50 protein-coding genes and 3 tRNA genes (2 of these 53 cut by a window edge) are annotated in these 56385 nt (G+C 74.5%); 32 read left to right on the forward strand and 21 right to left on the reverse strand.

The features are described 5' to 3' along the window. A protein-coding gene (locus ACP7TJ_RS09905) for a DUF4360 domain-containing protein (protein WP_093767713.1) crosses the window boundary here: on the reverse strand, positions 1-277 show its start. The gene continues 371 nt to the left of window position 1, outside the view; only the first 277 of its 648 coding nucleotides appear in the window; its start codon is at positions 275-277; its stop codon lies off the left edge, out of view. Between the two features lie 332 nt (positions 278-609). Between ACP7TJ_RS09905 and ACP7TJ_RS09910 the strand changes: the two genes are divergently transcribed. Next, positions 610-3444 carry a beta-galactosidase gene (locus ACP7TJ_RS09910; RefSeq protein WP_427762834.1) on the forward strand — a complete coding sequence of 945 codons (2835 nt, stop codon included), beginning with the start codon at positions 610-612 and terminating at the stop codon, positions 3442-3444. A 34-nt stretch (positions 3445-3478) separates the two neighbouring features. Here the strand turns inward: ACP7TJ_RS09910 and ACP7TJ_RS09915 are convergent, their stop codons facing one another. Next, entirely contained in the window at positions 3479-4984 is a 1506-nt protein-coding gene (locus tag ACP7TJ_RS09915; protein ID WP_427762835.1) for an alpha-N-arabinofuranosidase, read from the reverse strand. 234 nt (positions 4985-5218) lie between these two features. On the opposite strand from ACP7TJ_RS09915, the gene ACP7TJ_RS09920 reads away from it, so the two are divergent. From ACP7TJ_RS09920 to ACP7TJ_RS09930, 3 genes are read left to right on the forward strand one after another with little or no spacing between them, the layout of a single operon-like run. Next, entirely contained in the window at positions 5219-5812 is a 594-nt protein-coding gene (locus ACP7TJ_RS09920) for a toxin-antitoxin system, toxin component family protein (protein WP_176710863.1), read from the forward strand. Beyond that, positions 5809-7059 (forward strand): MAB_1171c family putative transporter, encoded by a 1251-nt coding sequence (locus ACP7TJ_RS09925; protein WP_266396771.1) that lies wholly within the window; start codon positions 5809-5811, stop codon positions 7057-7059. Before ACP7TJ_RS09920 ends, ACP7TJ_RS09925 begins: the two co-directional genes overlap by 4 nt. 31 nt (positions 7060-7090) lie before the next feature. Further along, positions 7091-8515 (forward strand): FAD-dependent oxidoreductase, encoded by a 1425-nt coding sequence (locus ACP7TJ_RS09930; protein WP_427762837.1) that lies wholly within the window; start codon positions 7091-7093, stop codon positions 8513-8515. A gap of 12 nt (positions 8516-8527) precedes the next feature. On the opposite strand, the gene ACP7TJ_RS09935 is transcribed toward ACP7TJ_RS09930, so the two are convergent. The 4 genes from ACP7TJ_RS09935 to ACP7TJ_RS09950 all read right to left on the reverse strand — a co-directional run bounded on the left by ACP7TJ_RS09935 (position 8528) and on the right by ACP7TJ_RS09950 (position 11717). Continuing rightward, positions 8528-9379, reverse strand: a complete 852-nt coding sequence (locus ACP7TJ_RS09935; RefSeq protein ID WP_427762839.1) for an SMP-30/gluconolactonase/LRE family protein — start codon at positions 9377-9379, stop codon at positions 8528-8530. After that, positions 9376-10149, reverse strand: a complete 774-nt coding sequence (locus ACP7TJ_RS09940; protein WP_167743077.1) for an IclR family transcriptional regulator — start codon at positions 10147-10149, stop codon at positions 9376-9378. Before ACP7TJ_RS09940 ends, ACP7TJ_RS09935 begins: the two co-directional genes overlap by 4 nt. A gap of 170 nt (positions 10150-10319) precedes the next feature. Further along, positions 10320-11561, reverse strand: a complete 1242-nt coding sequence (locus ACP7TJ_RS09945; protein WP_167743079.1) for a PucR family transcriptional regulator — start codon at positions 11559-11561, stop codon at positions 10320-10322. A gap of 3 nt (positions 11562-11564) precedes the next feature. Further along, positions 11565-11717, reverse strand: a complete 153-nt coding sequence (locus tag ACP7TJ_RS09950) for a hypothetical protein (protein WP_176710862.1) — start codon at positions 11715-11717, stop codon at positions 11565-11567. Positions 11718-11928: 211 nt separating this feature from the next. Between ACP7TJ_RS09950 and ACP7TJ_RS09955 the strand changes: the two genes are divergently transcribed. The 10 genes from ACP7TJ_RS09955 (at position 11929) to ACP7TJ_RS10000 (ending at position 24027) form a co-directional block, all read left to right on the forward strand. Next, positions 11929-12900 (forward strand): DUF3068 domain-containing protein, encoded by a 972-nt coding sequence (locus tag ACP7TJ_RS09955; RefSeq protein ID WP_189911198.1) that lies wholly within the window; start codon positions 11929-11931, stop codon positions 12898-12900. 251 nt (positions 12901-13151) lie between these two features. Beyond that, positions 13152-14291 (forward strand): glycosyltransferase family 4 protein, encoded by a 1140-nt coding sequence (locus ACP7TJ_RS09960; RefSeq protein ID WP_193457601.1) that lies wholly within the window; start codon positions 13152-13154, stop codon positions 14289-14291. After that, a complete protein-coding gene (locus ACP7TJ_RS09965; protein ID WP_093764739.1) occupies positions 14288-15034 on the forward strand; it encodes a class I SAM-dependent methyltransferase in 747 nt (248 codons plus the stop codon). Before ACP7TJ_RS09960 ends, ACP7TJ_RS09965 begins: the two co-directional genes overlap by 4 nt. Next, positions 15031-19410, forward strand: a complete 4380-nt coding sequence (locus ACP7TJ_RS09970; RefSeq protein ID WP_376724593.1) for an alpha-(1->3)-arabinofuranosyltransferase domain-containing protein — start codon at positions 15031-15033, stop codon at positions 19408-19410. The genes ACP7TJ_RS09965 and ACP7TJ_RS09970 overlap by 4 nt, the downstream gene beginning before the upstream one ends. Continuing rightward, positions 19407-20684 carry a condensation protein gene (locus ACP7TJ_RS09975; RefSeq protein ID WP_167743087.1) on the forward strand — a complete coding sequence of 426 codons (1278 nt, stop codon included), beginning with the start codon at positions 19407-19409 and terminating at the stop codon, positions 20682-20684. Before ACP7TJ_RS09970 ends, ACP7TJ_RS09975 begins: the two co-directional genes overlap by 4 nt. Further along, positions 20685-21437 carry a class I SAM-dependent methyltransferase gene (locus ACP7TJ_RS09980; protein WP_093764741.1) on the forward strand — a complete coding sequence of 251 codons (753 nt, stop codon included), beginning with the start codon at positions 20685-20687 and terminating at the stop codon, positions 21435-21437. A 15-nt stretch (positions 21438-21452) separates the two neighbouring features. After that, the gene (locus ACP7TJ_RS09985) at positions 21453-22367 is read left to right on the forward strand and encodes a hypothetical protein (protein ID WP_208840275.1); all 915 of its coding nucleotides are present in this window, start codon (positions 21453-21455) and stop codon (positions 22365-22367) included. 7 nt (positions 22368-22374) lie between these two features. After that, positions 22375-22614, forward strand: coding sequence for a Trm112 family protein (locus ACP7TJ_RS09990; RefSeq protein WP_093764743.1), 240 nt, complete (start codon positions 22375-22377; stop codon positions 22612-22614). Further along, a complete protein-coding gene (locus ACP7TJ_RS09995; RefSeq protein ID WP_255303723.1) occupies positions 22611-23447 on the forward strand; it encodes an FkbM family methyltransferase in 837 nt (278 codons plus the stop codon). The genes ACP7TJ_RS09990 and ACP7TJ_RS09995 overlap by 4 nt, the downstream gene beginning before the upstream one ends. Then, on the forward strand, positions 23413-24027 hold the full coding sequence (locus tag ACP7TJ_RS10000) for a hypothetical protein (protein WP_189911191.1): 615 nt from the start codon (positions 23413-23415) through the stop codon (positions 24025-24027). The genes ACP7TJ_RS09995 and ACP7TJ_RS10000 overlap by 35 nt, the downstream gene beginning before the upstream one ends. Here ACP7TJ_RS10000 and ACP7TJ_RS10005 read toward each other — a convergent pair. Both ACP7TJ_RS10005 and ACP7TJ_RS10010 read right to left on the reverse strand, forming a co-directional pair. Continuing rightward, positions 23975-24877 carry an ATP-grasp domain-containing protein gene (locus ACP7TJ_RS10005; RefSeq protein WP_427762846.1) on the reverse strand — a complete coding sequence of 301 codons (903 nt, stop codon included), beginning with the start codon at positions 24875-24877 and terminating at the stop codon, positions 23975-23977. The two genes, ACP7TJ_RS10000 and ACP7TJ_RS10005, sit on opposite strands and share 53 nt — an antisense overlap. Positions 24878-24947: 70 nt before the next feature. Further along, positions 24948-25655: a FadR/GntR family transcriptional regulator gene (locus ACP7TJ_RS10010; RefSeq protein WP_167743095.1), complete on the reverse strand. Its 708-nt coding sequence runs from the start codon at positions 25653-25655 to the stop codon at positions 24948-24950. A 179-nt stretch (positions 25656-25834) separates the two neighbouring features. Between ACP7TJ_RS10010 and ACP7TJ_RS10015 the strand changes: the two genes are divergently transcribed. The 3 genes from ACP7TJ_RS10015 to ACP7TJ_RS10025 all read left to right on the forward strand — a co-directional run bounded on the left by ACP7TJ_RS10015 (position 25835) and on the right by ACP7TJ_RS10025 (position 30087). Next, positions 25835-27208 (forward strand): SLC13 family permease, encoded by a 1374-nt coding sequence (locus tag ACP7TJ_RS10015; protein WP_427762848.1) that lies wholly within the window; start codon positions 25835-25837, stop codon positions 27206-27208. 70 nt (positions 27209-27278) lie between these two features. After that, entirely contained in the window at positions 27279-28748 is a 1470-nt protein-coding gene (locus ACP7TJ_RS10020) for an acyl-CoA synthetase (protein WP_403160413.1), read from the forward strand. Continuing rightward, positions 28741-30087: a carboxyl transferase domain-containing protein gene (locus tag ACP7TJ_RS10025; RefSeq protein ID WP_266396796.1), complete on the forward strand. Its 1347-nt coding sequence runs from the start codon at positions 28741-28743 to the stop codon at positions 30085-30087. Before ACP7TJ_RS10020 ends, ACP7TJ_RS10025 begins: the two co-directional genes overlap by 8 nt. On the opposite strand, the gene ACP7TJ_RS10030 is transcribed toward ACP7TJ_RS10025, so the two are convergent. Then, positions 30084-31598, reverse strand: coding sequence for a DUF4157 domain-containing protein (locus ACP7TJ_RS10030; RefSeq protein WP_427762851.1), 1515 nt, complete (start codon positions 31596-31598; stop codon positions 30084-30086). The two genes, ACP7TJ_RS10025 and ACP7TJ_RS10030, sit on opposite strands and share 4 nt — an antisense overlap. A 257-nt stretch (positions 31599-31855) precedes the next feature. On the opposite strand from ACP7TJ_RS10030, the gene ACP7TJ_RS10035 reads away from it, so the two are divergent. The 3 genes from ACP7TJ_RS10035 to ACP7TJ_RS10045 all read left to right on the forward strand — a co-directional run bounded on the left by ACP7TJ_RS10035 (position 31856) and on the right by ACP7TJ_RS10045 (position 34039). After that, entirely contained in the window at positions 31856-32893 is a 1038-nt protein-coding gene (locus ACP7TJ_RS10035) for a rod shape-determining protein (protein ID WP_093764748.1), read from the forward strand. Between the two features lie 236 nt (positions 32894-33129). Further along, on the forward strand, positions 33130-33804 hold the full coding sequence (locus ACP7TJ_RS10040) for an ANTAR domain-containing response regulator (RefSeq protein WP_167743103.1): 675 nt from the start codon (positions 33130-33132) through the stop codon (positions 33802-33804). A gap of 64 nt (positions 33805-33868) precedes the next feature. Then, on the forward strand, positions 33869-34039 hold the full coding sequence (locus tag ACP7TJ_RS10045; RefSeq protein WP_167743105.1) for a hypothetical protein: 171 nt from the start codon (positions 33869-33871) through the stop codon (positions 34037-34039). Between the two features lie 81 nt (positions 34040-34120). Here ACP7TJ_RS10045 and ACP7TJ_RS10050 read toward each other — a convergent pair whose 3' ends face one another. After that, complete coding sequence (locus ACP7TJ_RS10050) at positions 34121-34264, reverse strand: ester cyclase (protein WP_189911186.1); 144 nt, start codon at positions 34262-34264, stop codon at positions 34121-34123. Positions 34265-34273: 9 nt separating this feature from the next. On the opposite strand from ACP7TJ_RS10050, the gene ACP7TJ_RS10055 reads away from it, so the two are divergent. Continuing rightward, on the forward strand, positions 34274-34408 hold the full coding sequence (locus ACP7TJ_RS10055) for a hypothetical protein (RefSeq protein ID WP_266396805.1): 135 nt from the start codon (positions 34274-34276) through the stop codon (positions 34406-34408). Positions 34409-34515: 107 nt separating this feature from the next. Here the strand turns inward: ACP7TJ_RS10055 and ACP7TJ_RS10060 are convergent. From ACP7TJ_RS10060 to ACP7TJ_RS10070, 3 genes are all read right to left on the reverse strand, one after another. Continuing rightward, positions 34516-34592: transfer RNA gene (locus tag ACP7TJ_RS10060), tRNA-Ile, on the reverse strand. Positions 34593-34769: 177 nt separating this feature from the next. Continuing rightward, positions 34770-34842 (reverse strand) — tRNA-Asn (locus ACP7TJ_RS10065). Positions 34843-34847: 5 nt separating this feature from the next. After that, positions 34848-34920 (reverse strand) — tRNA-Asn (locus ACP7TJ_RS10070). A gap of 170 nt (positions 34921-35090) precedes the next feature. Here ACP7TJ_RS10070 and ACP7TJ_RS10075 point away from each other — a divergent pair. From ACP7TJ_RS10075 to ACP7TJ_RS10090, 4 genes are all read left to right on the forward strand, one after another. After that, on the forward strand, positions 35091-35396 hold the full coding sequence (locus ACP7TJ_RS10075) for a hypothetical protein (protein ID WP_093764752.1): 306 nt from the start codon (positions 35091-35093) through the stop codon (positions 35394-35396). A gap of 38 nt (positions 35397-35434) precedes the next feature. Beyond that, on the forward strand, positions 35435-36886 hold the full coding sequence (locus ACP7TJ_RS10080) for an FGGY family carbohydrate kinase (RefSeq protein WP_093764753.1): 1452 nt from the start codon (positions 35435-35437) through the stop codon (positions 36884-36886). A 123-nt stretch (positions 36887-37009) separates the two neighbouring features. Continuing rightward, positions 37010-38743 (forward strand): ABC transporter ATP-binding protein, encoded by a 1734-nt coding sequence (locus tag ACP7TJ_RS10085; protein ID WP_427762855.1) that lies wholly within the window; start codon positions 37010-37012, stop codon positions 38741-38743. Continuing rightward, entirely contained in the window at positions 38743-40671 is a 1929-nt protein-coding gene (locus ACP7TJ_RS10090) for an ABC transporter ATP-binding protein (RefSeq protein WP_093764755.1), read from the forward strand. The genes ACP7TJ_RS10085 and ACP7TJ_RS10090 overlap by 1 nt, the downstream gene beginning before the upstream one ends. Before the next feature lie 51 nt (positions 40672-40722). Here the strand turns inward: ACP7TJ_RS10090 and ACP7TJ_RS10095 are convergent, their stop codons facing one another. The 5 genes from ACP7TJ_RS10095 to ACP7TJ_RS10115 all read right to left on the reverse strand — a co-directional run bounded on the left by ACP7TJ_RS10095 (position 40723) and on the right by ACP7TJ_RS10115 (position 47753). Beyond that, entirely contained in the window at positions 40723-42030 is a 1308-nt protein-coding gene (locus tag ACP7TJ_RS10095; protein ID WP_367470718.1) for an RNA polymerase sigma factor, read from the reverse strand. A 139-nt stretch (positions 42031-42169) separates the two neighbouring features. Then, on the reverse strand, positions 42170-44092 hold the full coding sequence (gene dnaG, locus ACP7TJ_RS10100; RefSeq protein WP_167743113.1) for a DNA primase: 1923 nt from the start codon (positions 44090-44092) through the stop codon (positions 42170-42172). 148 nt (positions 44093-44240) lie between these two features. Then, complete coding sequence (locus tag ACP7TJ_RS10105; RefSeq protein ID WP_167743115.1) at positions 44241-45506, reverse strand: NAD(P)/FAD-dependent oxidoreductase; 1266 nt, start codon at positions 45504-45506, stop codon at positions 44241-44243. An 89-nt stretch (positions 45507-45595) separates the two neighbouring features. Next, complete coding sequence (locus ACP7TJ_RS10110) at positions 45596-46903, reverse strand: deoxyguanosinetriphosphate triphosphohydrolase (RefSeq protein WP_093764758.1); 1308 nt, start codon at positions 46901-46903, stop codon at positions 45596-45598. Positions 46904-46952: 49 nt separating this feature from the next. Beyond that, a complete protein-coding gene (locus ACP7TJ_RS10115) occupies positions 46953-47753 on the reverse strand; it encodes a sirohydrochlorin chelatase (RefSeq protein WP_376724602.1) in 801 nt (266 codons plus the stop codon). A 201-nt stretch (positions 47754-47954) separates the two neighbouring features. Here ACP7TJ_RS10115 and ACP7TJ_RS10120 point away from each other — a divergent pair, with 201 nt between their 5' ends. From ACP7TJ_RS10120 to ACP7TJ_RS10135, 4 genes are all read left to right on the forward strand, one after another. Then, the gene (locus ACP7TJ_RS10120) at positions 47955-48659 is read left to right on the forward strand and encodes a SanA/YdcF family protein (protein WP_367546886.1); all 705 of its coding nucleotides are present in this window, start codon (positions 47955-47957) and stop codon (positions 48657-48659) included. A 36-nt stretch (positions 48660-48695) separates the two neighbouring features. After that, positions 48696-48944: a hypothetical protein gene (locus ACP7TJ_RS10125; protein ID WP_167743123.1), complete on the forward strand. Its 249-nt coding sequence runs from the start codon at positions 48696-48698 to the stop codon at positions 48942-48944. Beyond that, positions 48941-49342 (forward strand): DNA-binding protein, encoded by a 402-nt coding sequence (locus ACP7TJ_RS10130; protein ID WP_189911180.1) that lies wholly within the window; start codon positions 48941-48943, stop codon positions 49340-49342. The genes ACP7TJ_RS10125 and ACP7TJ_RS10130 overlap by 4 nt, the downstream gene beginning before the upstream one ends. Before the next feature lie 112 nt (positions 49343-49454). Next, positions 49455-51566 carry a molybdopterin oxidoreductase family protein gene (locus ACP7TJ_RS10135; protein ID WP_093764763.1) on the forward strand — a complete coding sequence of 704 codons (2112 nt, stop codon included), beginning with the start codon at positions 49455-49457 and terminating at the stop codon, positions 51564-51566. A gap of 28 nt (positions 51567-51594) precedes the next feature. Here the strand turns inward: ACP7TJ_RS10135 and ACP7TJ_RS10140 are convergent, their stop codons facing one another. Further along, a complete protein-coding gene (locus ACP7TJ_RS10140; protein WP_427762860.1) occupies positions 51595-53241 on the reverse strand; it encodes a M4 family metallopeptidase in 1647 nt (548 codons plus the stop codon). 199 nt (positions 53242-53440) lie between these two features. Between ACP7TJ_RS10140 and ACP7TJ_RS10145 the strand changes: the two genes are divergently transcribed. The 3 genes from ACP7TJ_RS10145 to ACP7TJ_RS10155 all read left to right on the forward strand — a co-directional run bounded on the left by ACP7TJ_RS10145 (position 53441) and on the right by ACP7TJ_RS10155 (position 55462). Next, positions 53441-53854: a gamma-glutamylcyclotransferase family protein gene (locus ACP7TJ_RS10145; protein WP_266546003.1), complete on the forward strand. Its 414-nt coding sequence runs from the start codon at positions 53441-53443 to the stop codon at positions 53852-53854. A gap of 300 nt (positions 53855-54154) precedes the next feature. Then, positions 54155-54700, forward strand: a complete 546-nt coding sequence (locus tag ACP7TJ_RS10150; protein ID WP_167743132.1) for a hypothetical protein — start codon at positions 54155-54157, stop codon at positions 54698-54700. A gap of 114 nt (positions 54701-54814) precedes the next feature. Beyond that, complete coding sequence (locus ACP7TJ_RS10155) at positions 54815-55462, forward strand: class F sortase (RefSeq protein ID WP_427762863.1); 648 nt, start codon at positions 54815-54817, stop codon at positions 55460-55462. Positions 55463-55469: 7 nt separating this feature from the next. Here ACP7TJ_RS10155 and ACP7TJ_RS10160 read toward each other — a convergent pair whose 3' ends face one another. Both ACP7TJ_RS10160 and ACP7TJ_RS10165 read right to left on the reverse strand, forming a co-directional pair. Continuing rightward, positions 55470-55694 carry a hypothetical protein gene (locus ACP7TJ_RS10160; RefSeq protein WP_193457619.1) on the reverse strand — a complete coding sequence of 75 codons (225 nt, stop codon included), beginning with the start codon at positions 55692-55694 and terminating at the stop codon, positions 55470-55472. 226 nt (positions 55695-55920) lie between these two features. Beyond that, positions 55921-56385, reverse strand: partial view of a sulfite exporter TauE/SafE family protein gene (locus ACP7TJ_RS10165; RefSeq protein WP_167743134.1) — the 3' portion only. Its footprint extends 318 nt past the window's final position; 465 of the gene's 783 nt are visible here — the last part of the coding sequence; the start codon falls outside the window, past its right edge; the stop codon is at positions 55921-55923.

Here is a 56385-nt window from a genome sequence, read left to right on the forward strand (position 1 = left end):
GCAGGCTGAGCTGGCAGTTCTTGCGGGCGGCCGTGGGGTCGGAGGTCCCGCCGGCCTGGGCGAGGTAGTCGCTGTAGGTCACGGTGAACGCGGTGTTGTCGGCCGAGACGGCGACGGCCGCGGTACCGGCGGGACATCCCGACCCGTTCACCGTGGCGACCTTGATGACGATCTTGTCCGGCGGCGGGTCGTCGAACGAGGACCCCGGATCGTGCGCGGGCAGCGCGGCGCCGAGCAGCGTGGCCGCCGCGACGCCGAGGAGCAGGCCTCCAGCCATGGTTCTCCATCCTTGGGTGGGGGGTTGGTGCGGTGCGATGGTTGAAACGTCATGCACATGCCAAACATGCGGGCACATGCAGCCCCGGCTTCGTGAAGGAGGCATGAAGGCGCGGTGAAGACCGGGAGCGCTCGCATCGTATGGAGCGCCGCCACGGCCGGACAGGGCGAACTCCGGCCATTCACTCCCGGTCGGTATACCGCCGGTGAACGCCACGGGCCGCCGCCGAATCCCACAGGCGTGCCGGGACTCCCGGGTGGACGAAGGGCCGTTCCGGTTCGGGGAGAATGACCCACCAGCACCGCTTGTGGCACAGACCAGGAGGCGCTCCCTTGGAGCTCAGCAGGCGCACCTTCACCGCCCTGGCCGGCACGGCCGCGCTCGGCCTCGCGCTGGCCGGCAGCGGCGGGGCGGCGACCGGCCCGCAGGGGTCGCGCGTCGTGCCGACCGGACCGCCGCCCCCGCCGCCGGAGGCCGACGGCCGGCGCCATCGCGTCACCTACGACCGGCACTCCCTGCTGGTCGACGGCAGGCGGCTGGTGCTGTGGTCCGCCGAGGTCCACCCGTTCCGGCTGCCCAGCCCGTCGCTGTGGCGGGACGTGCTGCAGAAGCTGCGCGCCCACGGCTTCACCGCCGTCGACGTGCCCGTGCCGTGGAACGTCCACTCCCCGGCGCCCGGCGTGCACGACTTCACCGGGGTGCGGGACCTGAACCGCTTCCTGTCCGTGGCCGCCGAGGAGCGGCTGTACGTGGTGCTGCGGCCCGGCCCCTACGTCGGCGCGGACCTGGACGCCGGCGGCCTCCCCGGCTGGCTGACGGCCGCCCCGGGCTCCGCCCGCACCGACGACCCCGAGTATCTGCGGCACGCCGAGGCGTGGCTCGCCGCCGTCGACGCCATCGCCGTACGGCATCTGTACACCGCGGGCGGCGGGACGGTGCTGCTGTACCGGCTGGAGGACGGGCGTCCGGTGCCGGCCGGGGACGCGGCGGCGCGCGCCCACCGGGCCCGGCTGCACGCGAAGGTGCGCGCCGACCGCATCGACGTGCCCGTGCTGGACGGGGAGGGCTGGACCGGCGGCGACGGGCCGCCCACAGCCGGTCTCACCGCCGTGGCGGGCGGGGCGGCCGACGCCTGGGGCGGGCCGCTGTCCGGCGGCGAGGGGTACGCGCGGGTGCGCGAGACCCACGACGCGGTCCACGAGCGGCGGCGCCATCTCACCGCCCTCGCCGACCGGGTCACCGTGCACCACACCGGCATGGGGTTCGGCGGGACGTCGTGGGGCTGGCTGCCCGGACCGGGCGTCTACACCTCGTACGACTACGGGGCGGTGCTCGACGAGGGGCGCCAGCCCGCGCCGAACATGGCCGCCGTCCAGCAGCTCGGCCATCTGGTGCGCACCGTGCCCGACCTGGCCCGGCTGGAACCGGACGGGGACGGGCCGGAACGCGCCGCGGACGGCCGGCTGACGGTGCGCCGGCTGGCCAACCCCGACACCGGCGCGCGGTTCTTCGTGGTGCGCAACGACACCGAGGAGGAGGTGCGCGCCCTGCTGCCCGGCACCGGCATCGAGGTGCCGGTCACCGTGGCCGCGGGCGACGCCAAGCTGGTCGCCTCCGGGCTGCGCCTGGGCCACCGCAAGCTGGCGTACACCACCGCCCAGCCGATGCTCTGCGTCTCCACCGGGCGGCAGGACGTGGCCGTGTTCGTCGGCCGTCACGGGGAGACCGCCCAGCTCGCCCTGGACTGCGAGAAGCAGCCGGGCGCCGACCGCGCGGACACCGAACCCGCCTGGGCCTACGACCAGGGCCGGCTGAACGTGGTCGCCCCGCTCGGCGTGGGCGGCCTGAGCCGGGTGCTGGTCAAGGACGGCGACTCCGAGACACCCCTCGTGCTGCTGTTCGCCGACGACGAGACCGCGCTGCGCCTGTGGACCCACGAGACCCCGGCCGGGCCGCTCGTGGTCTACGGCCCCGCCGTGCTGCGCTCGGCCGAACTGCGCGACGCCACGCTCCATCTGACGGGTGACGTCACCGTGGAGACCGGCGTGGAGGTGTGGGGCCCGCGCGGCGTCGCCGAGGTCACCTGGAACGGCCAACCGGTGCCCACCTACGTCGGCCGTGCCCGCAGCCGGGTGATGGAGGGGCTGATGCCCGCGGTGCGCGCGGTGGCGCTGCCCGCCCTCGACGGCTGGCGGTGCCGCACCGAGAACCCGGAGTCCGACCCGGACTTCGACGACTCGGCCTGGACGGTCGCCGACCGCACCACCTCGCACAGCACCACACCGGTGCCCGAGGGCGGGCCCGTGCTGTTCGCCGACGACTACGGCTTCCACCACGGCGACATCTGGTACCGGGGACGGCTGGAGGACCTGAGCGGCATCCGGTCGGTGGCGCTGTCCTGCGGCACCGGCACCCAGGGGCTGCTGATGGCCTGGCTGGACGGCCGGCCGCTCGGCGCCCACCGCATGCCGGCGCCCGACGAGGAGACCGCCGCGCGCGGCACCTGGACGGCCACGGCGCGGTTCACCGTCCCCGGGGCGGTGCGCACCCCCGGCGAGCATGTGCTGTCGGTGCTGGTGCGGCCCATGCAGCACGCCGGGACGGAGCCCGGCGAGGACGCCCACAAGGCCGCGCGCGGGCTGGTCGCCGTCGAGTTCGAGGGCGGCGACCGCGCTGTCGAGTGGCGCGTGCGGGGCGCCGCCGACCCGGAGCGGGTGACCGGTCCGTTCAACAACGGCGGTCTGTTCGGGGAGCGGCGCGGCTGGCATCTGCCGGACCACGACGACCGCGGCTGGCGGGTGGTGGAGTTCCCGCGCGCGCAGCAGCGGCAGGGCGTCACCTGGTACCGCACCCGGTTCCGGCTGGGTCTCGAACCGGACCTCGACGCGTCGGTCGGGCTCACCCTGGAGGACGACCCGGAGCGCGCCTACCGGGTGCAGATCTTCCTCAACGGCTGGAACCTGGGCCAGTACGTCAACGACGTGGGCCCGCAGCACACCTTCGCGCTGCCGAACGGCATCCTGCGCACCCGCGGCGCCAACACCCTGGCGCTGGCGGTGCTGTCCGACGGGACCACCCCGGCCGGGCCGGGGACGGCCAGGCTGACGCTGCTGGGCGCGGCGCGCGGCGGCGTCCCGGTCGAGCCGGTGGACCCACCGGGGAGGTGAGCCCGCCGGCGCGCGACGGACACCGGGCGCGGCGTCACGCCAGCCGGATCACGTTCCAGGACAGCGGCTCCAGCACGGCCGAGAGGCGGCCGCCGTCCAGCGTGGTGCCCTCGGCCGCGTGCGGCGCCACCCGCTCCGGCTCGGCGAGGGTGTTGCGGGCGTCGGGGTCGTCGTCCGCGAGCACGCTGTGCTCGACGACGGACGTCAGGCCGAGCCCGTTCAGCGCGACCTCCAGCGGCAGCGACCCGGTGCGCGAGCGGTTGACGGCGAACAGGGTGACCGTGCCGTCCTCGCCCCGCACCGCGGTCGCGTGCAGCAGGTCCGCCTCCCCGTACCGCTTCGTCTCGTACGTCGGCGAGTCCACGCGCACGTCGAGGACCTCGCCGCGGCCGTACCTCGACGCCTGGGCGAACGGGAAGAACGTCGTCTGCCGCCAGGCCGGGCCGCCCGGCTCGGTCATGATCGGGGCGATGACGTTGACCAGCTGGGCGAGGCAGGCGACGGTGACCCGGTCCGCGTGCCGGAGCAGCGCGATCAGCAGCGAGCCGAGGACGACGGCGTCCATGACGCTGTAGTTGTCCTCCAGCAGGCGCGGCGCCTCGGGCCAGTCGAGCGCGCTCACCTGCTCCTCGGTGCGGGACATGTACCAGACGTTCCACTCGTCGAACGAGAGGTTGATCTTCTTCCGGGACTTCAGGCGGGCCCCGACGTGGTCGCAGGTGGCGACGACGTCCTCGATGAAGGTCTCCATGTCGACGGCGGAGGCGAGGAAGGAGTCCACGTCGCCGTCGAGCGGCTCGTAGTAGGCGTGCAGGGAGATGTAGTCGACCAGGTCGTACGTCTCCTGGAGGACGGTGGCCTCCCACTCGGCGAAGGTGGGCATGGAGCGGCCCGAGGAGCCGCAGGCGACGAGCTGCACGCCGGGGTCGATCTGGCGCATGGCGCGGGCGGTCTCGGCGGCGGTCCTGCCGTACTCGGCGGCGGTCTTGTGACCGGTCTGCCAGGGGCCGTCCATCTCGTTGCCCAGGCACCACAGGCGGATGCCGAACGGATCCTTGTCGCCGTGCTCCGCGCGCAGGTCGGACAGGGCGGTGCCGCCGGGGTGGTTGGCGTACTCCTGGAGCTGGAGGGCCTCGGCGACGCCCCGGGTGCCGAGGTTGAGGGCCATCATCGGCTCGGCCTGCGGCCCGATCTTCCGCAGGAAGGAGAGGTACTCGGACAGGCCGAAGCGGTTGGTCTCGGTCGACCGCCAGGCCAGGTCCAGGCGGCGCGGGCGCTCCTCGACGGGGCCGACGGAGTCCTCCCAGCGGTAGCCGGAGACGAAGTTGCCGCCGGGGTAGCGGACGGCGGTGACGCCCAGTTCGCGGACCAGGTCCAGGACGTCGCCGCGGATGCCGTAGGCGTCGGCGGTGGGGTGGCCCGGTTCGAAGACGCCGGTGTAGACGCACCGGCCGAGGTGCTCGACGAACGAGCCGAACAGCCGGGGGTCGACCGTGCCGACGGTGAAGGCGGGGTCCAGGGTGAAGCGGGCGGTGCGCATCGTGTCCTTTCGGGGGAGGTCGGTTCGGCGACGTGTTCGAGATTCCGAATGGCGCCCGTAACTTCGAACGGGACCGTAAAGGGCGGGGGATGACGCGTCAATCCCCCGGACGGAACTCGCCCGCCGCGCACCCCGTCCCGTCCCCGGCGGTCGCGGATCGCGTGACGCGGACACATCCGTCCGCGTAGGCTCGAACAGCCTGAGGTGCGGCGGTCGCACGGGCGAGGGGATCCGATGGATGGCGCGGGCGCACGGACGCGGGCCGTACGGCTCGCCTCCGCGCTGCGGCGGTCCCGCACCCGCGCGGCCCTGCGCCGCCTGGCCGGCGATCTCGCCACCGCGCTCCGCGCACGGCCCGGTCCCCTCACGGACGCCCGGGCGGCGTGCCGGGTACTGTGCGAGGAGATGAGCTCGCGGCGCGGGGGGCGGCCCGTCGTCCTGCGCTTCGAACGCTTCCCGGACGAGATCGAAGTGACCGGCCTGTGGGTGGAGTTCCAGGACTTCGACCTGGTCATCGTGGAGGAGCGGGCGGAGGCCATGCAGCAACTGGTCATCCTCGGCCACGAGTTGTGGCACATGCACGCGGGGCACCGGCACCACGCCCCGGCGGCGGCTGAGCGGGTCCTCACGGACGGCGCACCGGACTGGGCCGCCGCGCTCGCGATGGCCGCGCGCGACGGTTCCCGCGAGGCCGACGAGGCCGAGGCCGACGAGTTCGGACACCGGATGGCCGCCGCCGTGCGCGCCCTCCTGGACGACCGGGACACCGACGCCGGTCCCCTGCAGCGGGCCCTGGGCTACCGCGGGCGGCGGGGAACGCACCGGTGACCGCCCCGCTCGCCCTCACGCCCTCGGACGTCCTCGGCGATTTCCACATCTCCTTCTGGATCCCCACGGGCGTCCTCACCGCGGCCCTGATCATCAAGCTGCCCACCATCGTGCGGCTGTGGCGCGACCCCCTGCTGCGCGCGGTGGGCGGGCTGCTGCTGCTCGCCTGCACCGTCTTCGTCTTCGTGGCGCCCACGACCATCGCCCGGGTCAACCGCCTCACGGGCGTGCCGAACATATCGGCGCCGTGGTGCTACTCGCTCCTCACCGCGTTCTGCGCCTCCTGTCTGCTGCTGATCATCGCCTGGCGCAACGGGCTGTCGGACCGCTCCGCCGCCACCCGGCGGGCGATGCGCTGGGTGGTCTCCCTCTACTCCGGGGTGATCGTCGCCCTGTGGGTGCTGTTCTTCCTCGCGGACGCGTCCGAGGAGCGGCTGCGGGACCTGGACACGTACTACGCCACCACGCCGTTCATGCGTGAGCAGATCCTGCTCTACCTGCTCGCGCACACGGTCGCCGTCCTCATCACCTGCAGGCTGCTGTGGAACTGGGTGCAGACCGCGGAGCTGGACGCCTGGCTGCGGTGGGGCCTGAAGTTCCTGGGCGTCGGCTACGCGCTGAACATCGTCTTCGACGCGGCCAAGCTCACGGCCGTCGCCGCCCGCTGGACCGGCCACGACCTGGACTGGCTCAGCACCGACCTCGCGCCGCCCGTCGCCTGCCTCTCGGCCATCCTGATCGCGGTGGGCTTCATCCTCCCGCACGCGGGCCAGTACCTGCACGAGCGCTGGCACGTCCGGCTCGCCTTCCACCGTCTCCGCCCGCTCTACCTGCTGATGCGCTCGGCCGACGGAAGGGGCGTGCCGTTCCTGCTGCGCGCCACCCCGGAGCTGCGCCTGATCCGCCGGGAGACGTTCATCCGGGACGAACTGCTCACCCTGGCCCGGCACATCGACGAGGAACGGCGTGACCGGGCACGCGAGGCGGCGCTCGGTCTCGGGTTCCCGCCGGAGCGGGCCCGGGCGCTGGCGAACGCCGTGTCGATCCTGGAGGCGGTCGAGTGCCGGCGCCGCGCGCCGGACGACGAGGGCACCCAGGACCCCGACACCACCGACCTGCTGCGGGAGATCGGCGCCGTTTCCCGGGAACTGCGCCGCCCCCACGTCGTGGAGGCGGTCCGCGCACGGGCCGCCTCCCTCGCGGCGGAACCCCCGGCGGCCGTGCCCCGCGGCGCGTCCGGCGAATGAGAACCGACGACAGGTCAGGAGAACGAAGAGCGTGCCCGCCGCCCCAGAGAGAAGACGCCCGTCCGCGGACGGACGTCCCGCCACCGCCGTCGTGCTCGGCGGATCCGTCGCCGGACTGCTCGCCGCGCGGGCGCTGGCCCCGTTCGCCCGGGTCACCGTCGTGGAGCGCGACGCGCTGCCCGCCGGACCCGAGCCGCGGCGCGGCGTCCCCCAGGCCCGGCACGCGCACCAGCTGTGGTCGGGCGGGGCGCACGCCCTGGAGGACCTCGTGCCGGGCGCCGTCGACCGGCTGCGGGCCGTGGGGGCCCACCACCAGCCGGTCACCGCGGACATGGTGGTGCTGTCGCCCTACGGCTGGTACCGGCGCTGGGACGAGTCCCACTTCATGCTGCTGTGCACGCGGGACCTGCTGGAGGCGACCCTGCGGGCCCAGGTGCTCGCCGACGGGCGGATCGAGCTGCTCGACCGGACCGAGGTCCTTTCGCTCGACGGCACCCGCGCCGCCGTCACCGGCGTCCGGGTCCGCACGCGCGACGGCGCCGAGCGCACGCTGCGGGCCGGTCTCGTGGTGGACGCCACGGGCCGCGCCTCCCGCACCTCCCGGTGGCTGGCCGACGCCGGGCTGCCCGCCCCCGAGTGCCGGGAGGTGGACACCGGGCTGGTGTACGCGAGCCGTCTCTACCGCGCCCCGGAGGGGGCCCGGGACGGCTTCCCGGTCGTCAACGTCCAGCAGGACCCGCGGGCGGGCGGACCGGGCCGCGGCGGGGTGCTGCTCCCCGTGGAGGACGGGCGCTGGCTGGTCACCCTGTTCGGCACGCGGGGCGGCGAACCCACCTCCCAGGCGGACGACTTCGAGCGGTACGCCCGCGAGGAGCTGCGGCACCCGGTGATCGCCGACCTGCTCGGCGCGGCGGTCCCGGAGACGGAGGTGTCGCTCACCCGGGCCACCGGCAACCGCCGCTTCTTCTACGAACGGATGAAGGCGTGGCCGGAGAACCTGGTGGTGCTCGGGGACGCGCTGGCCGCGCTCAACCCCGTCTACGGCCACGGCATGTCGGTGGCGGCGCGCGGCGCGGTGGCGCTGCGCGAGACGGTACGGCGGCACGGCTGGGGCACGCCGGGGCTGGCCCGCCGCGCGCAGCGCGCGGTGTCCCGGCCGGTGGGCGCCGCCTGGGACCTCGCCCTGGGCCAGGACGTGTTCTACCCGGGCCCGACCCACGACGGCCCGTCCGCGCGGGACCGGTGGACGGCCGCCTACGTCGGCCGGCTGATGCACACGGCCACCGGGAACGGGCGCGTCGCGCGGCGGGTCACCGACGTGACGTCGCTGGAACGGCACCCGGGGGTGCTGCTGGCCCCGCGGATCCTCGTGGCGGCGCTGGCGGGGCCGCTGAAGCCCGCCCTGACGGACCCGCCGCTGACCGCCGAGGAGCGCAAGGCGGCCGGCCTGTCCTGAGACCGGGCCGCCTCAGCCGGCGAAGGCGGGCTGCGCGACGCCCTTGCCCGCTCCCGGCACCACCAGCAGGGACCCGGCGAGCGGGTGCGGGGCGGTGAGGCCCACGCGGGCCGTGGTGATGTACAGGTCGGTCAGCCCGGGGCCGCCGAAGGCGCAGCACGTGACCCGCGGGACGGGCAGCTCGATCACCCGGTCCAGCTCACCGTCGGGGGTGTAGCGGCGCACCGCTCCCCCGTCCCACAGGGCCACCCACACACAGCCGTCGGCGTCGACGGTGAGGCCGTCGGGGAAGCCGGCGCCCTCCTCGATCTCCGCGAGCGGACGGCGGCCGCCGATCGTGCCGTCCTCGCCGGCGTCGAACACGTCGACGCGACGGGTGGGCGTGTCGACGTAGTACATCAGCCGGCCGTCGGGGCTCCAGCCGGTGCCGTTGCTCACCGTCACGTCGTCCAGGAGGACGGTGGCCGCGCCGTCGCCGGTCACCCGGGTCAGGGTGCCGCCGCCAAGCGCCTCGTCGTAGCGCATGGTGCCCGCGAGGAGGCTGCCGTCGGGAGCGACGGCGGCGTCGTTGCCGCGGCGGCCCGCGACCGGTTCGCGGTGCAGCCAGCGGAAGGTGTCGTCGGGGTCGATCAGGCCGACGCCGTCCCGCAGGTTCAGCACCAGACCGCCGCCCGCGCGCGGCTTGACCGCGCCCACGTGCTGCTCGGTACGGCGCACGGTGCGGCGGCCGGTGGCGGGGTCGTAGGTGTGCACCCGCGCGCCCAGGATGTCGATCCACAGCAGCCGCCCGGTGGCCGGGTCCCAGGTGGCTCCCTCGCCCAGTTCCGCCTCCGCGCGGACCGCGACGTCGAACGCGAGTGTCATGCCATGCTCCTGTGGCCCAGGCGCTCGGAGAGTTCGGCGGCGCCCTTGACGGCGAGCTGCTCCAGCTCGGCCCGGCGCTCGTCGCTCCAGCGGATCATCGGTACGGAAATGGACAGCGCGGCGACCACCTGTCCGGTGCGGTCGCGCACCGGGGCGGCGACGCAGGACACGTCCGGGTTGGACTCGCGGCTCTCCACCGCCACGCCCCGGGTGCGGATCTCGGCGAGGGTCTCGCGCAGGACGGCCGGGTCGGTGATGCTGTTCGGGGTCATCGCGGTCAGCTCCGCCCCGTCGGGGAAGCGCGCGGCCAGTTCCGGCTCGGGGAGGGAGGCCAGCAGCATCTTGCCGACGGAGGTGCAGTGCGCGGGGAGCCGGCGGCCGGCCGCCGACACCATCCGCACCGCGTGGGTGGAGTCCACCTTGGCGATGTAGATGACGTCGGTGTCCTCCAGGATCGCCACGTGCACGGTCTCGTCGCAGGTCTCGGCGACGGACCGGGCGACCTGCTGCCCCTCGGCGGCCAGGTCCAGGTGCTCGGCGTAACGGGCGCCCAGCTGGTACGGCCGGACGCCCAGCCGGTAGCGGCCGGGCTGACCGGCGACCGGGACGATGTACTTGCGGGCGGCGAGCGTGGTGACCAGCTCGTGGACGGTGGTGCGCGGCAGTTGGAGCCTGCGCACGATGTCGGGGGCGGAGAGCGTGCCGTCCCCGTCCAGGAAGAGCTCGAGTATGTCGAGAGCCCGGGTCACGGCAGGTACGAGTCGTCCCACGACCGGCCCCCTCCTAGTGTTCGATATACCAACAGACGATCGGCATGACGAACACAGGCTAGCCACACCCCACCCCAGGGGCAACGCCCCGAAAGGGGCGCGGGGAACTGCGCGACCAGCCACGACGAACCCGCACCCGGCCGCTCCCTGCAGACGCACCCCGGACGCCGCTACTCGACCGTGCCGCCCAGCAACCCCCTCAACCGCTGCGCCCGCAACACCAGCTCCAGCTCGAACCGCCGATCGGCATCGTCCACCGCCTCACCGAACAGCTCCCGGATCTGCCGTAACCGATACCGCACCGTCTGCGGATGCACCCCCAGCCGCACCGCCACCTCCGGCGCCCCGCCCCGCGTCTCCAGCCACGCCAGCAGCGTCTCCGCCAGCCTCCGCCCGTGCGCGGGAGCGCAGTGCGCCAACGGCGCCAGACACCGCAGCGCGAGATCGTCGATCAGCTCCTCCGGCTGCAGCAGCACCAGCGCCTCGGTGTGCTCGGTGCAGTACAGCACCTCACCGCACGGCAGCAGCCCCCGTTCCATCAGCCGTACCGCCGCCTCCGCCCACCGCAGCGACTTCGCCGCCTCGGTGACCGGCACGGGCGGCCCGATCGCCCCGGACCAGCCGGCGAGCGCCCGGTGCAGCAGTTCGCGGCGGCCGGCCGCGCCGGGTTCGGGGACGACCATGCGGGGCCGCTCGTGCTCCATGTCGAGCAGCACCCCCTGCCCCACCGCGGGCGCGACGGCCTCGCGCCCCGGGCGCAGCAGCACCCCGGCCGCGACCCGGTCGGGCACCGGCCAGCCGATCCGGGCCGCGCGTTCGGCGAGTGCGTCGGCCGGGTCGCCCCGGTGGTGCTCGGCGAGCAGCAGGTCCATCAGCCGGCGCTGCAGCCGCAGCCGTTCGCCCGCCTGCCGGGCCGCCGCCTCGGCGTAACCCCGCACCGACTGGTCGACCAGACCGTCCAGGTACTCGTAGCCGGCGTCGACGAGTTCGTACATGGCGGGCGGGGGGATGTCGAGGCGCTGGCCGATCTCGGCGAACCGGCGCCAGGCCATGCGGACGCCCATCCGGTAGGTCGCCTGGAGCGCGTCCAGCGAGCGGCCGTTCAGTCCTTCGCCGCGTCCGAAGTCCTGGAAGACGCCGGGCGGCACGGTGGGCCGGCCCACCGAGTGGTCGCCCTGGGCGAGGTGCCGGACGAACACCTCGATGGCGCGGCGGATGCCGATGAGGGCCATCGGCTCGCCGGAGTCGTCGAGCACCACCGGCAGATGGGGGTACTCGCGCCGGATCTCGCCCATGATCTCCTCGGCCAGCGCGGGCGCCTCGGCCAGGGCGATCTCGGCGAACCGGTGCACCTGGTGGCGCGGTACGGCGTGCCAGGCGGAACGGGCGGTCAGGGTACGGGAGGCCGTCACGGGTCAGCTCCCCTGGTCGGCCTGCTCGTAGGTGATCAGTGGAGTGTTCGGCTGGTCGGGGGTGGCCTCGAGCAGGGCCACGACGCCGAACGCCGTTCCCACGGCGAGGAGGGCCGCGAGCGCGACCGTCAGGCAGGCGGCGAGCAGTCTGGACATCGCAGGGTTCAGCCTCTCTGTCGGGGAGGGTTCCCCACCCCCACGTGACCGACCACCCCTGTCCGTCGTGACCCAGTCTCGGCACCTCATTGACACTCCGTCAAGGGGCGCTTACGGTTCCCAGCCCTAGGGGGTGGGGACTCCCGCACGCGCACCTTCCCGTACGGCGGACCCGTCAGCGGCCCGCCGACCGAGCCTCTGGAGTGCCCGGATGCGCCGTTCAGTCTCCCCGTTCTCCCTGGTCCTGCTGGGTCTCGGCACCTTCCTCCTGGTGCTGGCGCCCCTGCTCGTCCAGTACGTGCAGCCACGGGCCGCGGTCAATCCCACCGACATCGACACCACCGCCGTCTACACCGGCCGGGGCAGCGTCTTCGACCTGGAGAAGGTCGAGACGGTGCCGGACCAGCGGATCACCGTGACCCAGCGGGTGCGCGGCGACGTCCGGGAGAGCGAGCGCAGCGGCAAGGCGGTGTGGGACGTCATCACGTCCGTCGACACCGACAGGACGCTGCCGGCCGCCGACCCGCACGACGCGCTGTCGTTCACCCCGCACCGCTGGGTGCTGGACCGCCGCACCACCGCGCCGGTCCACTGCTGCGGCGCGAAGCCGCGCATCCAGGGCGAGGCCTACCTCAAGTTCCCCTTCGACGTGCGGAAACGGGCCTACCGGTGGTGGGACAACACCCTCGGCGACACGGTCGTGCTGCGCTACCGGGGCACCGAGAAGGTCCTGGGCCACACCGGCTACCGCTTCACCGGGTCGGTGCCGCCCACCCGCACCGGCACCCGGCTGGTGCCCGGCCGCCTCGTCGGTCTGCCGGGCGGCGGTCAGGTGGCGGCCGAGGAGTGGTACGCCAACCACGGCGTGGAGCTGATCGTGGACCAGCGCACCGGCCGGGTGCTGTACGCGCAGACCGGGCCCCGGCAGACGCTGCGCGCCCCGGGCGGGACCGAGGACAGGGCGGTGCTGCTGGACGCCGAGAAGATCGCGTTCACCGAGGAGACCCAGCGGGCCGCCGTGGAGCAGGCGAAGGACGACGGCGACCGGCTGCGGCTGCTCGGCGAGACCGTGCCGCTCGGCGCGGCGGTGGCGGGCGGTCTGCTCGCCGCGGCCGGTGTCGTCCTCCTGGCGCGCGGCCGGAAAGTGACGGCGCGTCCGGATCCGCTCGCTCCGTCCGCGTGACCCTCACCAAAAGAAGTGACTCACGAGTAAGAAATGCCGGAAATTGTCACGCCGGTGAGTAGCCGTGGGGAACGCCTGGGCGAAAACTGTGCCATCCCCACCCACACACGGACCGTCCACATCCCTACCCAGGACGTCCCGGGGTCCCTTTCAGGACCCCGGCCCCGGGGCCGCCGGCCCCGCCCCACCCCCTGTGCACCACCCCGCGTTCCTCCCCACGCCACTTCACATCGAGACGAGTTGGAGCACCGATGCCCCAGCACGTGCCGTCCTCGCTGCGCACAGCACTCCCCGGCGCGCAGCAGCTCTCCCCGGCGCTCCCCCCACATCCGCGCCGGATCGTCTTCCTCGCCCACCGGGAGCTGGGCAGTCCGTCCGCCGGCGGCTCCGAGCTGCTGGTCGACCGTCTCGCCGACGGTCTGAGCCGGCGGGGCCACGAGGTCACCCTGCTGTGCGGAGGGCCCGCGGCCTTCCGCGACTACCGGGTGGTGTCGGCGGGCGGACCGTACGACCACTACCTGCGCGCCCGTTCCGCGTTCGCCCGGCAGGTCGGCGACTGCGACCTGCTGGTCGAGGTGTGCAACGGCATGCCGTACTTCGCGCCGCTGTGGCACCGCGGGCCCACCCTGTGCCTGGTCAACCATGTGCACACCGACCTGTGGCCGATGCGGTTCGGCGGCCCGCTGGCGCCCGCCGCGCGGCTCGGCCGGAAGCTGGAGCACTGGGCCCTCACCGGGGCGCACCGGCACGGCCTGGTCGTCGCGGTGTCCCCGTCCACGGCGCACGCCCTCCAGCGCATCGGCGTGCCGCGGGAGCGGATCCGCGTGGTGCACAACGGGGTCGCCGAGCCGGGCCCGCGCACCGAACGCTCCCCCGAACCGCTCTTCGTGGCGGTGGGCCGGCTCGTCGAGTACAAGCGGATCGACCTGCTGCTGCGGCTGTGGGAACGGGTGCGGCCGGTCACCGGCGGCACCCTGGTGATCGTCGGCGACGGGCCCGAACGGGAGCGTCTCGAGCGGCTCGCAGGACCCCGGGTCCGCTTCACCGGGCATGTCTCCGAGACCGAGAAGCACCGGCTGCTGTGCGCGGCCTGGCTGCTGCTGCATCCCTCCGCCGTGGAGGGCTGGGGTCTCGTCGTCACCGAGGCGGCGGCCCGTCAGACCCCGGCGATCGCCTTCGACGTGCCCGGACTGCGCGACTCCGTGCGGGACGGCGAGACGGGGGTGCTCGCCCGCGGCGAGTCCTCCTTCGCCGCCGCGTGGATCTCCCTCACCCTGGCCGCGGACCGGCGCGCCCACATGGGCAAGGCGGCACGGGACGTCGCCGCCCGCTACCGGTGGGAGCACACCGTGCGCCAGTTCCGGGCCGTCGCCCGGGAGGCCGCACGGTGACGCGGTCCCGCCCTCCGTACGACGACCCCTCCCTGCGGCGCTCCCTCGCGCTGTTCCGCGCCTTCCTGCGCGAGCAGGACGACCCGGACGCCTGCTACGCCCTCCTCGCCCGTGACGCCGTCGACCAGGTGGAGGCGTACGACGGGCCGGTGGCCGGGCGGGTCGTCGCGGACGTCGGCGGCGGCAGCGGGTACTTCACCCGCGAGTTCCGCGCCCGGGGCGCGCTGGCCTGCCTGTTCGAGCCCGACGCGCGGGAGCTGGGCGAGAAGCCGCCCGAGGGCGCGGTGCTCGCGGACGGCTATCTGCTGCCGCTCGCCGACGGGGCCGCGGACGTCACGTTCTCCTCCAACGTGCTGGAGCACGTGGCCGATCCGCGGACCTTCCTCAGCGAGCTGGTGCGGGTGACCCGGCCGGGCGGGCTGATCTACGTGTCGTTCACCAACTGGCTGTCCCCGTGGGGCGGTCACGAGTGGGCGCCCTGGCACTACCTGGGCGCCGGGCGGGCCCGTGCCCGTCACGAGCGCCGTACCGGCCGGCCCGCGAAGCACACCCTCGGCGAGAACCTGTTCGCCGTGCACGTCGGCCCCACCCTGCGCCAGGTGCGCGGCCGCGACGACGTGCGGATCGTCTCCGCCCGCTCCCGCTACTGGCCCTTCCTGACGGAGACCGTGGTGAAGGTGCCCGGTCTCCGCGAGTTCGCCACCTGGAACCTCCTCCTCATCCTCCGGCGGTGTCCCGCATGACGACCACGGTCCAGGCTCCCCCTCCCGCCGCCGTCCCGGCCGGCCCCACGGCGGCGGGACCGCCACGCGGCCCGCGCTCGCGCCGCTGGCTGCTCGGCTTCTGGGCGGTGGTGTTCGTCCTGCTCGTGGCCGTCCGGCCGGGACGGCAGACCTTCGACACCAAGCTCGGCGTCACCGTCGACCCGGGCCGGTTCCTGGCCGACCTGGGCCAGCTGTGGCAGAGCCGCGGCTCGTTCGGCGGGATCGCCGACCAGTACACCGGCTATCTGTGGCCGATGCTGCCGTACTACTGGCTGGCCGACCTGGTGCGGCTGCCGGTGTGGCTGGCGGAGCGGCTGTGGATGTCGCTGATCGTGACGGTGGCGTTCTGGGGCGCGCTGCGGCTGGCGGAGCGGCTGCGCGTCGGCGGCGGGGCGTCCCGGACGGTCGCGGCGGCGGCGTACGCGCTGTGGCCGGTGTTCACCACGGTCGTCGGCTCCACCTCGGCCGCCGCGCTGCCCGGCGCCCTGCTGCCGTGGGTGCTGCTGCCGCTGGCGGACCAGCGGTACGCGGCCCGGGTCGCGGCGCTGCGGTCGGCGCTGCTGGTGCCGTTCATGGGCGGCGTCAACGCGGCCTCCACACTGGCGTCGCTGCTGCCGGTCGGGCTGTATCTGCTGTCCCGCCCGCCGGGACCGCGGAAGTGGAAGCTGATCGCGTGGTGGGCGCCCGCGGTGGCGGTGGCGACCGCCTGGTGGTGGATCCCGCTGCTGCTGCTCGGCGTCCACGGGGAGAACTTCCTCCCCTACATCGAGACCGCGCGCACCACCACCGACACGATGGCGGCGACGGAGGCGCTGCGCGGCGCCGGGAACTGGGTGGCGTATCTGCACTTCGGCGAGCCGTGGCTGCCGGCCGGCTGGGCGGTGGCGTCCTCGGCGGCCGTGATCGTCTGCTCGGCGTGCGCGGCGGGCCTCGGACTGGCGGGCCTGGCCCGGCGGGACATGCCGGAGCGGCGCTGGCTGGTGCTGACGGTGCTGGCCGCGGCGCTGGTGCTGCTCGCCGGGTACGGCGGTGCGTCCGGCGGGCCGTTCCACGGGACGGTGCAGGACTGGCTGGACGGGTGGCTGTCGCCGTTCCGGAACGTCTACAAGTTCCAGACGGGCCTGGCGCTGGCCCTCGTGCTCGGTCTGGCGCACCTCGCCGGGCGGGGCGTGCCGGGCCGGGGGGCGCGGCGGCGGCCGGGGACGCGGACGGCCGCGCTGCTCGCGGCGGTGCTGGTGCTGCCGGGGCTGGCCTGGCCGTACGTCGGCGGCAAGGTGCTCGGCCCCGGCTCGTTCCAGGAGATCCCCGCGTACTGGCGGGCGACCGCCGACTGGCTGGAGAAGAACTCACCGGACGCGCGCGCCCTGGTGGTGCCGGCGACCGCGCACGGCATCCACACCTGGGGATCGACCATCGACCAGCCGCTCGACGTGGTCGCCGCCTCCCCGTGGGCGCAGCGCGACTACGTGCCGTTCGGCACGCCCGGCAACCGGCGGGCCCTGGACGCGGTGGAGCAGGCGCTGCTGACCGGCGGTGAAGTGCCCGGTCTCGCCGACTACTTGAGCCGGGCGGGCGTGCACTACGTCGTCGTCCGCAACGACCTCGACCCGGACCAGCTCGGCCAGGTGCCCACGGCGACGGTGAAGCGCGCCCTGGAGCAGTCCGGGTACGAGCGGGTCCAGGGCCTGGGTCCCGTGACGACCGGCGGGGTCATCGCCCCGGGCACCCCGCTCCAGGTGGAGGGCCTGTACCCGCGGCAGCGCGCGGTGGAGATCTACCGCCCGGCCGGGGCGGACGTGCCCCGGCCGGGCCCGGCGGAGCTGCTGCCGGTGGCCGACACGGCCGTGGTGTCCGGCGGTCCCGAATCGCTGCTGCCGCTGGCGGAGGAGCTGCGCGGCCGGCCCGCCGTGCTGACCGGCGACGCGCATCCGGGGCTGGGCGCCCCGGCGGTGCAGGTGACCGGCGACGGGCTGCGCCGCGCGGACACCCGGTTCGGGCTGGTCAACTCGAACACCTCGTACACGTACACGCCCGACGAGCGCAACGCGCCGGACGCCGCCCAGGAGCCGGGCGAGCGGCCCCGGCAGATCCTCCCCGTCGAGGGCGAGGAGCACCAGACGGTGGCCGAACTGCGCGGCGCACGCGAGGTGTCGGCGTCCTCCTACGGCAACTGGCTGTTCCATCTGCCGCAGTACGACCCGGTGCACGCCTTCGACGGCGACCCGGCGACCGGCTGGGCGGAGGGCGCCGACGACACCCCGGACGGGCAGTGGCTGCGGATCGCCTTCGACGGCCGCTACGACATGCCGGACGCCCTCCGCGTCACCCCGCTCCCCCAGAACGGGGTGCGGGCGGCGCCGACCGAGGTGCGGGTGGAGACGGAGAACGGCTCCGCGACCTCGTTCCTGCGCGTCGACGGCGAGCGGGAGCGGATCGACGCGCCGGCCGGCCCGACCCGCTGGATGAAACTGACGATCGTCGGCTCCACCGTCCCGCGCCCCGGTGTCACCGGCGCCGGCTTCTCCGAGGTGGAGCTGCCCGGCGTGCGAGTGACGCGGCTGCTGCGGCTGCCCGAGGACGGCGAGGACACCACGGCGTCCGCGCGGATCGTGTCGCTGCACCGGGCCGCCGACCCCACCGGACTGTCCCTCGCGGGCAGCGAGTCCGGGCTGCGCCGGATCGTCGGCGCCGTCCAGGCCGGGACGTACGCGGTGCGGGCGAGCGCGGTGGCGGTGCCGGGCGAGGCGCTGGACCGGCTGCTGTACGAGGTGGCGCCCCAGCAGCGGCGGAGGATCGTCGCGACGGCGGACTCCACGGCACGGCTGGGCGCGGGCCTGTCCGCGCGGAACCTCACCGACGGGGACCTGACCACCGCGTGGATCGCGGGCGACGAACCGACCGTCCGGCTGAGCTGGCCGGGGAAGCGGCGGATCGGCGAACTGGTGCTGGCGCCCGCCGGCGGGCTGTCCGCGCGGGCCGCCGAGGTGCGGATCACCTCCCCGGCCGGCGCGGTGGTGGCGGGCGTCGACGACAACGGCTGGGTGCGGTTCCCGCCGATGACCACCGACCGCCTCGACATCACGGTCACCCGCACCGCCCCGCTCACCGTGCACAACCCGGCGGTGGGCGAGGACCTCCAGCTCCCGGTGGGGCTGACGGAGGCGTACGTCCCGGCGCTGGACGACCTCCGCACCCCCCAGCCGGAGGGCGACCCCGCGTTCTCGCTGGGGTGCGGCAGGGGCCCCGTGCTGACGGTGGACGGCGAGCGCTACGACACCTCCGTACGCGGCACCGTGCGGGACCTGGTGGAGCGGCGGCCCGTCGAGGTGACGCCGTGCCGCGACGGGCGGACCGTCCCCGGGCTGGACCTTTCCGCGGGACCGCACGAGATCGAGGCCGGCGACGCGGGCCCGCTCACCACCACCGAGGTGACGCTGGCCCTGGGCGCCGTTCCGGAACGCGCGGCCACCGGGCGCGACCTGCGGGTACGGGACTGGCTGGGCGACCGCCGCGAGGTGCTCGTCGGGCCCGGCGCCGCCTCCTACCTGACGACGCACGAGAACCACAACGACGGCTGGAAGGCCACCCTCGACGGCGAGGAGCTGACCCCGCTGCGGCTGGACGGCTGGCAGCAGGGCTGGCTCGTCCCGGCGGGCGAGGGCGGCACGGTGAAGCTCTCCTACGGGCCCGCCACGACGTACGACGCCGCGCTGATCGCGAGCGGCGCCGGGATCGTGGCGCTGGCGGGCCTGCTGCTGTGGCGCCGCCGGGCGGAGAACCCGGACGGCCCGCCGCCGGCGCCGCCCGCCCCGGGCGTGTGGCTGGGCGCGGTCGCGGTGACGTTGACGGGCGTGGTGATCGCGGGCTGGTGGGCCCTGCTGGTCCCGGCCCTGGCGCTGCTCGCCCGGCGCCGGCGGTCCCTGCTGCCCCCGGTGGCCTTCACGACCCTCACGGGAGCGGGCCTCGCGGCGGCGGTGGGCGCGGGAGGGGCGGTGACCGCGGGCGAGGGGGCGTTCGGACACATGGCCCAGGTGCTGGCCCTGACCGGCCTGTTCGCGGCGCTGGTGACCCTGGGCGCGGGCCGGGAGCGGGACGACGCGCCCGCCGGAGGGGAGCCGGGACCGGGTGAGGAGGACGCCGGGCTTCCCCCGGCCGGCGGCCCGGAGGACACGGCGGCCCTGCCCGCGGGGGCGCGTCCCGCCCCCGGCTCCCGGCCGGCAGCCCCGCGTCCCCCCGCGGCCCGGGTACGCCCGTTCCTGCCGCCGCTCCCGTCACGGGGCGAACCGGGACGACGCGGACCCGCCGGCCCGGGGACCGCAGGCCCCACGCCTCCCGGCGCGGGAGGCCCCGCATGAGCGCGCACGCCCGTCCGGGCGGCCCCGCCCGCATCCCCTTCCCCGTCGTCGACGAGATCTCCCGGCACTGTCTCCGGCACGAGGAACCGGAGACCGTCCACATCGAGGTGCACCTGCCCGGTGAGGTGGATCCGGGACGGCTGCGCAAGGCGTTCGGCGAGGCGTTGCGGCGGCATCCGAGGAGCCTGGTGCGGGAGGCTTCCGGGCCCTGGTACCGGCGTCGCTACACATGGGAGCCGACCGACGGGCCGGACGCGGAGCCCGTGAGCTTCCCGGTGCCGGGACCGCACGCCCTGCGGGACGCCCGTACGCGGGCGCTGCGCGCGGCGCCCCCGCTCACCGTGTCGCCGCCGGTCCGGCTGGAAGCCGTGCGCGGGGAGGCGGAGGGCACCGTCCTGGTCCTCACCGTCAACCACACCGCGATGGACGGCCCCTCCTGTCTGCGCGTGCTGGCCACCGCCGCCGAGCTGTACGGCGGCCGGGACAACGAGCCGGCCGCCCCGCCCGTCCGTCCGCACGACGCGCCGCCCGTCCCGCCGGACACCCCGTCCCCGTGGACGAGGCCCGCCCGGGTGGCACGCGGCGCGCCCGGACCGGCGCCCGGCAACGGGCTGATCGTCACGGAGCTGCCGCTGCCGCGCCGTCCGAAGGACGCCCCGTACACGGTGAACGACCAGCTGATGGCGGCCACCGCGCTGACCGTGGCGCACTGGAACCGGGAGCGCGGCGCGCGGGTCCGTCCGCTGCGGATCACCATGCCGGTGGACGACCGGCCCCGGGACAGCGGCATGCCGATCGGCAACGGCACCCGGCTGGTCGACGTGGTCTTCGCGCCGGAGGAGCTGGACGCGGACGCGGTGCCGGAGCTGCTGCGCCGTACCGCCCTGCGCACCCGCGCCCTCAAAGCCCTCCCCCGGCCCCAGCTCGGGCACGGCGCGGCGCTGCTGACCGCTCCGTGGGCGCCGGTCGCCTGCCGGGCCGCGCTGACCCGGGCGCTGCGCCGGGCGGCGGCGCCGTGGACGTCGACCACGCTGCTCAGCAACATCGGACGCGTCCCGTACCCGCTGGACTTCGGGGAGGACGCGGGCCGGGCGCGGGCCGTGTGGTTCTCGGCGCCCGCCCGGATGCCGCGCGGGCTGACCTTCACCACCGCGTCCACGGCGGGCCGGCTGCATCTGGCGCTGCGCTGGTCGGGCGGGCTGCTCGGGGACGGCGACGGCGCGCATCTGCGCGAGCTGTTCGCGCACCATCTGCGGACCACGGAGGCGACCTGAGTGTCCACCACCGCATCCCCGGCCACCCCGCCCCCGCCCCCCGGGCTGCGTGACTTCTACGAGAACCCGGCCGTGCCCGTCGCCTCGGGCCCGTCCCGGAGTCTGCGCCAGGCCCGCATGCTGGCCCGCGCGCTGGGCCCGGCCGGCGCCTCGGGTCCGCGCACGGTCCTGGACATCGGCTGCGGCGACGGCACCGCGGCCGCCACCGCCGCCCCGCTGCTGCGCGGCCACCGGCTGATCGGCGTCGACTGGTCGCAGGACGCCCTCACCCGGGCGCGCACCCGGCTGCCGTACGCGGTGCGCGGCGAACTCGGCGGCGGAGGGCTGCCGTTCGCGTCGGGGTCGGCGGACGCGGTGCTGTTCAGCGAGGTGCTGGAGCATCTGGTCGACCCGGACGCGGCGCTCGACGAGATCCGCCGGGTGCTGCGGCCGGGCGGTCATCTCATGCTCTCCACGCCGAACCTGGCCGCCTGGTACAACCGCGCCCTGCTGCTCGCCGGGGTGCAGCCGGTGTTCTCCGAGGTGAGCCTGCGCTCCATCCACGGACGGCCGGGCGCGGAGGTCGTGGGGCATCTGCGGCTGTACACGGCCCGCGCGCTGCGGGAGTTCGTCGCCGCGTCCGGCTTCACCGTCGTGACGCTGGAGGGGGCGCCGTTCCACGGGGTGCCGCGGGTGCTGCGGCCGCTGGACCGGCTGGCCTGCGGGGCGCCGTCGCTCGCGTCGATCCTGCTGCTGCACGCGCGGCGGGCGTGAGGGGGGCGGGGGGAGATGTGGTGGGGAGTGGGCGCGGCGCTGCTGGCGAACGTCCTGTACAGCGCGGGGTTCGTGCTGGAGAAGCGGGCGCTGGGCGCGCTGCCCGAGGTGACGGTGCGCCGGCCGGCCCGGCTGCTGCGGCTGGTGCTGGGCAGCCCGCTGTGGATCGGCGGCTCACTGGCCCTCGCGGCCGGGTTCGCCGCGCAGCTCGCCGTGTACCGCACGCTGCCGATCGCCGCCGCGCAGGGCCTGTTCGTCTCCGGCCTGGTGCTGCTGGTGCTGCTGTCGGCGCGGCTGCTGGGCGAGGAGACCAGCGGCCGGGAGCGGTACGCGCTCGGTGCGATCCTGCTGGCGCTGCTGATGGTGGTGCTGTCGCTGCGGGAGAGCGGCGCGGACGCCGACACCGTGGGCCGGGACGCGCCGTACCCGCTGATCCTGCTGGTGTGCGTGCCGGCGCTGGCGGCCGGGGTGTGGCTGTACTCGTCCGCCGAGCGCAACGCCCGCCACCGGCACCGGCTGCCCACCACCGGCGTGGAGTACGGCGTGGCCGTGGGCCTGCTCTACGGGGTCAGCTCGCTCGCCGTGAAGGGCGTGTCGAGCCACCTCACGACCAGCGGCGTCGGCGCGTCGGCCGTCGCGCTGCTGCGCTCCCCGTACCCGTATCTGCTGCTGTTCACCGGGGCGTTCGGGCTGGTGATGTCGCAGGCGGCGCTGCAGCGCTGCCGGGCCTCGCTGATCGTTCCGGTGTGCACGACCGTGACGTGCCTGTTCACGGCGGTGCTCGGCACGCTGTCGTTCGGCGAGGAACTGCCGGACGAGCCGCTGCGGCTGGCGCTGCGCGTGCTCGGCACCGTCCTCGCGGTGACCGTGCTGCTCGCCATGCCCAAGCACGACACCGCGCCCCGATCCCCCGCCACACCGAGGAGTTGACGACACCGTGAAGCCCGACGACCCGCTGCTGAGGATTCTCGCCTGCCCGCTCGACAAGGGGCCGCTGCACCTGCTCACCGCGGACGACGGGGAGGGGGAGGCGCTCTACAACCCGCGGCTGCGCCGCCGTTACCCGGTCGTCGACGGCGTCCCGCAGCTGCTGCCGTCGTCCGGGGAGCAGGTGCCGGAGGAGGAGCACGAGCGGCTGCTGGCCCGCGCGGCCGGGGCCCCGGGGACGGCGCCGTGACGGGGCGGCGCACGCTCGCGGCGCGGGCGGCGTCGGCGCTGCCCGCGCGCGTGGTGGCGGCGGCGGCCCGCGCGGTCTACCCGCGCTTCGAGCCCGAGCTGGCCCGCCTCTCCGACCTGTGCCCGCCGGGCTGCGACACGGCCGTGGACGTCGGCGCCTGGTACGGCCCGTGGACGCACCGGCTGGCCCGGCACGCCCGCCGGGTGGTCACCCTGGAACCGGTACCGCGCCTGGCCCGGCTGCTGGGCGCCACCGCCCCGCCGAACGTGCGGGTGATCCGCGCGGCCGCCTCCGACCGGCCGGGCGTGGCCCGGCTGTGGCTGCCGGACGACGACGCCGGCGCCCAGGGCGTGTCCTCACTGGTCCGCCGGGACATCCACGGCCACGCCCTGGACGTCACCTGTGTCGCCCTGGACGACCTGGGGCTGCGCGACGTCGGCTTCCTGAAGATCGACGTGGACGGCAACGAGCCGGCGGTGCTGCGCGGGGCGACCGGCATCCTCGCCCGCGACCGGCCGGCCCTGTTCGTCGAGCTGGAGTCGCGGATCCAGCCGATCGCCCCGGTGGTGACGTATCTGTCCCTGCTGGGCTACGACGGCTGGGTGCTGCCCGCCGGCACGTGGATCCCGCTGTCCCGCTTCCCGCTGGAGGCGCACCAGGAGCGCACCGCGTACGTCGCCACGCACGGGCTGCTGCGCCGGATCCTGCCGTACGAGCGGCTGCGCGGCCCGCGCTACGTCAACTCGGTGCTGTTCCTCCCGGACGGCCGCCGCCCGGGAGAGCGTCCGGTGGGCGACGATGGGTCCCGTGCCCACCGGACGACGCCCACCTGAACCGTTCACCCCGTTCCACTTCCAGCTGGTGCTGCTGCGGCGCATGGCCGACCACAACCCCGGCCTGGTGGAGGACGCCCGGCGCGCACTGGGCGCGTCCCTCGCCGACATGCGGGAGGCCAACCGGCGCTGGCAGGCGATGGTCCGCTCGCCGCGCCCCCGCCCGGCGCTGTCCCGGTACCGCTCGGTGCTCGGCCCCCCGGAGTCGCGGACCCCGCGCCGGGTCGGCGACCTGGACTGCGAGGCATGGCGGTGGCCCCTGCCGCTCTGGCCGGACCTGCGTTTCGAGGTGCTGACCCCGGCGGGCGGGGGCGCGGTGTGGAACGAGTGGCTGGTCCGCGCGCCCGGCGCGCCCGCGCCCGCGCTGCGCACGCTGGAGGACCTCACACCCTGGTCGTGCACGGTGGACGAGGTGGCCCGCGCCTTCGCCCCGGCCCGCCCGCTGGAGGGCTCGGCGCCCACCCGGTGGGGGCTGGCCTTCACCGCCCCGGACGCGGAGGGCCGGCGTCACGCGGTGGTCGCGGAGTTCACCTGGGGGCTGCTCCAGCGGACGGCCGCCGGCGGCCCGCCGCCTCGGTGATCCGTTCCACGACGACCGGCAGCGACTCGGGGTGCAGCCACAGGAACAGGTTCGGCTCGACCAGCTCCAGCTCCATCACCCGGGGCCGCCCGTCGTCGCCGTCCACCAGGTCCACCCGCGCGTACAGCAGCTCGGGCGCCCCGGGCACGGCGGCCAACGCGGCCTGGGCGACGGCGAGTTCGTCCGCCGTAGGGGTCCAGCCGGTCAGCCCGGGGTGGGCCGTCTTCCGCTGGTCGTAGGGGGTGCCGGGAGCGAGGACGGGCCCCTTCCTGCTGGCGTGCAGCAGTGTCCCGCCGAAGAACTGCAGTGCCCGCTCCCCGCCGCTGTCGATGGCCCGCACGTACGGCTGCACCATCGCCGTGAACCCGTCGTCGTGCAGACGCCGCACATGCCGTACGGCGGTGTCGTGCTCGTCGGGGGTGTAGCGGGCGGCGAACCGGGCGCCGGCGCCGGAGGCCGGCTTGACCACGAACTCGTGGCCGCCCGGGAGTTCCACGGCGTCCCCGGGCGCCAGGTACCGCGTCTCCACCACGGGCGCCCCGGCCGCGGCCAGGTCCGCGAGGTAGTGCTTGTCGGTGTTCCAGCGCACCACGTCCGCCGGATTGGCGAGCCGGGTCAGCGCGCCGCACCGCTCCGCCCACGCGGTGAACTCGGCCGCCCGCCAGCTGTAGTCCCAGGTGGAGCGGATCACGGCGAGGTCGAAGCGGGCCCAGTCGACTCCGGCGTCGTCCCACACCTCGGCGGACGCCTCCGCCCCGGCCTCGTTCAACGCCCGCACCAGCACCGGCAGATCCCGGTCCTCGGCCACGTCGGGCCCGTCCGCACAGGTCACCAGCGCGACTCGCACCACGCCGCCTCACCCCTCCCACGACCGCCTCGGCTCCGGAAGGAGGCTAACAACCACGGGCGGGCCGGGACCGTCAGCGGTCCTCCTCCGGGTCCCAGTCGAGAAGGCGGACCTTGGCGACCGTGCGGACGTGGCGGCGCATCGCGGCGGCGGCCTGGCGGGGGCGGCCGTCGGCGACCGCGTCGAGGATCGCCTGGTGCTGGGCGAGGGAGCGGTGGGGGCGGCCGGGCTGGCGCAGCGACTCGGTGCGGCTCTCGGCGATCTGCTCCGCGATGGAGCGCATGAACTCCGCGAGCAGGGCGCTGTGCGCGGCCGCCGTCACCGCCGCGTGGAACCGGCGGTCGCCCTCCACGCCCGCGCCGCCCGCCTCGATCTCCTCGGCCATGTGCGCGAGCGCGGACCGCATCGCGGCCAGGTCGTCGTCCGTGCGCCGCTCGGCGGCCAGTTCGGCGAGCTTGGTCTCCAGGGCCTCCCGCGCCTCCAGCACGTCGGGCAGCCGCCGGCGCCGCTCCACCATCCGCTCGACCGGCTCGACGTCGAGGCTGTCGCGGACCAGATAGGTACCGCCGCCGTGCCGGGCCTCGACCAGCCCCTGCACCTCGAGCACGACGATCGCCTGCTTCACCGAGGCGCGGCTCACGCCGAGCCGCTGGGCCAGGTCGCGCTCCGGCGGCAGACGGTCCCCGGCGCGCAGGCCGCCCTCGGCGACGTACTGGCGCAGCCGGTCCAGCACCTGTTCGTACAGGCGCTGTTTGGCCATCGGGCGCAGGGCGTCGGTCACGGCGGTCCCCCTCTCGCCGGGAGACTAGCACCGGGGCACCGCGAGTGGCCGAGTGGCTGAGCCAATTCCTGCGCGACCCCTTGACGCGCCTCCATGCGGGCCGCACGCTGTGCGACCGAACGGACCACGCCATTCCGGCGCCATAAGTGGTTCAGCCACTCAGCCACTCGGGAGCCCGCATGTCCCCCGAACTCCTCTCCGTCCTCGTCCTCGCGGTGGTGTTCGTCATCGCCACCACCCGCTCCGTGAACATGGGGGCGCTCGCCTTCGCCGCCGCCTTCGGGGTCGGCACCCTCGTCGCCGGCCTCGACGCGGACGGCGTCTTCGCCGGCTTCCCCGGTGACCTGTTCGTCGTCCTGGTCGGCGTCACCTATCTGTTCGCCCTGGCCCGCGCCAACGGCACCACCGACTGGCTGGTGCACGCGGCCGTGCGGATGGTGCGGGGGCGGGTGGCGCTGATCCCCTGGGTGATGTTCGCCCTGACCGGCGCGCTCACCGCGATCGGCGCGGTCAGCCCGGCCGCGGTCGCGATCGTCGCGCCGATCGCGCTGAGCTTCGCCGTCCGGTACGGCATCAGCCCGCTGCTGATGGGCGCGATGGTGGTGCACGGCGCCCAGGCCGGCGGCTTCTCGCCGATCAGCATCTACGGCTCGATCGTCAACGGCATCGTCGAGCGCGAGAAGCTCCCCGGCAGCGAGATCACCCTGTTCCTGGCCTCCCTGCTGGCGAACCTGGTCATCGCCGCGGTGGTGTTCGCCGTGTGCGGCGGGCCGAAGCTGTGGCGGCAGGGGACGGTCGCGGAGCCGGTCGCCCCCTCGGCGAAGGAGGACGACGAGCCGGGCGGCGGCGGAGGCAATGGCACCCGAGGCACCGGAGGCAGTGGCGGCGGCGGAGGCACCCGTACCGCCCCCGTCTCCACGCTCAGCCGCACCGACGCCCCGGCCGTCGCCGTCCCGCTCACCGCCCCGGTGACCGCCACCCTGGTCTGCCTGGCCGCCCTCGTCGTCGCCGTCCTCGGCTTCGACCTGGACGCGGGCCTCACCGCCATCACCCTCGCGGTCCTGCTGAGCACCGTCTGGCCGGCCGACAGCCGCCGCGCGGTCACCGAGATCGCCTGGCCGACAGTCCTGCTGATCTGCGGCGTGCTCACCTACGTCGGCGTGCTGGACGAGATGGGCACCATCACCTGGGCCGGCGAGGGCGTCGGCGGCATCGGCGTCCCGCTGCTCGCGGCGGTGCTGCTCTGCTACATCGGCGCGATCGTGTCCGCGTTCGCCTCCTCGGTCGGCATCATGGGCGCGCTGATCCCGCTCGCCGTGCCGTTCCTGGCGCAGGGCGAGATCGGCGCCGTCGGGATGGTCACCGCGCTCGCGGTGTCGGCGACGGTGGTGGACGTCAGCCCCTTCTCCACCAACGGCGCCCTGGTCCTCGCGGCCGCCCCGGACGTCGACCGCGAGCGGTTCTTCCGACAGCTCATGACCTACGGCGGGATCGTCGTCGCGGCGGTCCCGGCGGTGGTGTGGCTGGTGATGGTGGTACCCGGCTGGGGGTAGGACACCCGACGCAGCCACGACAACGACGACAGCGACGACAGCGACGACAGCGACCCAAGGAGTACGACGCGTGTCCTCTCTCTTCCCGGCCCTCACCGACGGCCCGGCCGGCGGCTCCCCCGGCCGTCCCGCCCTGCGCTTCGGCGAGCGCGCACTGACGTACGGGGAACTCGCCGCCGCATCCGGCGCGGTGGCCGGGGACCTCAAGGGGGTGCGCACGGCCGCCGTGTGGGCCACGCCGACCCTGGAGACCGCCGTCGCGGTCACCGCCGCGCTGCTCGCCGGGGTGGTCGTGGTCCCGCTCAACCCGAGGTCGGGCGAGCGGGAGCTGGGCCACATCCTCGGCGACAGCGCCCCCGACGTGCTCCTCGCCGCGCCCGGCGTCCCGCTGCCCGACGCACCGGCCGCCCTGCCCCGCGTCGACGTGGACCCGGCCCGCGGCGCCGGCCGGGGCTCCGTGCCCGACGACCGGGAGCGCGACCCGGAGGACCCCGCCCTGATCGTCTACACCTCCGGCACCACCGGCCCGCCCAAGGGCGCGGTCATCCCCCGCCGTTCGATCGCCTCGACGTTGGACGCCCTCGCCGACGCCTGGCGGTGGACCGCCGCCGACGTGCTGGTGCACGGCCTGCCGCTGTTCCATGTGCACGGCCTGGTCCTCGGCACGCTGGGCCCGCTGCGCCGCGGCGGCGCGGTGCGCCATCTGGGCCGGTTCACCACCGAGGGCGTGGCCCGCGAGCTGAACTCCGGCGCGACCATGCTGTTCGGCGTGCCGACGATGTACCACCGCATCGCGGAGGCGCTGCCCGCCGAACCGGACCTGGTGCGGGCGCTGTCCGGCGCCCGGCTGCTGGTGTCGGGGTCGGCCGCGCTGCCGGTGCACGACCACGAGCGGATCACGGCGGCGACCGGCGCCCGGGTCGTCGAGCGGTACGGCATGACGGAGACGCTGATGAACACCAGCGTCCGCGTCGACGGCGAGACCCGCCCCGGCTCGGTCGGCGTGCCGCTGCCCGGCGTCGAACTGCGGCTGGTCGAGGAGGACGGCACCCCGGTGACGTCGTACGACGGCGAGACCGTGGGCGAAATCCAGGTGCGCGGGCCGAACCTGTTCACCGAGTACCTCAACCGGCCCGACGCCACGGCGGAGGCGTTCACCGCGGACGGCTGGTTCCGCACCGGCGACATGGCGGTCCGCGACCCCGGCGGCGACGTCCGCATCGTCGGCCGCAAGGCGACCGACCTCATCAAGAGCGGCGGCTACAAGATCGGCGCGGGCGAGATCGAGAACGCGCTGCTGGAACACCCGGGCGTGAAGGAGGCGGCCGTCACCGGGGAGCCGGACGCCGACCTGGGCGAGCGGATCGTGGCGTGGGTGGTGCCGGCCGACCCGCAGTCCCCGCCCGGCCTGGAGGAGCTGGCCGGCCATGTGGCCGCGCGCCTCGCCCCGCACAAGCGGCCCCGGGCCGTCCGCCACCTCGACGTGCTGCCCCGCAACGACATGGGCAAGATCATGAAGCGGGCGCTGACGCATGGCTGACCGCCCGCCGGCCCGCGAGGCCCTCGCCCTGGTCACGGACACGTTCACCGAACTGCCGTACCCGGCGCGGACACCGGCGCCGGACGGCCCGCTCGGCTGGCCCGGCTACGACGAGGCCCGCGCCCGCGCCGCCGCACGCACCGGCGAGGACGAGTCCGTGGTCTGCGGGGTCGCGGACGTCGAGGGCACCCCGGCCGTGCTGATCGCGTTCGAGTTCGGCTTCCTCGGCGGCTCCCTCGGCGAGGGCACCGGCGACCGCCTGGAGGCCGCGTACGCGCACGCCGTCGCGCACCGGCTGCCCTTGGTGTCCCTGGTCGCCACCGGCGGCAGCCGGATGCAGGAGGGCATGCTCGCCCTGACCCAGCTCCAGCGGGTGGCGCGCGCGTCGGCACGGGCCCGGGAGGCGCGGCTGCCCCAGATAGCCGTCCTGCGGGACCCCACGACCGGCGGCGGCTGGGCCACCCTGGGCGCGGGAGCGGACGTGGTACTCGCCCTCCCCGGCGCGCAGGTCGGCTTCGCCGGCTCCCGGGTCCGCCCGCCGGACGCCGACCCGACCGCGTACACGGCCGAGGCGCAGGTCGCGGCGGGCGCGGCGGACGCGCTGGTCCCCCCGGAGGAGCTGCGCACCACCCTGGGCCGCTGGCTGCGCCTGCTGACCCGCCCCTCCGCCGACCCGGCCCCGCCGCCGCACGCCCTCGGCGCACCGGACCTCCCGGCCACCGGCTGGGACGCGGTCCGCCGCGCCCGCTCACCGCACCGTCCGCGCGCCGCCGCCTACCTGGACGCCTACTTCACCTCGCGCGTCACGCTCTCCGGCGACCGCTGCGGCGGCGCCGACCCCGGCGGCATGCTCTGCGGCTTCGGCGACCACGAGGGCCGTACCGTCGCCTACGCGGCCCAGACAGGCACGGCCACCCGTCCCGCCGGCTACCGCACGGCCGCCCGCCTGGTCCGTCTCGCCGACCGCCTCGGCATCCCGGTGCTGACCCTGGTGGACACCCCGGGCGCGGCCAACGACGCGGAGGCGGAACGGCAGGGCGCGGGGGCGGCCATCGCGGACCTGTTCTCCGCCGTCGCCGCCGCGCGCACACCGCTGACCACCCTGGTCATCGGCGAGGGCGGCTCCGGCGGCGCACTGGCGCCGGCCGCGCCGGGCAACACATGGGCCACCCCGGACAGCTACTTCTCGGTGATCGCCCCGGAACTGGCGGCGGCGATCCTGAAACGCCCGCCGTCCGCCGTGGAGTCCACGGCGGACGGTCTCCGCATCCGGCCCCAGGACCTGGTGGAGCTGGGGGTGGTGCGGGGCATCGTGGGACCGGGCCCGGAGGGCGCCTAGGCGGCCGCCTCCTGCCCGGTCACCTCGGTCTCACCGGGCAGGGGCTTCCCGGTCTTGTTCTTCACGAGCTCCACGCGGTCGACGAACAACTGGAAGAGCAGCTGGCTGGGGCCGAGTTCGCGGCCCTTACGGGTGGTGTTCCCCTGTGCGATGCCGATGCTGTAGGGCTCCGTGTGCTCCGCCTTGACGCCGATGTACCCGGGCAGCGTCCCCTCGTTCTGGCTCGCCGCCTTGAACGGCGAGTCGCCCTCCTGAGCCTTACGGATCAGGTCGGTCTTGTACCCGGGGCCGAGGGCCATGTACTCCGGTGTGAAGAGCAGTTCGTGGGCGCCCGGTTTCAGGACGAACTTGAGCTGGACCTCGCTGTAGTAACGGTCCGCCTGCCCCTGGTCGCCGAGATGGGCTCCCACCGTGAGACCGGTGTAGGACTTCTTGAGTCCCGCCGACGTTCCGGTCCCCTCGCTGACGTACTCCGTGAGCGCCGCGCGTGCTTCGGCGTCGCCCCAGTAGGTCAGAATGCTCTCGGCCTCGGCCCACGACATGGAGCGGTAGAGCTCCAGCTGCCCGGCCTCCGGGTCCTTGGCCGCCAGCTCCCGCAGGAGCGCGGGGCCCGTCTCCGTGACGATCTGGTCCATCGTGCGTTTCTCGCCGGACGCCCCTTTGCCGCCCGACGCGCCCTTGCCCTTCTTGCCCTTCTGGGCAGGCCCGGTCCTCATGGCGGCTCGCTTGCCCGCGGACGCCGAGTCCTTGCCGCCCACCCCGGCCTTGTCCTCCCAGTACTCGACCGTCAGATGCTCCTGCGGGTTGCCGGCCCGCTGCACGACGGCCGCACCGCCCGCCGCCGCGGGCGCCTCCGCACTCCGCCGCACGCCCGCCTCCGCCGCCCGGCTGGAGGCCATCACCCGCGCCGCGTTGGCCTCCGCCTCCCTCTCGAAGCGGTCCGACGGGTCGGAGACCCTCAGCCCCGCCCCGTTGTCGGTCCCCGCGACCGGCCCCTGCCGCTGCTGGACGACGTGGGTGAGTTCATGGGCGAGGGTGTGCCGGTCCCCGCCGCCGTCACCGATGACGACATGACTGCCGGAGGTGTAGGCGCGGGCGCCGACCTCCGCGGCGGAGGCCCGTGCCGCGCTGTCGTCGTGGATCCGGACGTCGGAGAAGTCCGCACCGAGCCGCGCCTCCATGTCGGTGCGGACGGCGTCGTCGAGCGGGCGGCCGGGCGCGCGCAGGACGTCGTGCACGGCCGACCGCTGCACCGGCGCGTGCGGCTCCTCGTCGCCCAGGTGACCGGCCTGCCGCAGCAGCTGGACGACGGCCGCGTTCCCGGCGCTCGTCTGGAGCCCTCTCAGTCCCGCCTGCGGGGACACCGTCCGTCGCGCGGACGGAGCGGGCCGCAAGGGCGCCGGCCCGTGCTCGTTCCCCCGCTGAGCAGGGCGGGGCTTCTGGTGACTCACAGGATCGCCTCTTCGGAACGTCGGGGCCGTCGCCCGTCGCGGCCTGGGGTTCTGAAGCATTATCAGGAGAATCCCGGCCCTCACTCCGCCGTTCGGCGCCCACAGCCCCGCTCTCTGCCCGGACGTCTGCCGCACCGTGCAGCGGAGCTGCCCTTTGGGGCAGTTCCCCCCTGCTCGCGGCTGCCGCCGGACGGGACCCCCGTTCGGCGGCCCCTCGCCCGGCCCCCCAGAAAGGGCGCCGCCCCCGCCCGGCGCGCACGATGCGAAGAGGCCCGCCGATCGGCGGGCCTCCGGCCGCGCACTCGGGAGGAACTGCCGTGACCGCCAGTCTGGAGCAGCTGCGCCGCTGCCACTTCGCCGTCGACCTGGGCGCGGCCCGCACCCGGGTGTACATCAAGGGCGCCGGCCTGGTCGTCGACCAGCCGTCCGTCGCCGCCGTGAACACCCGTACCGGAGCGCTGATCGCGGTCGGCGAGTTCGCGGAGAAGATGACCGGGCGCACCCCCGACTACATCCGCGTCGTCCGGCCGGTGAACGGCGGTACCGTCGTCGACATCGAGATGGCGCAGCGGATGCTGCGTCAGCTCATCGGCGACCGCACCCGCCGTGCCCTGCGCCGCAAGCCCCGGCTGCGGGCGGCCGCCTGCACCCCGCACGACGCCGACCCGCTGGCCCAGCGCGCCGCGATCGAGACGCTGGTCGGGCTCGGCGCCCGCCGGGTGGAGCTGGTGGACACGCTGATCGCGGCGGCCGTCGGCTGCGGACTGCCGGTGGAGCGGCCCGAGGCCACCATGATCATGGTGTGCGGCGCGGCGGCCACCCAGGTGGCCGTGCTGTCGCTCGGCTCGATCGTGCGCGCCGAGCGGATCCCGGTGGGCGGCGAGGCGGTGGACGCGGCGATCGTGCAGCATCTGCGCCACCAGCACGAGCTGATGCTCCCGAGCCAGTCCGTACGGCCCCTCCAGCTCGCGTTGGAGGGGAACGGACTGACCCCGGAGGGGCCGGAGGTCACGGAGATCCACGGCCGGGACGTCGCCACCGGGCTCGCCCGGTCGGTGAAGGTGGACACGGCCGCGGTGCGGCGGGCGATCCAGACGCCGCTCACCGCCGTCCTGGACGGCATCGGCAGGGTGCTGCGGGACTGCCCGCCCGACCTGGTCGCCGACCTGGCCGACCGCGGCATCATGATGGTCGGCGGCAGCGCCCTGCTGCCGGGTCTGGACCAGATGCTGCGTCAGGCCACCGGGATGCCGGTGCACATCGCGGAGCGCCCGGAGCTGTGCGCCGTGGAAGGGCTCGGCGCGATGCTGGAAGGCCGTATCACCCCCATGGTCCTGGACCCCCTGGGCGCCTGAGTCGCCCCCTCCGCCGCGCACCACGCACCGCCCTGGCCTGCCCGCATCCGTGCGGGCAGGCCCTCGTACGTTCCCGGCCGTTCCGGCGGGGGCGGTGTGTACCGCGGCGCAGGGCGGGCAGGCGCATCCGCAGCGCAGCAGTTCCGTGCGCGATGCCTCTCGTGCGGGTGCCGGCGGTGGCCGGGGCCGCCGGGACGGCCCGGCCGGCCACCCACGAGCACCGACAAGGCGGTGACATGACTTCCGCGGCTTCGTTCCCCCCGGGACGGCAGGACACCTTGGTCATCAGCGGTCGCATGGACGCGGACCGGGCGCTGCTCACCCCGCGCGGGGAGCTGGTCCGCGGCTGCGCCCAGATGCTGGCCGAGAAGCTGGCCGGGCTGCCCGCCGGCACGGCGCGGGTCGACCTGGACATGAGCGGCGTGCACTTCATGGACACCGCGGGTCTGGAGTTCCTGGAGGTGCTCCGTGACCACGCCCGCCGGCGGTCCATGCCGGTCACCACGTCCCGCTGGAGCGGCCAGCCGCGCCGCATCCTGGAGCTGGCCGGGCTGGACATCACGGACCCGCTGCGCTCCCCCGCGCCGCGCCCCTCGCCGGCCGGGTCGGCGGTGGCGCTGGAGCGCCAGGAGCGGCTGCACCTGCTCCAGGAGGAGGTCGAGCAGCTGCGGCAGGCCATCGCGTCCCGCCCGGTCATCGACCAGGCGCGCGGCGTGCTGATGGCGACGTACGGCTGCACCTCGGACGAGGCGTGGCACATTCTGCGGGAGGCGTCGCAGCTGTCCAACACCAAGCTGCGCGCCATCGCCGAGTCTCTGACGGCCTGCGCGGAGGCGGAGGGCACTCCCCCGCCCCCGGAGGTGCGCACGGCGCTGGCGCGTGCCCTCGCCGCCCGTCGCGCCGCCCGGTGACATCGCCGCGCGCGGGGTACTCGTACTCGCCGTAACGACCGGCCCCGCGACAGAAGGCGGCACGATGAGCGAGCACACTCCGTCCCAGGCCGAGGGCGACCGGGACGACAGCGAATGGACCACCCCCGACGTGGTGCACACCACGCCCTCGCAGGCGGAAGGGGAACGCGACCCGTCGGACGCGCCGACCGCGTCCGACGACAACGCCGTACGGGGAACGCACGAAGACGGCTGACTCGCGCCGACGGCCGACGAAGGCCACGGCGGTCGGGCCGCCGTGGCCTCGGGTCGAGCCTTTCCGTGGTGCTTTGTGCCGTCAGCCTCGCAGCTGCTCGGTCAGACCCAGCTGGCTCATGATGGCGCCGGTGTCCAGATACGCGCGGCCCTCCTGGATTTTGCCGTCCTTGACCTTGTAGATGTCGCACGCGTGCACCGTGACGTGACGCCCGGTGGCGGGCACGGTGCCCGCATGCAGGACCAGGTCCCCGGTCTGCGTGCCGTCGCCGCGAGCTGGGTGAAGCCCTCCGGGCCTCGCAGTGTCCTTCCGCTGCCCTCCTCGACGAGGATGCAGTCCGGAGCGACGGACCCGGCGATGGAGTCGTAGTCACGGTCGTTCCTCCCCCATGCTGAACCGCTGCCTCAACCGGTGCACCCCAACGGGTCCTTGGTGGAGACGCTGAGGGGACGTTCCCGCAGGTCAAGGTAGGTTGCTGGTGGGGCGGGTGGGACTCGAACCCACGGCCGACGGATTATGAGTCCGCTGCTCTAACCGGCTGAGCTACCGCCCCATAGCGGCGTGTCGCGTACATGTGTGCGCGCCGTCTGCCGCAGCATAGCCGCTCATACGATCTCCTGCTTCGGATGGTCGGCTGCGTACGGCCCTGTTGACCATGAAGACAGTGCCGCGTCGCGCGCGGTTCCCCCGGACATGAAAAAGGACCCCGGCGGGGTCCTCGTTCAGCATGCTCCCCCGACTGGACTCGAACCAGTAACCTGCCGGTTAACAGCCGGCTGCTCTGCCAATTGAGCTACGGAGGATCGAGCTCCCCCGACTGGACTCGAACCAGTAACCTGCCGGTTAACAGCCGGCTGCTCTGCCAATTGAGCTACGGAGGAATGCCTCGTTCTGCATCGAACGCACCCGCCTGGGTATTCGCCAGGGGGCGCGCGCTCGCTGCGACACATACATTAGCGCAAGCAGGGGGGTGCTCCGCCAATCGGTACTCCCCGGCCCGTCGCCGCGCCGGAGACCCACGCAGACTGGAACAACGGGAAGGGTGGCCGCCATGCGATACCGGCTCACGTTCGTCGCCGGAGTCGTCCTGGGTTACGTGCTGGGCACGAAAGCCGGGAGGGAGCGCTACGAGCAGATGAAGAGGTCCGCGCTGCAGCTGGCGCAGAACCCCGCGGTGCGCAACACCGCGGAGAGCGCGGCACAGCAGAGCCGTGAGTTCGCGGACAAGGCGTACCACGTGGTGAGCGACAAGGTCGGCGACCGCATGCCCGACTCGGTCGCCCAGCGGGTCCACGCCCTGCGGGAGCGCACCGCCCACGGCCCGGCCGAGGACGACTGGGGCACGAGCAACACCTGACGGACACCGCATCTCTCCCCATGCGGCAAAATCGCCGTATGGGGATAGTCGCCGGGCTGGACAGTGCGCCCGATTTCACTCGCATCGTCGTCTGTGACACGGACACCGGGGCCGTGCTCAGGCAGGGGTACGCCCCGCACCCGGTGCAGGGTGCCGACGCCGGCCGCTCCTCGGACGTCGACCCGCAGGCCTGGCTGCTGTCCCTGGGCGAGGCCGCGAGCGGCGGGCTGCTGGAGGGCGTGCAGGCGATCGGCGTGTCCGCTCAGGCGGGCGCGCTGGTCCCGCTGGACGCGCAGGGCAACACGGTCCGCCCGGCGATGACCGGGGGCGACAAGCGCGCCCAGGTCGCGGCGGCCGATCTGGTCGACGCGCTCGGCGGGCGCGAGGCGTGGGCGCAGGCCGTGGGCTGTGTGCCGGGCGCCGCACAGCCGGTGACCAAGCTGCGCTGGATGGCCCGTACCGAACCGGAGAACGCGGCCCGCACCGCCGTGCTGCTGCAGGCGCAGGACTGGCTGGTGTGGCAGCTGCTGGGCCGGCCGGTGCGCCGGACCACCGACCGGGGCGGCGCCTCCGGCACCGGCTACTGGGCGGCGGCCACCGGCGGGTACCGGCCCGACCTGGTGGAGCTGGCGCTCGGGCACCAGGCGATGCTCCCCGAGGTGATCGGCCCGGCCGACGCGGCCGGGACCACCCCCGAGGGGCTGATGATCTCCGCCGGCACGGCGGACACGATGGCGGCGGCGTTCGGGCTCGGCATCGGGCTCGGCGACGCGGTGGTGTCGCTGGGCGCCTCCGGCTCGGCGATGGCCGTGCACCCCGAGGCGCTCGTCGACCGCACCGGCATGATCACGTCGCTGGCCGACGCGACGGGCATGCATCTGCCCGTGGTCACCACGCTGAACGCGGTGCGGGCGCTGCGCGGCACCGCGGAACTGCTGGGGCTGCCGGACCTGGAGAGCCTGTCCGACCTGGCGATGAAGTCGACTCCGGGCGCGCACGGGCTGGTGCTGCTGCCGTATCTGGAGGGCGAGCGCACCCCGAACCTGCCGCACACCGCGGGGACCCTCGCGGGGCTGCGGCGGGAGTCGATGAAGCCGGAGCACCTGGCGCGGGCGGCGTTCGAGGGGATGCTGTGCGGGCTCGCGGACGCGCTGGACGTGCTGCGCGGCCGGGGTGTGGAGGTGCGGCGGGTGTTCCTGCTGGGGCCCGCGGCCGAACTGCCCGCTGTGCAGGCGGCGGCGCCCGCGCTGTTCGGGGCGCAGGTGGTCGTGCCGCAGCCCGCGGACTACGCGGCGACGGGCGCGGCCCGGCAGGCGGCCTGGGCGCTCGGCGTCTCGCAGGGCGCCCTCGATCCGCGGACCCCGCCGGTGTGGCCGGGTCCGGTGGCGCAGGTGCTGGACCCGGGCGAGGAGCTGGCGGTGGGGCAGGCGGTGCGCCAGCAGTACGTGGCGGTGCGCGAGCAGACCCATCCGGGGGCGTTCCAGCAGTAGGAGGGGGCGCGCGGGGACGGCGCGCCGGGGCCCGTAAATGGGTTGAGGTAACGCCGGTGGAGTGTTCGACGATAGGGGCCACGGGCAACCACTGGCCCCGCCGTCCACTCCGAGAGATGCAGCGTGCTCATACGACTTCTACGTGACCGTCTACGGCCCTACACAAGACCCCTCGTCCTTCTGGTGGCCCTGCAGTTCCTGCAGACCTGCGCCACGCTCTACCTGCCCACGCTGAACGCGGACATCATCGACAACGGTGTCGTCCAAGGTGACACGGGTTACATCCTCGGCTACGGCGGCCTGATGATCGGCATCTCGCTGGCGCAGGTCGTCTGCAACGTCGGCGCCGTGTACTACGGGGCCCGGACGGCGGCGGCCCTGGGGCGGGAGCTGCGCGCCGCGGTCTTCGACCGGGTGCAGTCCTTCTCCGCCCGTGAGGTGGGTCACTTCGGGGCGCCGTCGCTGATCACGCGCACGACGAACGACGTCCAGCAGATCCAGATGCTCACCCTGATGGCGTTCACCCTGATGGTGTCGGCGCCGATCATGTGCGTGGGCGGTGTGGTACTGGCGCTCGGTCTTGACGTGCCGCTGTCCGGGGTGCTGGTCGCGGTGGTGCCGGTGCTGGGCGTCTGCGTGACGCTGATCGTGCGCCGGCTGCGGCCGTTGTTCCGCACCATGCAGAAGCGGCTGGACACGGTGAACCGGGTGCTGCGCGAGCAGATCACCGGCAACCGGGTCATCCGGGCGTTCGTGCGGGACACGTACGAGCAGCGGCGGTTCCACGGGTCCAACACCGAGCTGACCGATGTGTCGCTGCGCACCGGCAATCTGCTCGCGCTGATGTTCCCGGTGGTCATGACGGTGGTGAACCTGTCGTCGATCGCGGTGGTGTGGTTCGGCGCGCACCGCATCGACAGCGGCGGGATGCAGATCGGCGACCTGACGGCGTTCCTCGCCTATCTGATGCAGATCGTCATGTCCGTGATGATGGCCACCTTCATGTTCATGATGGTGCCGCGCGCCGAGGTGTGCGCCGAGCGCGTCCAGGAGGTGCTGGACACCTCCTCGAGCGTGGTGCCGCCCGCCGCGCCCGTCACCGAGCTGCGCCGGCACGGACATCTGGAGATCCGGGGCGCGGGCTTCCGCTACCCGGGGGCCGAGGAGCCGGTGCTGCGGGCGGTCGATCTGGTGGCGCGGCCCGGCGAGGTCACCGCCGTGATCGGCTCCACCGGCAGCGGCAAGTCCACGCTGCTGGGGCTGGTGCCGCGGCTGTTCGACGCGACCGAGGGCGAGGTGCTGGTCGACGGGGTGCCGGTGGCGGACGTCGATCCGGCGCTGCTCGCGCGGACCGTCGGCCTGGTGCCGCAGAAGCCGTATCTGTTCGCGGGCACGGTGGCGACCAATCTGCGCTACGGCAATCCGGACGCCACGGACGAGGAGCTGTGGCACGCGCTGGAGGTGGCGCAGGGCAAGGACTTCGTGGAGCGGCTGGAGGGCGGGCTCGACGCGCCGATCGCGCAGGGCGGGACCAACGTCTCCGGCGGTCAGCGCCAGCGCCTGGCCATCGCCCGGACGCTGGTGCAGCGCCCGGAGATCTACCTCTTCGACGACTCCTTCTCCGCGCTCGACTACGCCACCGACGCGGCTCTGCGCGCGGCGCTCGCGCGGGAGACGGCCGAGGCGACGGTGGTGATCGTCGCCCAGCGGGTGGCGACCATCCGGGACGCCGACCGGATCGTGGTGCTGGACGAGGGCCGGGTCGTCGGCGCCGGACGGCACCACGAGCTGATGGCGGACAACGAGACCTACCGGGAGATCGTGCTCTCCCAGCTGACGGAAGCGGAGGCGGCCTGATGGCGGGGCCAGGGGGCCGGATGACGGCGGGGGTCGCTCCCGGCCAGCGGTCGATCGACTTCAAGGGGTCCGGCAAGCGGCTGCTCGGCCGCTTCGGACCGGAACGCCTCACCATGTACGGGCTGCTGGCCTGTGTCGTGGTGAGCGTGGGGCTCAGCGTGGTCGGGCCGAAGATCCTGGGCCGGGCCACCGACCTGGTGTTCGCGGGCATCGTGGGCCGTGACATGCCGGAGGGCGCCACCAAGGAGCAGGTGCTTCAGTCGATGCGGGAGCGCGGCGACGGCCAGGTCGCCGACATGCTCCGCTCCACGGACTTCACACCGGGTCAGGGCATCGACTTCACCGCGGTGGGGCACGTCCTGCTGCTCGCGCTGGCGGTGTTCGGCGCGGCCGGGCTGCTGATGGCGGTGGCGACCCGGCTGGTGAACCGGGCGGTGAACCGCACGATGTTCCGGATGCGCGAGGACGTGCAGACGAAGCTGTCGCGGCTGCCGCTGTCGTACTTCGACAAGCGGCAGCGCGGTGAGGTGCTGAGCCGGGCCACCAACGACATCGACAACATCGGGCAGACGCTCCAGCAGTCGATGGGGCAGCTGATCAACTCGCTGCTCACCATCATCGGCGTGCTGGCGATGATGTTCTACGTCTCCTGGATCCTGGCGCTGGTCGCGCTGGTGACGGTGCCGCTGTCGTTCGTCGTCGCCACCCGGGTCGGCAAGCGGTCGCAGCCGCACTTCGTGCAGCAGTGGCGCTCCACCGGCACGCTCAACGCGCACGTCGAGGAGATGTACACCGGGCACGCCCTGGTGAAGGTGTTCGGGCGGCAGGAGGAGTCGGCGCGGAAGTTCGCCGAGGAGAACGAGGCGCTGTACGAGGCCGGGTTCAGGGCGCAGTTCAACAGCGGTGTCATGCAGCCGCTGATGATGTTCGTGTCGAACCTCAACTATGTGCTGGTCGCGGTGGTCGGCGGTCTGCGGGTGGCCTCCGGGACGCTGTCCATCGGGGACGTGCAGGCGTTCATCCAGTACTCGCGGCAGTTCTCGATGCCGCTGACGCAGGTCGCGTCGATGGCGAACCTGGTGCAGTCGGGCGTGGCCTCCGCCGAGCGGGTCTTCGAGGTGCTCGACGCCGAGGAGCAGAAGGCCGACCCGTCGCCCGCCGAGCGTCCCGAGGAGCTGCGCGGCCGGGTGGAACTGGAGCATGTGTCGTTCCGCTACGACCCGGACAAGCCGCTGATCGAGGACCTGTCGCTGACGGTGGAACCGGGCCGCACGGTCGCCATCGTCGGCCCCACGGGCGCGGGCAAGACCACCCTGGTCAACCTGCTGATGCGGTTCTACGAGGTGTCCGGCGGGCGGATCACCCTGGACGGGGTGGACATCGCGCGGATGACGCGGGACGAACTGCGCGCCGGGATCGGCATGGTGCTCCAGGACACCTGGCTGTTCGGCGGCACCATCGCGGAGAACATCGCGTACGGCGCGACCCGTGAGGTGACCCGGGAGGAGATCGAGGAGGCGGCGCGGGCGGCGCACGCCGACCGGTTCGTCCGCACCCTGCCCGACGGGTACGACACCGTCATCGACGACGAGGGCAGCGGGGTGAGCGCGGGCGAGAAGCAGCTCATCACCATCGCGCGGGCGTTCCTGTCGGACCCGGTGATCCTGGTGCTGGACGAGGCGACGAGCTCCGTGGACACCCGTACGGAGGTGCTGATCCAGAAGGCGATGGCCCGGCTGGCGCACGGCCGCACGTCGTTCGTCATCGCGCACCGGCTCTCCACGATCCGCGACGCGGACACCATCCTCGTCATGGAGAACGGGGCGATCGTCGAACAGGGCGCGCACGACAAGCTGCTGGCGGCGGACGGGGCCTACGCCCGGCTGTACAAGGCGCAGTTCACGCAGGCGGTCGCCGAGGTGGACTGAGGCCACGCGGTTCCGGAGGGGCCGTTCCCGGCCCCTCCGGGACCCCGCCGACTAGTCGAGATAGCCGCGCAGTTGGTCGGCGTAGGCGTGGTCGCGGAGCTTGTTGAGGGTCTTGGACTCGATCTGCCGTATCCGCTCGCGGGTCACCCCGAAGATACGGCCGATCTCCTCCAGGGTGCGGGGCCGCCCGTCGGCCAGCCCGTAGCGCAGCTGCACCACCTTGCGCTCGCGCTCCCCCAGCGTGGACAGCACCGCCTCCAGGTGCTGCCGCAGCAGCAGGAACGCCGCCGACTCCACGGGGCTGGCGGCGTCCCCGTCCTCGATGAGGTCGCCGAGCGCGACGTCGTCCTCCTCGCCCACGGGCGCGTGCAGCGACACCGGTTCCTGGGCCAGCCGCAGCACCTCGCCCACCCGCTCGGGCGGCAGGTCCAGATGCGCGGCGACCTCCTGCGGCGTCGGCTCGTAGCCGCGTTCCTGGAGCATCCGCCGCTGCACGCGCACCACGCGGTTGATCAGCTCCACCACGTGCACCGGCACCCGGATGGTGCGGGCCTGGTCGGCGAGGGCCCGGGACATGGCCTGCCGGATCCACCAGGTCGCGTAGGTGGAGAACTTGAAGCCGCGCGCGTAGTCGAACTTCTCGACGGCCCTGATCAGGCCGAGGTTGCCCTCCTGGACCAGGTCGAGCATGGTCAGCCCGCGCCCCACGTACCGCTTGGCCACGGACACCACGAGCCGCAGGTTCGCCTCGATCAGCCGGCGCTTGGCCATGCGGCCCATGACGACGAGCCGGTCCAGGTCGTGCGCGAGGCGGCTGTCCAGGTCGGGGGTGAGGCGCAGCTTCTCCTCGGCGAACAGCCCGGCCTCGACCCGGCGGGCGAGCTCCACCTCCTCGGCGGCGGTGAGCAGCGGGATGCGGCCGATCTCCCGCAGGTACTGGCGGAACAGGTCGGCGGAGGGACCGCCGGTCTCCGGCCGCATCCGCGGGTCGACGGGTCCGGCCGGCTCCACGACGTCCGGCGGCCCGGCCTCGACGGGGTCCTCCGCGGACGGCGGCTCCACCGGCGCGGGCGGCTCGGGCCCGGTCCCGGGGCGCTGCCCGACGCGGCTCGGCGCGGGCATCGCCACCAGCAGATCCGCGTCCGGCGCTGCGCCGACGACGTCGGTGTCGGTCTGGGTGAGGGTCTGGGTCTGCACGGGGGCGACCTCCAGGATGATCGCTGCCTGGGGGTGGGGCAGCGGTACTTCAGGGGCGGAGTCGACGGCCTCGCCGCTGTCCGTCCCGTACGCGATGAGCGGAACCGCGGGGGTGTGCGACCCGTCACCGACGGGCCGGCCGCGCTCCGAGGACTCAGGCACCGCCCCCAGTGTGGGGTACGACACATCGTCCCCACGAGGGGCGTGCGATGACTTTTTGCGTCCGTGCCGTCACCGCGCGGTCATCCGGAAGGCCCGACACCCCCTGGCGGATGCGGCGTTCTCGCGGAGGGAGCGGTGACTACAACGCTGCCGCGCCGTGTTCGCGCAGGGCCTGGTCGTACTGCTGGAGGACCCACAACTCGTTCTGCACGGAGGCGAGTTCGCTCGGGTCGCCGTGGTTGCCGAGACGGGTGAGGCGGCTGGTGATGTCGCGGATGCGGCGCTCGACCGCGCGGCGGCGGACCGTGACGAGCTGGGCGCCCGCATAGGTCCCGTCGACGTCCTTGACGCCCCGGTGCAGCATGATCGCCTCGACCGCCAGCTCGGTGACCATGGCGCGGACCGTGTCGTCGGGGGCCGCGTCGCGGACCCGGATCAGGTACTCCTGCGGGTCCTGGACGCCGTACTCGGCGCCGCCCGCGTCCAGGATCGCCTGACGCACGGCCGCGTACGGCGGGGCGGTGAACTCGTCGACGCCGTACGCGTCGAAGGCCGGGGAGACCAGCTCCGGGCGCTGCAGGGCGAGTTTGAGCAGTTCGCGCTCGGTGGCGAAGACCGGGTTGCGGAGGTTCAGGGCGGGGCCGCGCGGGGCGGCGGGGGCGGCGGCGTACTGCTGGGGGCCGCCGCCGGGCCGGCCGCGCTCGGGCGCCGGGCCCTTGCCGCCGCGGTCGCGGGCCCAGCGGGCGAGCTGGGCGACCCGCTTGACGACGAACTGGGTGTCGAGGATGCCGAGCATCCCGGCGAGCTGGACGGCGACCTCGTGCTGCGCGCCGCTGTTCTTGATACGGGCGACGACCGGGGCGGCCTCGTCGAGGGCGCCGGCCCGGCCGGCCGGGGTGTCCAGGTCGTAGCGGCTCACGATCTGGCGGAGCGCGAACTCGAACAGCGGGGTGCGCGGCTCGACCAGGTCGGCGACCGCCTCGTCGCCCTTGGCGAGCCGCAGGTCGCAGGGGTCCATGCCGTCGGGCGCGATGGCGATGTACGTCTCGGCGGCGAACTTCTGGTCGTCCTCGAAGGCGCGCAGGGCGGCCTTCTGCCCGGCCGCGTCACCGTCGAAGGTGAAGATCACACGCGCCGAGCCGTTGTCCATCAGCAGACGCCGCAGGATCTTGATGTGGTCGGTGCCGAAGGCGGTGCCGCAGGTGGCGATGGCGGTCGTGACGCCCGCGAGGTGGCAGGCCATGACGTCGGTGTAGCCCTCGACGACGACCGCGCGGGAGGACTTCGCGATGTCCTTCTTCGCCAGGTCGATGCCGTAGAGGACCTGCGACTTCTTGTAGATCGCCGTGTCGGGCGTGTTGAGGTACTTCGGGCCGTTGTCCGCCTCGTAGAGCTTGCGGGCGCCGAAGCCCACGACGTCCCCGCCGATGTCCCGGATGGGCCACATCAGCCGGCCGCGGAAGCGGTCGATGGGGCCGCGGCGGCCCTCCTGGGCCAGCCCCGAGAGCACCAGCTCCTTGTCGCTGAAGCCCTTGCCGCGCAGGAAGCGGGTGAGGTGGTCCCAGCCCTGGGGGCTGTAGCCGACGCCGAAGTGCACGGCGGCGGCCTGGTCGAAGCCGCGTTCGGCGAGGAAGACCCGGCCGGTCTCCGCCTCGGGGCTGGTCGCGAGCTGCTCCGCGTACCACTCGGCGGCCAGCTTGTGCGCCTCGACCAGGCGGATGCGCTCCCCGCGCTGGTGGGACGGGTTGTACCCGCCCTCCTCGTAGCGCAGGGTGATGCCGGCCTGTCCGGCCAGCCGCTCGACCGCCTCCGAGAAGGAGAGGTGGTCGATCTTCATCACGAACGTGATGGTGTCGCCGCCCTCCTGGCAGCCGAAGCAGTGGAAGAGTCCCTTGCTCGGGCTGACCTGGAAGGACGGCGACTTCTCGTCGTGGAACGGGCAGAGGCCCTTGAGGTTGCCGCCGCCCGCGTTGCGCAGCTGGAGGTACTCGGACACCACGGCGTCGATCGGGACCGCGTCCCGAACCGCCTTCACGTCCTCGTCGTTGATCCTCCCGGCCACGCGTGAATTCTACGGGGCCGATGTGACAACCCGGTCCGGCCGGACGCCCCCGAAGGGGCGCGGGGCTGTGACATGTGCGGCTTCGCCGCGTGGGCGCGACCAGCCACGACAAAGCCGCACCCGCGCCGAACGAGCCCCCGGCACCTTCCTAGGCGACCAGGCTCTCCAACGGCACATGCGGATCCGCCAGCGCCTCCGTGTCCACCGCCTCCCGCGACCGGATCAGGCGCTGGATCGGCTCCGTGACATCCCACACGTTCACGTTCATCCCGGCCAGCACCCTCCCCTCGCGCACCCAGAACGCGATGAACTCCCGCTTCCCCGCGTCGCCCCGGATCACCACCTGGTCGTAGGACCCGGGGGGCGCCCAGCCCGAGTACTCCATCCCGAGGTCGTACTGGTCGGTGAAGAAGTACGGGACGCGGTCGTAGATCTCGTCGCGGCCGAGCATGGCGCGGGCCGCGGCCGGTCCGCCGTTCAGCGCGTTGGCCCAGTGCTCCACCCGCAGCCGGGTGGAGAACAGGGCGTGCGGGAAGGACGCGACGTCGCCGGCCGCGTAGACGTCCGGGTCGGACGTGCGCAGCCGCTCGTCGACGAGGACGCCGCCGCCCGACGCGGGGTCGGCCAGCTCCAGGCCCGCCGCCTCCGCGAGGGCGGTCCGCGGGGCCGCCCCGATCGCGGCGAGCACGGCGTGCGCCGGGTGCTCCTCGCCGTCGTCGGTACGGGCGGCGAGGACCATGCCGTCCTGGCCGGTGATCTCGGTGAGCGTGGCGCCGAAGTGGAAGCGGACGCCGTGCTCGCGGTGCAGCTCCGCGAAGAGCTGACCGAGCTCCGGCCCGAGCACCGAGTGCAGCGGGGTCGGCCCCCGGTGGACGACGGTGACCTCCGCGCCGTAGTGCCGGGCCGCCGCCGCGATCTCCAGGCCGATCCAGCCCGCGCCGGCGATCACCAGGTGGCCGTTGTCCCGGCCGAGGGTGGTGAGGACGCCCTTGAGGCGCTCGGAGTGGGCGAGGCGGCGCAGATGGTGCACGCCGACGAGGTCGGTGCCCGGGATGTCGAGGCGGCGGGGCTCGGCGCCGGTGGCGAGCAGCAGCTTGTCGTAGCGGACGGTGGTGCCGTCCTCGCCGAAGCGGACGGTCTTCGCGGCGCGGTCCACGGCGGCGACGGTCGCCCCCAGGTGCAGCTCCACGTCGTGCTGCGCGTACCAGGCGGGCTCGTGCACGAAGACGCTGTCGCGCTCCGCCGAGCCGAGGAGGTAGCCCTTGGACAGCGGCGGACGCTCGTAGGGGTGGTCGCGTTCGTCGCAGATCAGTATCACGCGGCCGGTGAAGCCCTCCGCTCTCAGCGTCTCGGCCGCCTTGGCGCCGGCCAGGCCGCCTCCCACGATGACGAAAGTCTGATCCGCGTCGACCACGTGATGCCTCCTTCGAGCGTTGCCACCAGCGAGCCTCCCGCACGCGGAGGCCCGCGGGAAGGGGGAGTGACCCGATCAGGCCACCTGTCTCACGTACGGGCGGTGAGCCGGGCGTGCAGCGAGCGGGCCGAGGCGTCCGTCAGGGACGCGATCTGGTCCACGACGACCCGCTTGCGGGCCCGGTCGTCCGGGGCCCGGTCGAACAGCGTGCGGAACTGCGGGTCCAGGCCCTCGGGCGCGCGGGCGGTCAGCGCCTCCGCCAGCTCCATGACGACGACGCGCTGGTCGGCGCGGAGCCGCTCCTGCTCGGCGCGCTGCATGACGTACCGGTCGGCGACCGCCTTGAGGACCGCGCACTCCATGCGGGTGGAGCGCGGGACGACCAGCTCGGCCGCGTACCGGGTGAGGCGGCCGCCGCCCCACGCCTGCCGGGTGGCGCCCTCGGCGGCGAGGCAGAAGCGGCCGATGAGCTGGCTGGTGGCGTCCTTGAGGCGGGCCTGGGCGACGGCGGTGCCGTCGTAGCCGTGCGGCCACCACTCCTGGGCGAGCAGCCGGTCGAGGGCCTCCGCCAGCTCGGCGGGGTCGGTGTCGGCGGGGACGTACCGGCCGACGGCGACCGCGAAGACGGCGTCCCGCTCCGGGTCGGCGTGCAGGCAGTTGGGGTCGATGTGGCCCGCGTGCAGGCCGTCCTCCACGTCGTGGACCGAGTACGCCACGTCGTCCGCCCAGTCCATGACCTGCGCCTCGAAGCAGGTGCGGGTGCCGGGGGCGTCCTTGCGGAGCCACTCGAACACCGGGCGGTCGTCGTCGTAGACGCCGAACTTCACCGAGGCCGGGTCGGTGGGGTGGGCGCCGCGCGGCCAGGGGTACTTGGTGGCCGCGTCGAGGGTGGCCCGGGTGAGGTTGAGGCCGACGGAGCCGTCGGGGGTGAACCGCTTGGGCTCGATGCGGGTGAGCAGGCGCAGCGACTGGGCGTTGCCCTCGAAGCCGCCGCAGTCCTGGGCGAACTCGTTCAGCGCCTGTTCGCCGTTGTGCCCGAACGGCGGGTGGCCCAGGTCGTGGGAGAGGCAGGCGGCCTCCACCAGGTCGGGGTCGCAGCCGAGGGCGGCGCCCAGTTCCCGGCCGACCTGGGCGCATTCGAGGGAGTGGGTGAGGCGGGTGCGAGGGCTGGCGTCCCACACCTGGCTCTGCTCGCCGGGGGTGACGACCTGCGTCTTGCCGGCGAGGCGGCGCAGCGCCGCGGAGTGCAGCACGCGTGCCCGGTCGCGCTGGAAGGCGGTACGGCCCGGACGCTTGTCGGGCTCGGTGGCCCAGCGCTCGACGGCCGTGGGGTCGTACCCGGCGGGCGGGAGGTGGTGCGCGGACGGGTCGGACGTGCCGGACGTGATGCCTTCCATGAGCCGACAGTAGCCCCGGCCGGTGACGTCCCGGACACCGGTGGCCCTCTCAGGCCGTCGCGAGGGCGGCCGGCCCGGCGACCGGGGCCGCGGTGCACAGCGCCTGGTCGTAGCGGTGGAGGAGCAGGCGGGCCATCGCGGGGTGGGTGCCCAGCGGGCCGGAGACGGTGCCGGGGGCCGCCCGGGCGCACTCGGCGGCGAACCGGCCGGGCGCGGTGAAGCAGGAGGCGACGGCGACCCGGGTGCGCCCGCGGGCGGCGAGGGCGCGGACCGCGTCGGACACGGTGGGCGCGGCGGCGGAGGCGTAGGCGGGGACGACGGGCACGCCGAGCCGGGCGGCGAGCAGGGCGGCGATGCGCTCGGTGTCGGCGCGGGACGCGGGGGCGCGGGACCCCGCGGCGGCCAGCACCACGGCGCTGCGTCGGCGCTCCTCCGCACCCCGGGGCGCCTGCCAGCCCGCCTCGGTGAGCCGGGCGTGCAGGGCGTCCACGAGCAGGGGGTGCGCGCCGAGCGGGTCGGCGACGCGGGTGGGCAGGGGCGCCGCGGCGGCGGCGTCGGGGATGTCCCGGGTGACGTGGTGGCCGCGGCCGAACAGCAGCGGCACGAGCACGGCGGACCCGGCGCCGGACGCGGCCAGCTCGTCGAGGGTGCCGGGGAGCAGCGGGGCGTTCAGCTCGATGTGCCCCAGGTGCACCGGGAGACCGGGCCGCAGGGCGCGGACCCGCTCCAGCAGCCGCAGCGCGGTGGCCAGGGCGCGCGGGTCGCGGCTGCCGTGGGCCACCACGACGAGGGCGGGGGGCGGGGCGGCCGGGCGGGGCCGGGTGCCGGGGTGCGTCGGATACGCCGTCATGCAGCGAGCGTGACCGGACGAGGTTGCCCTGCCGTTGCGCCGGGGTCACGGGTGTTTGCGGGGTGTTCACGCGGGGGCGGAGGGCGGTGTGAGGTGGCCGGCCTCCCCTCCCACGCCGCGTGAGGCCGGTCACAGGGCGCGAACCGCGGGCCCCGGCACGGCGTCCTACCGGGTCTAGGACCGACCCGGGGAGGCCGTCCCATGCGCCGTATCACCGTCCGCCGTCCACGGCTGCCGCGTACCCGTGCGGGGCAGCGGCGGCTGGTGCGGGCCCTGGTGGCGGTGTGCGTGCTGGCGCTGCTGCCGGCGACCTGGCTGCGGCTGAGCACGGGCGACCGGCTGCGCACCGTCGCCGACGTGCCGCGCACCGAGGTGGCCGTGGTGTTCGGCGCGGGGCTGTGGGACGGGGAGCCGTCGCCGTACCTCGCGCACCGGCTGGACGCGGCGGCGGAGCTGTACCGCGCGGGGCGGATCCGGGTGGTGCTGGTCACCGGCGACAACAGCCGCGAGGACTACGACGAGCCGGACGCGATGCGCGCCTACCTGACCCGCCACGGGGTTCCGCGGACGCGGATCGTCAGCGACTACGCGGGCTTCGACACCTGGGACTCCTGCGTCCGCGCCCGGAAGATCTTCGGGGTGGACCGCGCGGTGCTGATCAGCCAGGGCTTCCACATCCGCCGCGCGGTGGCGCTGTGCGAGGCGGCCGGCGTCGAGTCGTACGGCGTCGGCGTGGACGACCGCCACGACGCCACCTGGTACTACGGCGGCGCCCGCGAGGTCCTGGCGGCGGGCAAGGCGGCCCTGGACGCGGTGTTCCGCCCGGATCCGCACTTCCTCGGACCGAAGGAGCCGGGGGTGCGGAGGGCACTGGCGGACGCGCGGGGGTCCGGCGCGCCTGACTGACGACTCAAGCGCGCATACCGGAGTATGCTTTCGTCCATGGCGGACACGACGCGCATCACGGTGACCCTCCCGACGGAGCAGGTCGCCGAACTGAAGAAGCTCACCGACAACGTCTCCGGCTATGTCGCCGAAGCCGTGGCGCGCCAGCTGCGTCATCAGCTGCTCGGGGCTGATCTTCTGCGTCATCAGGAGGAACACGGAGCCTTCACCGAGGAGGAACTGGCGGAGGCCCGCTCCCGGATCTTCGGCGACACCGAGGCCGGCGGTTCGGCGAGCGCGGCGTGAGCGGGCACGTCGAGACGGTCGTCCTGGACGCCGAGGGCCTCTCCGCCTGGATCGCGCAGGACCGCAAGATCGCCGCGATGTTCCAGGTGTTTCACTCGGCGGGAGCCGACTTCGTCGTAGGAGCCAACACCATCGTCGAGGTGAGTCACGCGCGGGTGAACACCGCCCGGATGCGGTGGGTACTGTCCCGCGTCAGGGTCGAGCCGGTGACCGAGCAGGCGGCGAGAGCGGCTGCGGAGCTGCTCAAGGCCACCGGCCTGCACGGGCACAAGTACGCGATCGACGCCACGGTGGCGGAGATGGCGCTGCGTCAGCCGGGCCCGGTGGTCATGCTGACGTCCGACATCGATGACATGGCGCGACTGTGCGGCGACCGCGTCCGGCTCGTCGGCGTCTGAGCGGGGCACGTCGGCCCCTCACCACGCCCCCCGTCCGCCCGAGAGGGCACCGTGTCCCGGGTGTAACAGCGTTCGGCGTGGTGCGTAACACCGGGACCGCAGCCTGGGCCGTATGCGAGAAACCGTGACGTCCACGCACTGCCCCTACTGCGCGCTGCAGTGCGGCATGAACCTGACGCCGGCAGACGGCGGGCGGACCGTCGAGGTGAGCGAGCGCGCGGACTTCCCGGTGAACCGGGGGGCGCTGTGCGGGAAGGGGCGGACCGCGCCGGCCGTGCTGTCCTCGGCCGTGCGGCTGACCTCGCCGCTGGTGCGGTCGGCGGCGGGCACGCTGGAGCCGGCCTCCTGGGAGGAGGCGCTGGACCGGGTCGCCGAGGGGATCGGCGGCGCTCGCGCGGCCCACGGCGCGGACGCGGTCGGGGTGTTCGGCGGGGGCGGGCTCACCAACGAGAAGGCGTACGCGCTGGGGAAGTTCGCGCGGGTGGTGCTGGGCACCTCGCAGATCGACTACAACGGGCGGTTCTGCATGTCGTCGGCCGCCGCCGCGGGAGGCAGGGCGTTCGGGCTCGACCGGGGGCTGCCGTTCCCGCTGGAGGACATCCCGAGGACCGGCTGCGTGATCCTCGTCGGCTCCAACCCCGCCGAGACCATGCCTCCGGCGCTGCGCTACTTCACCGAGCTGAAGGAGAACGGCGGCACCCTGATCGTCGTCGATCCGCGCCGCACGCGCACCGCCGAGCAGGCCGACCTGCACCTGGCGCCGCGCCCCGGCACCGACCTGGCGCTGGCCCTGGGCCTGCTGCACCTGGCCGTCGCCGAGGGGCGCACCGACGAGGAGTACATCCGGGAGCGCACGGTGGGCTGGGAGGACACCCGGGCCGCGGCGATGGCGCACTGGCCGGAGTACGTGGAGCGCGTCACCGGCGTCTCCGTGCCGCAGCTCCGCGAGGCCGTGCGGCTGTTCTGCGAGCCCGAGTCGGCAATGGTGCTCACCGCGCGCGGCCCGGAGCAGCAGGCCAAGGGCACCGACACGGTGAGCGCCTGGATCAACCTGGCCCTGGCGACCGGCAGGCCCGGCCGCCCGCTGTCCGGGTACGGCTGTCTGACCGGGCAGGGCAACGGGCAGGGCGGGCGCGAACACGGCCAGAAGGCAGACCAGCTGCCCGGCTACCGCAAGCTGACCGACCCGGCGGCGCGGGCGCACGTGGCGGAGGTGTGGGGCGTCGACCCGGACAGCCTGCCGGGTCCTGGCCGCAGCGCCTACGAGCTGCTGGACGCGCTGGGCTCGGACGTCCGCGCGCTGCTGCTGATGGGCTCCAACCCGGTGGTGTCGGCGCCGCGCGCCGCGCACGTGGAGGAGCGGATCCGCTCGCTGGACTTCCTCGCCGTGTGCGACGTGGTGCTGTCGGAGACGGCCGGGCTCGCCGACGTCGTGCTGCCGGTGACGCAGTGGGCGGAGGAGACGGGCACCACGACCAGCCTGGAGGGCAGGGTGCTGCTGCGCCGCCGGGCGATCAGCCCGCCGCCGGGTGTGCGCAGCGACCTGGAGGTGCTGCACGAGCTCGCGGCCCGGCTGGGCGGCGAGGGCAGCCCGGAGAAGCGCTTCCCGACGGACCCCGAGGAGGTCTTCGAGGAGCTGCGGCGGGCGAGCGCGGGCGGCCCGGCGGACTACTCGGGGATCACCTACCGGCGGCTGGCCGAGGAGAACGGGGTGTTCTGGCCCTGCCCGGCGCCCGGAAAGCCTTCGGACGAGACCGTCCACCCCGGCACCCCCCGTCTCTTCCTCGACCGGTTCGCCACCGAGGACGGCCGGGCCCGGTTCGTGCCGGTGTCGCACCGGGCGGTCGCGGAGGAGCCCGACGAGGAGTACCCGGTGCTGCTGACCACCGGGCGGGTCGTGGCGCAGTACCAGTCCGGCGCCCAGACGCGGCGCGTGGACGAGCTGAACGCCGCCGCGCCCGGCCCGTTCGTGGAGCTGCACCCGCGGCTCGCGCAGCGGATCGGCGCCGTCGAGGGCGGCCCGGTGGCCGTGGTGTCGCGGCGCGGCCGGGCGGTGGCCCCGGCCCGGATCACCACGTCGATCCGCCCGGACACGGTGTTCATGCCGTTCCACTGGGCCGGTGAGGGCCGCGCCAACACGCTCACCAACCCCGCCCTCGACCCGACGTCCCGGATGCCGGAGTTCAAGGCGTGCGCGGTACGCCTGGAGGCGGTACGCCCGTGAGCGCACCGCCTCCGGAACAGGGGGCGGGTCAGCCCACGCCCACCGCGCTCCAGGCGGCCGCGACCGCCTGGTGCTCGGTGCCGCCCTCGCCGTAGAGGTCCGCCGCCGCCTTCAGGGTGGCGGTGCGGGCGCCGGCGTAGTCGGTCGACGAGGTCATGTGGACCGTCAGGGCGCGGTACCAGATCTTGCCGAGCTTGGCGCGGCCGATGCCGGTGACCGTGGAGCCGTCGCAGGTCGGGGAGTTGTGGGCGACGCCGCCCAGGGTCTTGGCGCCGCTGCCCTCGGCGAGCAGGTAGGCGAAGTGGTTGGCGACGCCGGAGGAGTAGTGGACGTCGAGGTCCTTGACCGATGCGTCCCAGCAGTCCGCCGACTTGCCGTCCTTGGAGGGGCGGTCCATGAAGCGCAGGGCGTCCTTCCCGAAGCCGTCGCGGACGACCTCCTCGCCGATCAGCCAGTCGCCCGGGTCCTGCGCGTTGGCCGCGTGGAACTCCACCAGCGTGCCGAAGATGTCCGAGGTGGCCTCGTTCAGGCCGCCGGACTCGCCCGAGTAGGTCAGCCCGGCCGTCTTCGAGGTCACGCCGTGGGTCATCTCGTGCCCGGCGACGTCCAGGGAGACCAGCGGGCCCATCAGGGTGCCGTCGCCGTCGCCGTAGGTCATGCAGAAGCAGCGGTCGTCCCAGAAGGCGTTGTTGTAGGCGTTGCCGTAGTGGACGCGGTTGTAGGAGCCCTTGCCGTCGCCGGCGATGCCCCGGCGGCCGTGCGTGTCCTCGTAGTAGTCCCAGGTGACGTCGGTGCCGTACTGGGCGTCCACGGCGGCCGTGGCGCGGTCGGCGGCGGTGCCCGTGCCCCAGTGGTTGTCGGCGTCGGTGACGACGGGGGCGGGGGCGCGGATGACACAGACGACGAGGACGCACAGGTCGGTGCGGTTGCCCGCGTCGCCGGTGTACGTGTCGCCGCGGGTGGGGTCCTTCAGCTCGTACCCGGACGCGGTCCGCGTGGTCTCCAGCGGGACCGTGCCGCCGTAGAGGGACCTGCCGTCGCCGGAGACGCTCTCCAGCCTGTCCCAGGCGTCGATGCGGGCGCCGGTGTGCGCGTCGGTGAGGACGGTGCGGGCGACCGGGTTCCCGGCGGAGTCCTGCGCGACGGCGTCGGTGCGCCAGGCGAGGCGGGGGGCGCCGTGCAGGGCGTCGACGACCAGCTCGGGCCGGGCGGTGAGCCGGTTCAGGGTCTCGCCGGGGTGCGCGGCGCGCAGCAGGTTCGCGGCGAGGCCGGCGGCGCGGGGCGCGGCGAGGTGCGGGGAGACGGTGGGCAGGTCGATCGCGGCGCGGGTGGCGCGGGTGACGTCGCGGTAGGACCCGTCGGGGGCGAGGTGCAGCACGAAGTCGCCGCCCAGCACGGGGAGTCCGCGGTAGGTGCGGTCGTAGCGGACGTGGCGGCCGCCGTCCGCGTCGACGACGACGTCGCGGACCTTCGTCTCCTGGGCGGCGGTGATGCCGAGGGCGTCGGCGCGGTCGGCCAGGACGGAGGCGGCGGCGTCGATCGCGGCGGCGCGGGTGGGGCGGTCGGCCGCGCCGGCGGTGGTGGGGGTGAGGGCGGCGGCCAGCAGGGCGGCGCCGGTGACGGCGGCTCCCGCGGCGGCGAGGCGGGAACGTCGGGCATGCCGTATCGGGCTCAAGCGGTCTCCTGGAACGGGCGCCCCGGCGCGGGTGGGGGGGCGGGGCGGCGCGGGTGGTGCCCGCGATTCAAGTGGCGGCCCGACTGTCATGTCCATAGCGCGAATGTGGGGGTGTGTGAGGGGAGAGAATCGTTCCCGCAAGGCTCCGGTGGCACTTCCGTGCAGAGGGGCTCCGCCGACCGTCCGCGCAGGTGAGCGAGTGAACCTCCCCTTCTTCGTCTACGGCACCCTCCGCCCCGGCGAGACCAACCACGACCGCTTCCTGCGCGGCCGCACGGCACACGAGGAGGCGGGCCTGCTGCGGGGCGCGGTGCTGTACGAGGGGCCCGGCTACCCGTACGCCGTCGAGGCTCCGGAGGGCGAGGTGCGCGGCGAGCTGGTGACCGCCCGGCCGCAGGCGTACGCGGAGTTGCTGGCGCTGCTGGACCGCCTGGAGGAGTACGTCCCGGGCGACCCGCGCAACCTGTACGACCGGGTGGAGCGTCCGGTGGTGCGGGAGGCCGACGGCACGACGGTCCGGGCGTGGGTGTACGTCGCCGCCCCGGCGGTCGCGGTCCGGCTGCGGGCGCGGGGGACGCGGGTGGAGGGCGGGGACTGGCGGGGGGCGGCGTGAGACGCCCCGCGTGTCCGCATCGGGGCGCGCCCTCGCCCGGTCAGCCCTTCGCCGCCCCGCCCGGCCCAATCCGCCCGCACGCCGCCCTGCCGCCCAGCGCCACGGCGTTGACCTGCTCAAACACACCGCGGACCGAGGGCGTCCCGGGCCGCTGACACCCGTTCAGCCGCCGCCCTGACGCCCTCTCAGGGAGCGGTGCGGGCGCGGGGGCATTTACCTCGGAGGGGCAGGGACGCGGTCGACGGCGGCACATGGGGGTGCCGCGGGCCGGGTCACCTCCGTGAGCTCGAGGGAGCATCGATGCGACGTACCGCCCGGCTGCTGACCGGCACGACCGGCGCCGCACTCGCCGTGGCCGCCGCGGGGCTTCTCGCCTCCCCCGCGTACGCCGGGGAGGCCCCCGGCCCGTCGACCGCCGGTCTGCGGATGTACCCGTCGTCCGTCGCCCCGGGCGCGCAGGTCTCGGCGAACACCGCGGCCTGCGGTGAGGAGGGCACGGCGGCGGGCGACGCCTCCGCCGTCGGCGCGGGCCGGTTCACGCTGGCGCCGAGCACGCACGAGGGGGAGGCGATCGGGCAGTTCCAGGTGCCGCCGAGCGCGCAGCCGGGGACGTACGAGGTCGTCGTCGCGTGCGCCGGGAGCGGGCGCCGGGTGACCGGGGACCTCGTGGTGACGCTGACGCCCGACGCGGAGCAGGTGGTTCCCCGAGGAAGCGTGAAGACGGGGGTCGGTGGCGCGCTGGGCTCCGACCCCGTACAGACCGCGGCAGGCGTGACGGCCCTCGCCGTCGCCGCCGCGGGCGGTACCTGGCTCCTGCATCGCCGGGCGAGAGGCGACGGGATCTGACGGGCATCCTCCGCTGCCCGTCCCGCTGGTACCGCAAGTCCCCTCCCCCTCCGGGTCCGACGCCCCTCGCGGCCCGGAGGGGGGCACGGGGCCCGTTCGAGGTGAGGTCACCCCATGCGCCGCAGGTTCCGCCGGACCGGGAGTCCGGGCAACGCAGCGATAGCCGCCGTCACGGTGTGCGCCCTGTGCGCGGGGGCCGTGCTGCTGCGGGACGGCAGGGGCGACGCCCCGCCGCAGCCGTCCGCCGCGCAGGCGCACTCCGGACTCGACGCGCACGGCCCGGCGCGGTCCGCGGTGCCCGCGCTGCCGCCGTCGCCGCCCGACCGGGTGCGCATCCCCGCGATCGGCGTGGACGCGCCGCTGACGGGCCTGGGGCTGACCCCGGCCGGCTCCCTGGACGTGCCGCCCGCCGGCCGCCCGGACCTGGCCGGCTGGTACGAGGCCGGCGCCACCCCCGGCGAGCGGGGCACCGCGATCGTCGCGGGCCACGTAGACAACGCCGACGGCCCGGCCGTGTTCTACTCCCTCGGCGCCCTGCGCAAGGGCAGCACGGTCGAGGTGGCCCGGCGGGACGGCACGGTCGCCGTGTTCACCGTGGACGCCGTCGAGGCGTACGACGCCCGCGACTTCCCCGACGAGAAGGTCTACGGCGCGGCCGGCCGCCCGGAACTCCGCGTCATCACCTGCGGCGCCGGCTACTCCCCCACGACCGGCTACCGGGGCAACGTGGTCGTCTACGCCCATCTGACGGGGACGCGGTGACCTTCCCTCAGCCCGATGCCCCGTCCGGGCAGGACTCCGTGCCGGGGACCACCAGGAGGACCACCGGGTACGACGTGATCTGCCGGTTCGCCCCCGGCGTGCTGCCGCAGACGCGCCACGCCTGCGGGTCCACCACCTCGCGGTCCTTCCCGGTGGCGTCCTCGAAGCGGACCTGCGTGCCGTCCATCTGCTCCTGCGCCCGGAGCGCGTTGCCGCCGGTGACGTCCGGCATCACCGCGGTGACCGGCCGGGCGGCGGTGTCCGTGGCGGACGCGGGAGGCAGCGCCCTCGCGTCGGGCTCGGGGTGCGTGCCGCAGGCGGTGGCGGCCGCGCAGACGACGGCGGCGGCGAGAACAGCTTTCAGCGGTGCGGTGACCGTGGGTCCGGTGATGGCCGTGCCTCTCCCGAGGTGATCATGTCCGGCTCAGTATCCCCACGGCGCGCCCCCGCGCACAGGCCTACGCCAGCCACTGTTCGTACGCCATGTTCGCCACCAGTGCGAACACCACCGTCAGCAGGACCACGCGGACGAAGCCGCTGCCGCGCTTCAGGGCGGTGCGGGCGCCCAGCGTGCCGCCCGCGAGGTTGAAGACCGCCATCAGGGCCGCCAGTTGCCACAGCACCGCGCCCTGCCAGGCGAAGGTGGCCAGGGCGCCCGCGTTGGTGCAGCAGTTGACGATCTTCGCGGTGGCCGAGGCGGTGACCAGATCCAGGTGGAGCAGGGCGGTGAGCGCCAGGACGAGGAACGTGCCGGTGCCGGGGCCGATCAGGCCGTCGTAGAAGCCGATGCCGAGACCGGCCAGGCCGATCGCGGCGAGGATCTGCCGCCGGGTCGCCGGGCCCGGCGCGGGCGCGGTGCCGAAGGCGGGCCGCAGGATGACGAAGGCGGCCACCGCGAGCAGCACCACCATGATCACCGGCTT

It is taken from the genome of Streptomyces sp. DSM 41931, assembly GCF_050271085.1.
Classification (GTDB): Bacteria; Actinomycetota; Actinomycetes; order Streptomycetales; family Streptomycetaceae; genus Streptomyces; species Streptomyces albogriseolus.

What these genes read in the sequence shown, in the direction of transcription:
- ACP7TJ_RS10150 (WP_167743132.1), top strand. Translation starts at nt 54,155, where the DNA reads ATGCGACGTACCGCCCGGCTGCTGACCGGCACGACCGGCGCCGCACTC.
- ACP7TJ_RS09960 (WP_193457601.1), top strand. Translation starts at nt 13,152, where the DNA reads ATGCCCCAGCACGTGCCGTCCTCGCTGCGCACAGCACTCCCCGGCGCG.
- ACP7TJ_RS10135 (WP_093764763.1), top strand. Translation starts at nt 49,455, where the DNA reads ATGCGAGAAACCGTGACGTCCACGCACTGCCCCTACTGCGCGCTGCAG.
- ACP7TJ_RS09985 (WP_208840275.1), top strand. Translation starts at nt 21,453, where the DNA reads ATGTGGTGGGGAGTGGGCGCGGCGCTGCTGGCGAACGTCCTGTACAGC.
- ACP7TJ_RS10115 (WP_376724602.1), bottom strand. Translation starts at nt 47,753, where the DNA reads ATGACGGCGTATCCGACGCACCCCGGCACCCGGCCCCGCCCGGCCGCC.
- ACP7TJ_RS10055 (WP_266396805.1), top strand. Translation starts at nt 34,274, where the DNA reads ATGCAGGACCAGGTCCCCGGTCTGCGTGCCGTCGCCGCGAGCTGGGTG.
- ACP7TJ_RS09920 (WP_176710863.1), top strand. Translation starts at nt 5,219, where the DNA reads ATGGATGGCGCGGGCGCACGGACGCGGGCCGTACGGCTCGCCTCCGCG.
- ACP7TJ_RS10090 (WP_093764755.1), top strand. Translation starts at nt 38,743, where the DNA reads ATGGCGGGGCCAGGGGGCCGGATGACGGCGGGGGTCGCTCCCGGCCAG.
- ACP7TJ_RS09915 (WP_427762835.1), bottom strand. Translation starts at nt 4,984, where the DNA reads ATGCGCACCGCCCGCTTCACCCTGGACCCCGCCTTCACCGTCGGCACG.
- ACP7TJ_RS10075 (WP_093764752.1), top strand. Translation starts at nt 35,091, where the DNA reads ATGCGATACCGGCTCACGTTCGTCGCCGGAGTCGTCCTGGGTTACGTG.
- ACP7TJ_RS10160 (WP_193457619.1), bottom strand. Translation starts at nt 55,694, where the DNA reads ATGCCGGACGTCACCGGCGGCAACGCGCTCCGGGCGCAGGAGCAGATG.
- ACP7TJ_RS10125 (WP_167743123.1), top strand. Translation starts at nt 48,696, where the DNA reads ATGGCGGACACGACGCGCATCACGGTGACCCTCCCGACGGAGCAGGTC.
- ACP7TJ_RS09950 (WP_176710862.1), bottom strand. Translation starts at nt 11,717, where the DNA reads ATGTCCAGACTGCTCGCCGCCTGCCTGACGGTCGCGCTCGCGGCCCTC.
- ACP7TJ_RS09970 (WP_376724593.1), top strand. Translation starts at nt 15,031, where the DNA reads ATGACGACCACGGTCCAGGCTCCCCCTCCCGCCGCCGTCCCGGCCGGC.
- ACP7TJ_RS09935 (WP_427762839.1), bottom strand. Translation starts at nt 9,379, where the DNA reads ATGACACTCGCGTTCGACGTCGCGGTCCGCGCGGAGGCGGAACTGGGC.
- ACP7TJ_RS10110 (WP_093764758.1), bottom strand. Translation starts at nt 46,903, where the DNA reads ATGGAAGGCATCACGTCCGGCACGTCCGACCCGTCCGCGCACCACCTC.
- ACP7TJ_RS10045 (WP_167743105.1), top strand. Translation starts at nt 33,869, where the DNA reads ATGAGCGAGCACACTCCGTCCCAGGCCGAGGGCGACCGGGACGACAGC.
- ACP7TJ_RS10030 (WP_427762851.1), bottom strand. Translation starts at nt 31,598, where the DNA reads ATGCTTCAGAACCCCAGGCCGCGACGGGCGACGGCCCCGACGTTCCGA.
- ACP7TJ_RS10155 (WP_427762863.1), top strand. Translation starts at nt 54,815, where the DNA reads ATGCGCCGCAGGTTCCGCCGGACCGGGAGTCCGGGCAACGCAGCGATA.
- ACP7TJ_RS10025 (WP_266396796.1), top strand. Translation starts at nt 28,741, where the DNA reads ATGGCTGACCGCCCGCCGGCCCGCGAGGCCCTCGCCCTGGTCACGGAC.
- ACP7TJ_RS10000 (WP_189911191.1), top strand. Translation starts at nt 23,413, where the DNA reads ATGGGTCCCGTGCCCACCGGACGACGCCCACCTGAACCGTTCACCCCG.
- ACP7TJ_RS09955 (WP_189911198.1), top strand. Translation starts at nt 11,929, where the DNA reads ATGCGCCGTTCAGTCTCCCCGTTCTCCCTGGTCCTGCTGGGTCTCGGC.
- ACP7TJ_RS10120 (WP_367546886.1), top strand. Translation starts at nt 47,955, where the DNA reads ATGCGCCGTATCACCGTCCGCCGTCCACGGCTGCCGCGTACCCGTGCG.
- ACP7TJ_RS10015 (WP_427762848.1), top strand. Translation starts at nt 25,835, where the DNA reads ATGTCCCCCGAACTCCTCTCCGTCCTCGTCCTCGCGGTGGTGTTCGTC.
- ACP7TJ_RS09975 (WP_167743087.1), top strand. Translation starts at nt 19,407, where the DNA reads ATGAGCGCGCACGCCCGTCCGGGCGGCCCCGCCCGCATCCCCTTCCCC.
- ACP7TJ_RS10080 (WP_093764753.1), top strand. Translation starts at nt 35,435, where the DNA reads ATGGGGATAGTCGCCGGGCTGGACAGTGCGCCCGATTTCACTCGCATC.
- ACP7TJ_RS10040 (WP_167743103.1), top strand. Translation starts at nt 33,130, where the DNA reads ATGACTTCCGCGGCTTCGTTCCCCCCGGGACGGCAGGACACCTTGGTC.